Below are 57671 nucleotides of genomic sequence, written 5' to 3'. Positions count from 1 at the left end.
CAAAACGAAAAATAGTCTGTAAAGAGGTATTTATTTCTTCATTTTTTTGAGAAGAGAATAAGCCATAAATGAAATATATCCGAAAAGAATACTGGAATAAGCAATATTGATTACGGTATTTGTTTTGTCATCTCCATTTTGAAAAAAGAAATTGTAAATGATAAACCCGGCGATAAGAATGGCGAAAACGATAAGATGTGGTTTCATAGGAGAGGAGTTGTAAGTTTTAGATATTTAGTTTCGAGATGCGAGTTGCGCGGTATTTGTTTCGAGATACGAGGTACGAGTTTCGGGGTTCAGGTTGAAAATAATAAAGTCTAAAATATTAAATTGAGTTTTACAAAAATAATTTAGTTTATGTTTTATACTTCGAATCCCGAATCCCGGAACGCGGACCTCGAATCTTAAACCTCAAACCCAATTAATCATTTATCCTCAATGAATACGTTCTTCTCCTCTTATGGTTTACAGGGTTGTAATCCTGCCAAAGAAGCTGTACACTCTTGTTTTCTTCCAGTTCCGGATTGGTTTCAGCGAAATCAATTCCCATACTGGTAAAACGGACAAAGATCTCCTTGAATATAATTGCAGTAACACCTCTTCTTTGATATTCCGGATGAATTCCAATGAGATAGAAATTAGCACGGTCATTTTTCTTGCCAGCCTGTAAAAAGTGCCACCAGCCAAAAGGGAATAGCTTTCCTTTTGATTTTTGCAGAGCTTTTGAATAGGAAGGCATGGTGATCGCAAAAGAGACCAGTTGGTTATTTTCATCCACAACGCAGATCACATAATTCTTATCTATAAAAGGGAAGTACTTTTCTCTGTATGTTTTTATTTGCTCATCAGAGATAGGGGTGTATGTGGATAGATGTTTGTAGGTTTCGTCCAGTAATTTGAACATAGGTTCTACAAAAGGAAGAATTTCTTCTTTAGATTTGAAATTAAGAACCTTAAGTTTGTATTTCTGGGCAATTAAACCACTGAATTTTTCTACTTTTTCAGGTAAAACTTTCGGGAAATTCATTTCGTATTCCACCCATTCCTTTTCTTTTATCATTCCAAGTGCTTCAAGGTGTTTGGGGTAGTATTCATGATTGTAAATCCCAATCATTGTGGCCAATTTGTCAAACCCCATGGTCAACATTCCTGCTTTGTCAAGATTCGTAAAACCCATCGGGCCTTCAATCATGTCAATAGTATGTTCTTTAGCATAATCGATAGCTTTTTGAATAAGTGCCTTAGATACTTCTTTATCATCAATGAAGTCTATCCAGCCAAATCGTACTTTCTTTATGCCTAGTTCTTTTTCTTCTTTATGATTAATAATTACCGCAATTCGCCCAACTACTTTTTGGTCTTTAAAAGCAAGATATTGTTTTGATTCCGAATAGGTAAGTGCCGGGTTCTCTTCAGCACTCCAGATTTTAAATTCATCCTTAATGAAAGATGGAACATAATATGGATTGTTTTTATACAAGTCCATTGGGAATTTCACAAACTGCTTTAAATCGTTTTGGGTTTTTACTTCTAGAATTGAAACTGTAGACATAGTTTTTGAGGGTAATTAAAAGACAAATATAAATAAATAAAATGTAATACTTTGGCACAGTTTTTACATCTTAGAGGGTAAAAATATCTATTAAATTTTATTAAAATGATTGGTTATTATGTAATTATTGGGATTACAATGCTGGTGAGCTGGTATGTTTCATCAAAATTGAAATCTAAATTTGAGTATTATTCCAATGTACACCTTCGAAACGGCCTTTCTGGCAAAGAAGTGGCTGAAAAAATGCTAAGAGATAACGGAATTAATGATGTTCAGGTAATTTCGGTTCCGGGACAATTAACAGATCACTATAATCCAGCAGATAAAACTGTAAACCTTTCGGAAGGAGTGTACATGCAGAGGAATGCGGCAGCAGCAGCAGTAGCTGCACATGAATGTGGACACGCTGTGCAGCATGCAGTTGGATATTCAATGCTTCAGTTGAGATCAAGATTAGTTCCTATTGTAAATATTAGTTCTAATCTGATGCAGTTTGTCATCTTCGCAGGTATTGCAGTGATGGCTGCAAGTAGAACTATTGAAAATCCAAACGGAAATACAACTGTATTAGCAATTGGTGTAGCATTATTTGCAGTGACTACTCTTTTTGCTTTTGTAACGCTTCCTGTGGAATATGATGCGAGCAACAGAGCAATGAAATGGTTGAAGGATACTGGAACAGTAACAGCTGAAGAGTATGTCGGTGTACAGGATAGTTTAAAATGGGCAGCCAGAACGTATGTGGTTGCTGCTATAGGATCTTTGGTACAGCTGCTTTATTGGGTGTCTTTACTCATGGGTGGAAGACGAAATTAATCTTTAAATTCAAAAGAAACATATTGCATCTCAGATAATTTATCTGAGATGTTTTCTTTTTGTGCTGTTTTTAAAGAGGCAGTAAGAATGCAGCTTTCATCAGCATCAAAATTTAAAACTTTTGCATCAAATTTCGACAGCAATGTAAAAATGGTATTTTGTTGGTTGAAATTAAATTGGATTTCAATCTCAGTTTCTAATTCTTTGGTAATGATTTCTGCTTCTTCTATGGTGAATTTTGCTGATTCTTTATAAGCTTTTACCAAACCGGAGACGCCTAGCTTAGTACCTCCATAATAGCGAACGACAATCACCAGAACATTAGTGATTTCGTTTGCTAATAATTGATTATATATGGGTAATCCAGCACTTCCTGATGGCTCACCATCATCATTAGCCCGGTAGTTTTCGCCATTTAATCCCATTCTGAAAGCATAGCAATGATGGGTTGCTTTAGGATGTTCGATTCTTACTTTTTCCAGAGCATTTTTAAGCTCATTATCATTATTGACAGGATAGGCGAATCCAATGAATTTACTTCCTTTCTCTTTTATTAAAGTATTTTCAATAGGGTTTTCGATCGTTTTATATTCGTGCGTCATTCAGCCGTATTTATAAGTGCAAAAATATAAAATGCTTTACAATTGATGTCATAATAAATAGGCAGCGATCAAAATTCTAATCGCTGCCTATTTATTTTTCTTAAATCTAAGGTGAGTAATGATGAATTTAATCACATAAACCTATCGGCATTAAACACATATTTACCATAGGTCCACAAAAGTTTTCAGGACAATAATCTTTGCATGTGGTTGGTTGTCCGTTAGGTAAAATGCATGTTACGCGTGCTCCTCCAGTAATGGTTTTCAAATTGATTCTAGTAATTTTTTTCAAATTTTTCATAATATGATAGTTTAGTTTAAACCAAATTACTCATATTATTTCAAATCATTGTGATAATTTTAGAGAAAATTACCTATTGTTAGAAGAATAGAATGACAAAATATTATCTCTTAGTGTTTGTATTTTAATAGGTTTGGAATCCAATTCAGGGGCTTTTGTTCCATTTTCAAGTTTTAGATCTTCACTTTTGATAACAATAGCTTCGTCCCAAAGGCCAGCATCAATGAATTGTTGTAATGTAAAATTTCCGCCTTCTATAATGACAGATTGGATCTGTTCTATGTATAAAGCATTCATTAACTCAGATAAAAAATTCTCTTTCCCAATTTTAATCCAATGAATATTACTTTCGTTTTCTTCTTTAATAGAATTAAAAACTAAAGTTTTTGCTTCATTATTGTATATCTTAAAATCAGCAGGCACTTTTAAATCAAAATCAATTAAAATTCTTACAGGATTGATTCCCTCCACATTTCTTGCGGTCAGGCTTGGGTTATCGTTAATTGCAGTTTGAGTGCCAACTAAAATAGCATGCTCATCTGCTCGTAATTGATGTACAAATTGATTGGCAAGTGAATTTGAAATTGCAGTAGGTTTAAAATCTTTATCTAAAAAACCGTCTGCAGATTCCGCCCATTTTAAAATAATATAAGGCCTCTTCTTTTCGTGATAAGTAAAAAACCTTTTGTTAAGTTCAATACACTCCTTTTCTAAAACTCCGGAAGTGACTTCTATTCCAGCGTCCTGAATGATTTTTTTGCCTTTTCCATTTACTTTATCGTGGGAGTCCATAGCTCCAATTACTACTTTTTTGAATCCCAGCTCTTTGATCTTTAAAGCACAAGGAGGTGTTTTCCCATAATGGGCACAAGGCTCAAGGGAAACATAGATCGTAGATTCAGGAATAAGATATTTATTGACAACGGAATTAATCGCATTAATCTCAGCATGAGGTTCTCCTGCTTTGTGATGATAGCCTTCTCCGATAATTTCATTATTATGTACGATTACACTTCCTACCATAGGGTTCGGATATGTTCTACCCAAAGCTTTTTGGGCCAGTTCAATACATCTTTTTATATATAATTCGTCCTGCATATTATAAAAAAGGCGAAGACAAATTTCTTTGCTTCGCCTTTTACTGTTTTTTTATGAATTAGTCTCCGACAATGATGTTGTGAAGATTTTGTTTTAAAGTTTCCAGATGAGCTTTCTTTTCATCAATGGTATTGAAAGTATCTGCTAATAAAGGATTGTCTCTCGATGGTTTATTGAAGAATGCTAGATTATTTTCTAATTTTACAATTTCAGATTCCAGATCAGCAATCTGACTCTTCATTTTTCTGGCTTTATCTGTCAATTGATTTTCAGACAGACCTTCCTCTTTTAATTCAAGTTCATTGATCTTATTCAATTTCAACTTGTCTCTTAGAGTCTTATTAAATTCAGAATTGATCGAGATTTTATCTCTCGGTACTTTTCCTATATTATTCCAGGCTGTTTTTATGGTTTCAATCTTTTCGATACTTCCTTCATCATTAGAAATGGTTTTCAATTCTTCAAGAAGTTCTTTTTTCTGTTTGTAGTTTTCCTTCCAGTTATCGGTAGAGGCATTGCTCTTTTCTCTGTAATTATTGAAGAATGTATTGCAAGCATCACGAAACTCATCCCAGATTTTATTGGTCATACTCTTTGGTACATGCCCAATCTTTTTCCAGTCTTCCTGAAGTTTTTTGAATAATGGAACAGCAATATCCCATTCCTCATTATTCATGTTGTCCTGAGCAGTCTGGATTAATTTTAATTTTTCCTCTAAATTAGTTTGCTGAGAACCTTTTAAGGACTTGTAATAATTATTTTTTGTCGTATTAAAATTTCTCAGAGTCGTTTTAAAATCATTCCAATTTTGATTGGATAATTTTCTTGGAACACTTCCCGTTTTTAAGAAGTCAGAACGTAGATCTTCAACTCTTTTGATCGCATTTTGCCAATAGTTATGGTTAGGCGTTTCAGAAGGTTCAGATAATTTCTTAATTTCTTCAATGACCTTGTTCTTCTTTTCGAGGTTGTCATTTTGTTCAGATTCTATTGCTGCAGAAAGCTCAGACTTTCTTTCATGAATTTTGTTTGAAATTTCTTTAAACTCTTCCCAAGTCTTTTCGCGGAATTCTTCAGCTACAGGTTCTGCCTCTTCTTTCCAAAGCTTATGTAAATATTGCAATTCATTCAATGCTTTTTGGATTACGGGCTCGTTTTCAAGTTCTTTAGCGCGGGCGATAATGTGCTGTCTTTTTTCAAGATTGTGGCCATATTCCTGCTCAAGAAATTCTTTATTTAAATCCAGCATTTGATAAAATTGATTCAAATGATGGAAATAGTTATTATTTAGAATTTTAAATTCAGATTTTGCAACCTGCCCCGCATTAGACCAATCTTCTTTTATCTCGCGAATCGATTTGAATAAATTGGTGTTGGGTTCTGAATTGGTATATAGATTTTTAAGTCTTTCAATAATGCCCTGACGGTGCTCAAGATTTTTCTTTTGCTCTTGTTCCTGACCTTTCTGAAAGTTGTCATGTTTTTCTTTGAAAATATTAACAAGAGCAGAAAGTTTTGATTGTGAAGGATGTTCATAGCTAAAATTCTCAGGAGCATTTCCAGCTTCTACATAATCATGCTTTTTATCTTCTACCTCATCATGGATGTGGTGATTTGCTTTTTCTTTTAATAGATTGAATCTTCTGCTGTCTTCACCTGCATTGGGAGCGTTGATAATTTTTTCCATTTCTTTCAATGCATCTGCAAGGGAAATATCGGCATCAGCATGTTCTTCAGGGTGCTCAGTATCTTCATGCTGATTTTCATCCTGAGGTACAGTGTCTTCCGAGGTTTCTTCTTGAGGTACTTCGATCGAATTTTTATTTTCTTCGTTTTCAGAAAGATTATTTTCTGTTGTCATAGCAAATCTTTTATGTGAGCGGCGTTAATATCTCTTGTAAGTGGCTAAAATGCCAATTAATGCACTAATTTATGTTATTTTTTTTGAAAATTCCAAATTTCCCAAGCTTTTTCTGCTTGCTGTTCAAGCATGTAATATCCGTTTACAGTTTTGGCTCCTTTTTCCGAAGCATTCATAATGAACTTAGTGTAATTGGGATTATATATTAAATCGATTATCAAATGTTCCTTAGAAAGTCCCTCAAATGGGAATTTTAGGCAATCATCGACATTGGGAAAAGTTCCTACCGGAGTGGTCTGAATTATCAGCTTATGATCCTGAACTGTTTGAGTGTCTAGATTATCAAAATTTAATATTGATTTTCTGGAAACAATCTGTGAAGAGATTCCATTTTTATCGAGTACATATTGTACTGCTTTGGCAGCTCCTCCGTTTCCTAATATCAGAGCTGAAGTATGTTGTGGCTTTTTATGAAGAAGTAAAGTTTTTTCAAACCCAACTGCATCCGTGTTATAGCCGGTTTTCTTCCCGTCCTGGATTAAAACACAATTAACTGCTCCAATTTCTTTGGCTTCCTCACTCAATTCATCCAGATAATTGATAATCTTTTCTTTATAGGGAATGGTTACATTGAAACCCAAAAGTTCAGGAGTTGAAAATAATTGTTCAACTTCATCTATTTCCTTAAGATCAAAGATGTCATAAGAAAAGCCTTTTAACATTAATTTCTGGAATTTGTTTTCGAAGAATTTTTTAGAAAAAGAATAAGAAATATTTCTTCCTACTAAGCCTAATTTTTTATTGGAATCCATCTATCAAAAATAAAAAAAAAGACCGAACAAGTCGGTCTTTAAAGATTAAAATATTTTTAAGATTATTCTACAATGAATTTTGTAGAAATATTATCTGTTTTAAGGATGTAATTTCCTTTAGTTAAGCCTTTTAATTGTATTTTATTTGAATTTTTGAATGGGTTAATAATCACTTCGATTAATTTTCCTGAAAGGTCATAGATTTCAGCTTTCGTGATTTTGCTTAAATGATCACCTTTTACATAAAGTTCATTATTCTTAACCGGGTTAGGATACACCACAAAAGAAGATTGATTTTTAGTAGTCTCTATAGTTCCTAATGTACTGTAGCATGTCCAAGAAAGATCATCGATTGCCACTCTGTTTCCTGTGATTGGATTGATTATTTTAATAACAACATTACCACTTACATTAATATTATTAATTGTAGTTGCAGCAGTTGGAGCTGATGATGTATAAGGTATCGTTCCTACTGTAACACCATTTACCTGTACATTAAGGCTTCCTGCACTTCCAGTGAATTTTAATTGTGCTTTTACGGATAAATTTTGAATACCGCCGGAAACTGTTGAACTTGTTAGGTTTCCATTTCTAATTGTAATTGCTTTTCCTGAAATGGTCTGATCAGTTCTTGCATCAGTTGCTACCCATGTAATGTTATTGTTTGTCCATGTTTGAGTTGCATAACCTGTGCCTGATGCTGTTGGTATCGTTTCGAATGTTTCTGTCCCGCAGCTTGTCCCACCACTTTGTCCAGGTAATGTTGTTTCAGTAGCAATATTACTTTGAGGAGAAGAATTTCCAGCTCCGTCTCTAGCTATCACATAAAAATTATACGCTGTAGAGGAAGATAATCCTGAAACAACAGTACTAGTTCCTGAAACAGTAGTGTTTAATACGTTATCAACATAAACGTCATAACCTGTTATTCCTATATTATCAGTTGCTGCAGTCCAGCTTAGAGAGATAGAATTAGATGTAGGATTATTCGCTACGAGATTTGTAGCTGCCGTTGGAGCCTCATTATCTACTACAGGTGCTCCCCAGATTAAAGCAACATACTCGGGATGATCTATATATGGATTTCTATTTTTTTGATATACATATGTTGCATTGTTTCTTAAGACTTCTGCTGGTGATACAGGATCTTGAATATTCCAGGCTAGTAATTGATTCAGTTCCCATGCCTGAAGTCCAGGGAATGCAGAGCCTCCAAGCATGTTTCCGCTGCTAAATCCTGATAACTGAGTTTCATATCTTGTTACGAAATAAAGGATCATTCTGGCAACATCTCCTTTAAATTCATCAATGGGTTCAAATACGATTCCAGAATATCCCTGAGATACAGAAGTTCCTAATTTAGAGCCATTTAAAGAAGTGTAAGATGTTGTTCCTACTTTTCCAAAAGGATAATTAGATCTCATTCCATTTACTTTACCATCGGTAGCACGGATGAAGTTAATGTCGGATTTCATAGGGAAAGCTTCATTGAAAAGACTTTGAGGAACAATATGTTCTCTATTATAACAATCTCCTTCTGCACTGTAAGTCCCACACTGGTTGGTTCCATAGTTGAAGTTGTATGGATCTGCGGCAGTTGGGTTTTCAGAATAGATATCTAAAATAGTTCCATCGTTTTCATAGGAATAATCACGGTCAGTGGTTTGATAACCTGTCCATAATCCACCATATCCATGATCTTCATGACCATTGGTGATAATCGTTTTTAGCTTTGATTTTAGAGTGGCTCCTGTCAATCCAGTAGTTCCATCATAGTATCCTGCCGGAATCTGTGCAAATGTATAAAATGATACAAAAGCGAGTACAAAAGAGAATAAAATTCGTTTCATTGTTTAAAAATTGGGAGCCAAAGGTACAAAAAAACGTATGCGAGGTGTATTAACTTTTAGTAATATACTCTTTGCTTATTTTTGAAAATACCCATGAAATAATGAAACCAAATAAGGATGCTGTTACAGCAACAATAAGGTAGTTTTTGCCCACAATTTTTACAGGGAATGGAAGGGTTTCATTGGCTTTAAAGAACTCTGTAAATAATTGGAAGTAGCAAAGCGCTGTTCCCAAAATCAATCCGGAAATAATTCCTGAAACAACAATAAGAAGCCCTGTATAGAAATAGATTCTTCTTAGATGACTTAACGGAAATCCTAAAGAAATTAATGACCTGGCTTGTTCTTTTTTATCGAGTTGGAGAATAATAATAGCTCCTGCTAAATTAAAAGTGGTAATAAAGATGACTAAGGCAAAAATCAGATAGATAAAAAGCTTTTCTGTATTGATCATTTTCCAGAATGCAGCGTTTTCTTCCTCTTTTGTTTTGATTTCGATACTTTTTCCTATTGTCGATAAAAGCTTACTTTTAACCTGATCAGCATTATCGGAATTTTTCAACTTAACAACAATTTGGTAAGCGGAATTTTTCGGAAGGCTGAGCAGTTGTTCTGTCAGTTCAATAGGAGAGATGATATAGCTGTCAAGCTGATCTTTTCCAGGAAAAATACCAGTAACAAGAATATCCTTTTTATTATAAATATCTTCTTCTTTATTGATGATCCCTAATCCGGGTTTCGGCATAAAGATGGTAGCATAATCTTTTGAAGAGGCTACTGGAATGGATAATCTATTATCTAAAGAGTTTTCCATTAGTACCTCATTCGAGTAATCGAAACTTGGATAGCTTCCGTAGAAAACATCTTTGTTGATAGGATTTACAATAGTATATGCTGAATCTACTCCTCTTAGATAAGCGATATCACCTTTGCCATTATAATTGATATACACTTTCTCTTCAATAACCCTTGAAAAACTGACAATATCATTATTCTTTTTAAGGATATCTTCAATTTTGGTTAAGTTTTTTAAAGTCTTTCCAGAAGAGCTTTTGATTGTAAGATCTGCATGAAGGTTGGAGATGAGATCCTTGTTAAGATCTTCCAGTCCTGAGAAAACGGATATGATAACAAACATTGCAGTCACAGCAACCATCATCGCTCCCACGGATAACCATGTGATAAAAGTAACGGCAGTGCTTCCTTTTTTGGCTAAAAGGTATCGGGAAGCAATATAAAATGCAATGTTTTTCAAGATCTACAGTACAGGATTGTCACCTTCTCCTCTTAATTCTTTTTCAATTTTTTCAACATCATCCAGAGAAGTATCAAGATAAAAATTAAGTTGTGGAATAATACGAACTTGTTTAGCCATTTTCTGGCCAATGAAATTTCTGTATTGGGTTTTGTTTTCCTCGATCTCTTTCATAATGTGAGAACGAAATTCCTGAGGAAATATGCTTAAATAAATTTTAGCGATTCCAAGGTCTGCAGTTACTTTTACATCCGAAACAGAAACTAAAATATTCTGTTTGCTTTCTGCAGACTGTTTGCGGAACAATTCTGCGAAATCTTCCTGTATAATCTGTGCTACTTTTCTTTGTCTGTTACTTTCCATAATTTCTGCAAATTTACTACTTTTGTTTGAATTGCTCATTTGAAATGTAATGGGTATTTCAAATTTACCATTTAATTATAGTATTTTACTTATGAAGTTAGAACATATCGGCATTGCCGTGAAATCTTTGGGTGTTTCCGATGAACTTTTTGAAAAACTTTTAGGAAAACCTTCTTATAAAAAAGAAACAGTAGAAAGGGAAGGAGTGGTTACTTCTTTTTATGGAACCGGAGAAAGCAAAATTGAACTTCTTGAAGCCAGTAATCCTGAAAGCCCGATCTCAAAATTCATTGATAAAAAGGGAGAAGGTATCCATCATTTAGCTTTTGGTGTTGAAAACATTCTTGAAGAAGTAAAAAGATTAAAAAAAGAAGGTTTCCAATTTATCTCCGAAGAGCCGAAAGAAGGTGCTGATAACAAATTAGTTGTATTCCTTCATCCTAAATCTACCAATGGAGTACTGGTAGAACTTTGTCAAGAAAAGTAATAAAAAGTTTTGTAGTGAAAGAAATTTTACTATTTTTGCAAGCACAAAATTTAACCAAGTTTTGAGGTCCTATAGCTCAGTTGGTTAGAGCACCTGACTCATAATCAGGTGGTCCCTGGTTCGAGCCCAGGTGGGACCACATAAAATAAGCCACTTACAGTAATGTGAGTGGTTTTTTTATAGAATTGTAAGAAGAGAAATCTTTTCTCAAATCTAAATATTAATTATGTTAAAAAAAATCGTTAAAAATATTTTACTTAATCTCTTTGCTATCCTATTGGGAGTTTTCATAATATTTAAGGTTTGGTGGATTCATGGTGGGGAAAGATTTTTGGGAATTATAGCTTTTTTTCTCGTTCCGATAGGTTCTCTTTTTTTAGGGATTTCTTTGACAAAAATTATAGTGCCGACAAAAACCGATATTAGTTTTTCAGTTCTTTCTGATAAAGATAAATATGAAATCCTCAAAAGTTCTATAGGTTCGAAAAAGGTGAAAATGATTAACATTTGTTACATTTCTTTATTTCTGATTTTATTTGCAACTACAGTCTTCGGACTAGTTCTTTCTCTAAATAAGTATGAAAAATACCAATTGAAGACTTATGGACGTATTCAAAAAGTAAAAATCAATAATATTGAATATAAAGGAAAGGGTTCTCCATATGTATTTTTCGATTTCTATCTGGATGGTAAGAAATATTCTACAGATTTAAATCAGAAAAACTATAGTATTGGTGACAGTGCCATCATTATTTTTTCTACTGATAATACAGATATTGTGGAATGGGCAGAAGACTTGAGTGTTATTGAGTAAGTATTTTCAACACTGTCCTTCTTCAAAGCTTGACATTTATCAACACTTTTTTCAAGCAAATATCAATGGAAGCTGTCCAGTGAATGTTGCAATTTTGTTTGACAAATAAAACAAAATGAAATCTCTATTTTATATTTCACTTGTGTTTTTGCTATTGTCCTCTTGTAAGGAAAATGACAAAAGCAGCCAACTTAATCAAAACAATCAAATTTCACATTCTATGACAGCAAAAGAATTATTATTGGAATATTTGCAAAACATTCAAGACCCTAAAAAGGAAGCAGAGTTGTTTGCTGAAGATGGAGCAATAGAATTGCCCTATTTTGAATCAGTTAATATTCCTCCAAGGTATCAGGGAAGACAACAAATTGAAACCTTTATTTCAGATTTACTTAAACAGGCTCCGACTTTTAAATTCATTAATATCAAAGTGTTGATTGATACTCCTGATCAGGTATTTGCGGAGTATGAGATCAATACGATTTTTAATGGGAAACCTTATAAACAATTGTATATGGGAAGATTGGTGGCGAAAAATGGAAAAATCACTTTGCTGCGGGAAGCATGTAACACCGTTACTATTGAAAGGCTTAAAAATTAAAATCCATCATTTGTTAAGTTTTTAAATCTAAATCAGAAACATTTAAATTCGCTAACTTTGTAAGTTCCAAGGGTTATAGTAGAATCGGTGGAAAATTATATCAACAAAAATAAAAGCGATGTCAATAACAAACGAATCCGAATTAGCAGGAATGCAAAAAGCAAGTGAAGCGGTTGCCTATACATTAAAAGAAATGATCAACTACGCCCAACCTGGTATGACAACAAAGGAACTTGATGAGTTTGGAGCAAAAATACTTTCTGACTTTGGTGCAAAATCAGCACCTTATCTGACATATGGATTTCCGGGTTGGACTTGTATCAGCGTAGATAATGAATTCTGTCATGGTATTCCTACTGAAGAAAGGATTCTGAAGGAAGGAGATTTAATTAATATTGATGTTTCAGCAGAACTTGACGGATTTTGGGCAGATAACGGAGGCTCTTTCATTATTGGTAAAGATATTAACCAACATCAAAAACTGGTTGATGCTTCTAAGTTTATCCTGGAAAAAGCAATCAGCAATATAAAAGGCGGTGTCAAAATATCAGATATTGGTTTTCTTATGGAGTCTGAGGCTAAAAAAAGAGGTTTTAAAGTCATTAAAAATCTTGGCGGACATGGCATTGGAAGAAGTTTGCACGAACAGCCGGATGAATTGATGAATTATAAAAACCGTTTTGATAACAGAAGATTCAAGAAAAACTCTGTTGTTGCGATTGAAACATTTATCTCAACCTCTTCCAATCTTGCTGTAGAACTGAATGATGGATGGGCCATGATAGGTAACAATGGAGGATACATGGCACAACACGAACACACAATCGTAGTGACTGATGGTAAACCGATCATTTTAACGGAAATGAATGGAATACTAAATTAGAAATTCAAAAAAATAAAGATAAATAAGAACCGCTTACAGACATGTGAGCGGTTTTTTTATATCAGTATGTAGATGGTAAAAAAATAATAAGTTAATTCTCATCATTAGATAGGCTTTGGAATATAAATCATATTTCCTTTCTTTGTATGGTGAATTAAAAAGTAATTTACATAGTTTAATAGATACATGAAAAAAGCACACCTTATTCTTGCCATTAATCTGATTTCTTTTCCTCTGATTAATGCTCAAAAAATAAATTTAGCACCTTCCAAACCTGTTACTGATGAATATTTTGGAACTAAAATAATAGATGATTATAGAAATTTTGAAAACTTGGAAGATCCGGCAGTTATAAGCTGGATGAAATCTCAGGCAGAATATACGGATTCAGTACTTGGGGAGTTACCATATAAAAAGTACTTCGTTGATGAAAGATTGAAGTTTGACAAAAGAAGTGGTTACAGTACTTCGAATTTAAAGATAACAGGTGGAGATCTTTATTTTTATTTAAAAAAAGATGCAGATGAAAGATTTCATAAACTATATTATAGAAAAGGATTTAAAGGAAAAGAAGAGCTTTTGTATGATCCTACAACTTTTATTTCCACATTTGACCCTGAATCAAAGCAGAAGCATAATTTTATCATTAATTTTCTAAGTCCCAGTTGGGATGGAAGTAAGATTGCAATTTCTATGTCCGAGAATGGGAAGGAAATTTCAGAGGTTATCATTATGGATGTAAAGACAAAACACATCTATCCAGAGGTGATTACCAATCTTGAGCCTACAACCGTTGGACAGGTAAAATGGTTGGAAGATAATAATAGTTTCTATTATACCTACTTTCCAGTGGCAGATTCTAATTCTCCGGAATATACAAAGAATACAGAAGTTACTTTCTATAGGTTAGGTGAAGATCCTAAAAAACGTAAAAATGTTTTTTCAAGAGTGAATAATCCTGAATTAAATATTGATGAAGGCAGATTCCCTGGGATTGTTCAGTTTAATCAGAGAGATCCTTATTTTATTGGGAATTTAGGTGATGTGGATGATTTTACAGATACATTTATTATTAATAGAAAAGATTTTGATAAAGGAATTAAAAGCTGGAAGCCTTTGTATTATAAAGCCGATAAAGTATATGAGAAAAAGCCGATTGGGGATGAAGTTTACTTTATGTCGGGATATAATTCACCCAACTTTAAACTGTGTAAAACTAATCTTGGCAAACCGGATTTTAGGAATCCTGAAATTTTAGTTCCGGAGAAAAAAGATGAAACGATTAAAGAATTCCAAATTACAAAAGACGGAATGTATTATACAACTACGATAAATGGTGTTGATGCGAGGCTATATTTATACAGAAATGGTAAAGATATTCCAATACAACTACCTTTTGTTGCAGGAAGTGTTTCAATTGAGACAAAAGGGAAAGATTATTCTGACATCTGGATTTACTGTTCTGGTTGGGCTAATGAAACAAGGAGATTGAAGTATGATCTAAAAACAAATCGATTTGAAGAAGAAAATCTTGTTCCCCTGATCGCTTATCCTGAATTCGAAGGCGTAGTTGTTAAAGAAACAAGCATAAAAACAAGGGATGGAGTAGATGTTCCTTTAACATTGGTTTATGATAAAAATCTAAAAAAAACAGGAAATGTTCCTGTCCTGATAGAGGCATATGGAAGCTACGGGATCTCCTATAGCCCATTCTTTGCTCGAAGCTTTTCAATGTGGGCTAAAAAAGGAGGTATGGTAGCTATTGCCCATGTAAGAGGTGGTGGTGAAAAAGGAGAAAGCTGGCATAAAGCAGGTTACAAACAAACGAAGCCTAACACCTGGAGAGACTTAATAGACTGTACCGAATACCTGATTAAAGAAGGATATACTTCAAAAGAAAAAGTAGCGATTTGGGGAGGCAGTGCAGGCGGGATTACTGTGGGAAGGGCTATGACGGAACGACCAGATTTGTTTAAGGCAGTAATTGTCGATGTGGGATCTACTAATACCGTCAGAATGGAGATAACTCCAAATGGTCCAGGTAATGTTCCCGAGTTCGGAACTGTAACAAAACCTGATGAGTTTAAAGCTTTATTGGAAATGGATACTTTCCATCATATTAAAAAAGGTGAAAAATATCCAGCTACTTTGATTACTGCTGGAATTAATGACAGCCGCGTTGTTTCATGGATGCCTGCAAAATTTGCTGCAAAACTAATAGCTAATGATGCTTCCGATCACCCTACACTTTTTAAAGTAGATTACGAAGGGGGGCATTACGGAGGTACTGATCTTGCTCGTGCCTATGCCAATGTAGGAGAGGTTTTTGCTTTTGCGGCATGGCAATTAGGGCTTCCAGGATATTCACCAAAAGAAAATGTTACAAAATAAATTGTTAGACTTTCTCTAAGAATTCTTAAAAAAATAGAGGGGCTTTTGAAAAATTCAAAGGTCCCTCTATTGTATTAACAATTAAAATTTTATTTATTTTCCACCACCTCCGCCTTTTTCAACATCGGTTTTGGTATTTGCTTTTACTTTTTGATTTCCAAATCGTTTCACGAACGAAAGAGAGAAACCATACCAATCCGACTGTGTAGAATTTCTAACTGTTCCAACCTGATTGAAAGTAGTTGAATCAAAATTTGGTCTCTGGAAAATATTCATTAATTGAAGACTTACCTCCATTTGAGTTTTTGGGAAAATTTTGGTCATGGAAATATTATGAAATACATTGGTCTTATTTGCATAAGAATTTCCATTATTCTGATTGGAAATTTCTACCCATGCACTTAGATTAATGTTTTTATTAAAGAGATTAGTATATGAAATATTGGTAGATCCTCCCCAATAACTGATGTACTTTGCTCCCTCTAATTTATTTTTTTCATTAAAATCACTATTATCAATATAATACCAGCCAAATCCTACATTTACATTCAATTTATTTTTTAAGAATGTTTGATTGGTATTGGCAAATAAATAATATTTCTGAACTTTACCACTGAAATTACCAGGATAAGTAATGGTTATTTCTTTTGTTGGACTTTGAGGATCTCCAGGAGTATTGATTTTTTCAGTAGTATAGGTCGTCCAGTAATCCTGATCGGTATACATATATCTGGCAGAAAGAAAATACTTTTTCAGAACTCCAAATTTCAGTAAAAGCCTGTCACTTGGATTGGGCTGTAAATCCATATTTCCTCTTGAATAAAATCCATCACTATTTGGTAAAAGAAAAGGATTGAATTCGGTATACCAAGGACGCCATATGTTACGATTGTACGTTAAGCTAAGATCATATTTATCTGAAAAAGAATATTTTACTAGTATGTTAGGAAGGAAAGTTCCATAAGAATCTTTTCTTGAAGTACCTGCGATATCCTGCCTCAATTTGAAACTGATATATTCATACCGTATTCCTATTCTTGTTTCCAGTTTTTTGAAAAAAGTTTTGCTGTAATTAGCGTAAAGGGAACTGATATTATCCTGATAATGAAAATTATCATACGTTCTTACGCTGCTGTTTTTTGTATTTACTAATATGTCATATGGAGCAACATTATTGTTAAAGTCCGTTTTACCCCCTATTTCAAATGAACCTCCCGATTTTCCCAAAGGTTGGGTATAATCTATTTTTAGATAATAGTTTCGGGTTTGGTTATGAGAGTCAATTCCTATTTCACCTGGAGTTAAATCAGTACCAGTGGCTGGGTTTGTAGTGGTTACAAAATTGCTGAGATCTTTTTGAGAATCATAATTGGTACCGATATTAATATCTAAAATTCTGTTTTTTTCCTTATCATAATATTTGTAAAAAACATTGGTTCCTAACGTTCGGCTCATTCCATTTAAGTCCTGGATTCTATTATAGGAATCTCTAAAACCATAATTACTATCGTAATTGATTCCCTCTGCATCTGATAAAGAAGATCTTTTACTTTGATAATATTCAAGAATAACCCCAATATTATTTTTATCATTCAGTTCAAATTCTGACGTTGAAGATATAGAGGGGCTTTTGCTTCGATCTATATTTTGATTATTAATAGTACGAACAGAATTGTCTTTATAAAAATTATAGATACTTGAGTTACCCTGAGACCACGTATTATCACTATAACTTCCAATTACAGTTTGGGTGAATTTTTCCTTATGATAATTCAGATTGAAATTGGTATACTGTGAATTCTTTCTATTTTGTCTGTTGTTAAGAGTTACACTTCCTTTCATTCCTTCATCATCTCTTTTTTTCAAAACAATATTGATTACTGATCCAGCACTTTCATACCGTGAAGATGGACTTGTAATCACTTCTATTTTCATTAGATTATCCGCAGGAATAGTAGCAAGATATTCTTTAAGCTCCTTTCCGGTGAACACAGATTTTCTGTCATTAATATAAACAGTTACCTTATCACCTTCTGCTTTTATATTATCATTATTATCAATACTGACAAGGGGAGTCATTCTAAGGACGTCCCAGGTAGTGTTTCCAGCCAGAATAGAACTATTGGCTACATTAAAAACAGTTCTGTCAACTTTAGATTCTACCGTTGGTTTTCTTACAACTAAGGTAACCGCTTCTATGTCTTTTTGTTTAACTGTATCTTTTTTTGCCTGGGACAGGACTAAAGAAGAAGTTAATATAGCGATGGTACATATTATTATTTTCATTTTCAAGGGACGTTTCAATTGATAAGACAACCCTCGGGTGATATATGTTACATCGATTTTAGAAAAAAAATAAAAAAATAATTATGAGTGCACATGATTTGTTGAAATATAGATGCTTGACAAACTAAAAAGGATATTGACTAAAAGGAAGAAGGCTATTAAACAAAAAAAACCTGTTCATAGAACAGGTTTTCGCTTATTATAAATGAAGCCCTAAGGCTCTGGATGATTCGTTGGAGTATGGATAATATCATAATATATAGATTGGTTGTTTGCGTCAGGATAAATTCTGTACGTAAATTCCTGTTTTGTTAAAACTGTAATTTTTACAACCCTTGTAAACAGAACATTTCCATTGGTATCTTTTGCAACAATAGTTCTTGTAGAACCATCAGCAGATACTGACCAATCCCCATACATCTTTGGAGAGTTATCTAAATTGTACATAGTGAAAGTACCATCTGTCTTGAAATAGGCAAATCCTACAAAGTTGATTACATTTGAATCTGTTAAAGAAACAGACTGCCCATTCTGATTTTTTGCATGGGTAGTTTCCCATGGAGTAGAAGACAATACTTGTGAAGGGGTCATCTCTGGTTCGACCACTACAAGCTCATCATCCTCATCATTTGAACACGATATAATAGTCATTGTAAATGCAGATATTACAAACAAATAACATAGCTTTTTTAATATATTCATAATGGATAGCTTTTAAACATTGCAAACTTATCTTTTATAATAATCAAAAGATTGTATGAAATATTCCTTTTGTTGTAAAAACTATCATTGATTGTTGCTATTTTATCATACTGCAAAAGCTATTGTTAATACGCTGGTAGAAATTTGATATTTGTAAATTTGGAGATTCAAGATGATATGCACTATGTATGACGAAATACTTACCCTTGATAGAGAAATAAAAGATTCCTTTCAGGTTAAAAAACTTATCCCAGCAGTTTTTATGGAAACTGAGGTTATAAGTGTGACTTATAATCGGATATTTTTTGTTGGTGAAGGAGAAGGCAAGCTTATCATCGATAATGAGGAATTTGATATAAAAGGGTCTGAAGTATTTGTGATATCAAAAGGGCAGATATTTTCTTTTTCTTATCAAACGAAATTATCTGGATTTGAAATCAGCTTTGGAGATTGCTTTTGGGAAAAGGCGCCTTCAAGTGCTTCCAATTGTAAATTATTATTATTTAATGATGCAGCCCTTCAGCAAAGATTGCCTTTACAAGTGGACGATTTTCGTGAGTTGAATCTAATTTGTGAAACCCTTTTAAAGGAAAACATGAATGAAGATTATCCCAATAAGCTCGATGCTATGGCCGCCTATTTAAAAATTTTAATGATTAAATTAGCGAATGCTATGCCCTCATTTCAAGAAGGGATTGATGATTTTGATAATCAGATTTATCGTCGGTTTTTAGAATTGGTAAGCCAGAACTATCACCAGATGCATGACGTATTGTATTATGCAGATCAATTATCGGTCACTCCCCGTAAACTCTCCGAAATATCCAAAAAGAAAAGTGGAAAAGGTGCTAAAGAAATCATTGCAGGGCAAATGATTGCTGAGTCAAAACGTCTGTTGCAGTTTTCAGCAAGAACTATAAAAGAAATTGCCTATCAGCTTTCATTTAGTACGCCGGAACAGTTCAGTCATTTTTTCAAAAAGCAAACCAACACTTCACCATTAGATTACCGTAAAGTATTTGTAAATATTGGCAGGTAATACGAAAATTCTGACATTCCAATCTCAGATGTACAGACCTATTTTTGTATCAATTAAAATATAAAAATATGTCAGTTCAAAGATTAAAAAATGTTGCCGGGATTAATATTCCTGATAGTAAAATTGCAACAGAAGCTACCGAGTTATTATTAGAACATGGAACCGAATTTATCTATAATCATTCATTACGGGTTTTCCTGTTTTCTTCATTAAACGGAAAAAGAAGAAATCTGGAATATGATCCGGAACTTCTTTACATAAGTTCCGTTTTCCATGACCTAGGCTTGGTCCCCCATTACAGCAGCGCAGATTTAAGGTTTGAGGTAGATGGGGCTAATGCAGCGAGAGATTTTCTTAAAAGCCACGGACTTCCAAAAGATCAGTTACAGTTGGTTTGGGATACAATAGCACTTCACACTACAATTGGAATTGCGGAACACAAAGAAAATGAAGTTGCTCTCATGTATTCAGGAGTAGGGCTGGATGTAATGGGAGAAGGTTATGAACATTTAAGTGAAACCAATAGAAATGAAATTATAGAGGCTTTTCCACGAAACGATTTCAAGAACAGAATTATTCCAACATTCTTTGATGGGTTTAAACATAAAACAGAGACCACTTTTGGTAACATAAAAGCTGATGTATGTGCCTTTATGATTCCTAATTTTGAGAGAAAAAATTTCTGCAATTGTATTTTGCATTCTCCATGGAGCGAATAATGTTTTGTTGTAAATTTACATATTGACGAAAAAATATTAATCATAGTCAATCTGTACCCTATGAATTCCCTATTAGAAAAAAATAAAGCGGTTGTCAAACGTTTCAATCAGGAAGTTATTGAAAACGGAAACGTTGAAATTTTTGAAGAATTAATGGATGATCATTTTATCAACCATTCTGCTCCACAAGGAGCTAACAATAGAAAAGAAGGAATGATTCATACCTTTAATGATATTTTAAGACCTGCAATGCCGGATATCCAGGTTACCATTCTTCAACAAGTTGCTGAAGATGATCTGGTGACTACACGGAAAAATATTTCAGGAACCCATACCGGAAATTTTATGGGAATTCCTCCATCTGGCAGGAGAGTAAGTATTGATGTCATTGATATCGTACGCATTAAAAATGGCAAATATGCTGAACATTGGGGAATTAATAATCTATCAGTTGTTTTAGCACAGTTGAAAAATAACGATTAGCCAATCAAGAAAAAGAAAGCAGAAAATCCTTATCATTGATAAGGATTTTATTTGTTAATGACAGTATCATTATTAACCAGACATCACTTTATTGGATTTTAAATTTCTCATTGTGACAGTCAATAGTAACCTTGTGATTCAGGAATATTTTATTTCCAATCATTCCCTGCATGCCCGAGAATCTCATCAATGCATTCTGTAAAGCGGAAGTCCCTTCCACATAAGTGACCTCTTGTAGTTTTAATCGTGTACCACCGAATAAAATCTCTTTATTCGCAGGAGAAGAAATAACATCCAGGCTTTTTCCCCAGGAATTTCCTTTTTCTTTTTTTGTACTGCTGTTTTTTATTTTATATTGTTGCCAGTTATCCTTATTGGTGATCAATTCATAAGAACTTGTTCCACTGTCATACATTAATTTCAGATCCTTTTGATCAATTTTAGCAGGAATTAAAATTTTCCTTTTCTTAAACTCAAAATCACTGAACCCAATTTCAGGAAGATTTTTAACAAAGGAACATTGATTATTGGCGAAATCTAAAGTGATGATCCTCTTTTCCAGTAAATCTGTTCCTATTGTACCAATTATATTTTTCACATGTGCATCCTGAAAATTCGCATTAGCTCCATAATCTAATAATTGAAAAGTACTTGATGATATAGTCATTTTACCTATGTTCATGGTCAAATCAACTGTAGGAACATTACTTTTTATTGGTGGAAGATTTGGAAATTTTGATCTGAGAGATTGTAAAGAATTTGAATAAAAAACAGTGACAGGAGAACCAAAATCCAATTGCATATACAATGGATAATCTATGTCTTTGATTGTAATGGGAAGAAGAACTGCTGCATACGGACTGTCACTTTCAGATATCCATTCTAAGCCCATTTTTTCTGCATTTCCTGATACATTTAGATAATTGTCAGGAGGTGTAAATTTCATGTTAAAATAAAGATATCCACCAATACCTGAAAGTACAATCAGAAACAGGAATATCAATAAAACTTTTCTCAACGTTTTCATTTTATTTTTTTTCTTCAAGATTCGGGGTTTCTCAGAAGAATAAAGAATAAAAGGTAGTGACAATCCTACGTCAATTGTGTGACGGCTTTTATAAAATGTTGTTTTTCAGTTTTATATAGATTTCACCTTTTTGATTTAAGCTCATTCCATTTTTAAAAATAATGAGCAAATCAACTGCGATAAGTGCAATCAATACAGGTAAGAATAACGGAAATTGCATAGAAAAAGCCTTTTGAATAAATGGGCATATGATCATCAAAATACTGGTAAGGGCAGTCCATATAATTTGAATGCCTAGTATATCCTTGCCTAGCTTTCTGGTATGAGGATCTTTGGTTTTATACGTCAAAAAAGCAGGGATAATAATATTGGTAAACGGAATAAGTAGAAATAATGATGCAGAAATATTAATGAGTTTTGCCCTGCTGATATCTACCTGATTCTGGTCTTTAGCCAATATTATTTGATCTGGAGAAATTTGTAATGCATTAGCTAGTGATCTTAAAGTATAACCTTTAGGAATGTTGCCGGCTTCAATCCGCTGGATAGTTCTTAAAGACAGTCCGGATTTTTCTGCAAGTTCATTCTGGGTTAAATTTTGTTGTTCCCTCAACTTTTGGACAATGTTACTCATTAATTCTATCGTTTTTTGAGACTTAGTAGTATCTATTATTAACATTTTGGACTTTGTGATGGTGGGGCAATAGAAGCAGAAATCTTCAATTTTGTACAAAAGTTCAATAGAAATACTAGCGCTGAAATTTGCAGTTTCCCCCTTCTGTTGCAAAACCCTTGTTACAATAGCTCTTCTACTTCGTTTTGTTTGATTTAGTTCATATTATGTTCTTGTTTCATTATTTCGTCCACAACACATAAACTTTCTTTAAGTTTGATTCTTTTTTCTCTTTCGTTTTGTGGGATACAAAAGTAATTCTGTTTTTCATGCTTATTATCTATAAATCTATTAAAATTTGTTTTGTAGGTATTGTTAATATTCCTGAACTAAAAAAATCACCAGATATATGAAGCTCTTCACTCAGTTTTCTCATCTGAGAAAGATTGATGGAAATATCTATTTTACGTAAGATAATGTTACGTCTTTATCATTGAATTATACCTAATAATTAAATTATTTTATTATAAATTTATTAAAAGTAACATTTGAACAATGAAATCAGAAAAGATTTTTGGAAAGGGCAGTATCACCTTAATTGCAATATGTATTGCTGCGTTGATGTTCGGGCTTGAAATATCAAGCGTGCCAGTAATCTTACCAATACTCGAAAAAGTTTTGCAGGGGAACCTGAAAGATATGCAGTGGATTATGAACGCCTATACATTGGCATGTACAACCATTCCGATGGCTGCTGGAACACTTGCTGATAGGTTCGGCAGAAAGTTCATTTTCATTATCACTCTCATCGCTTTTGGGCTTACTTCTTTGTTTTGTGGATTTGCTGTAAGCCCTACAATGCTGATTGCAGCAAGATTTCTGCAAGGTATGAGCGGAGGCGCAATGCTGATTTGTCAGATAGCCATTCTCTCCTTTCAATTTCAGGGTAAAAAAGAACGTAGTAGAGCGTTTGCGGTTTGGGGGATTGTTTTTGGAACAGGTCTTGGTTTCGGTCCGATAATCGGTGGAGCTATCGTATCTCTGGCTAACTGGCAGTGGGTTTTTTTAGTTCATGTTCCATTAACAATTGTTGCACTGCTCTTGGTTACTTATAGTGTGCGGGAATCCAGTAATCCGAATGCCAAAAAGCTGGATTTGCCAGGCATACTAACACTATCTGTGGCTGTTTTTGGCTTGATATTCTACATTATGCAGGGAGAGGAACTGGGTTTTACAAGCCTGGTTGGACTCCTTATTATTTCAGTCTCAGCAATAAGCTTTGTTCTTTTTCTAATTGTAGAAAAATACAACGAAAATCCCATGTTTGATTTTTCTGTATTTAAAATCCGGAATTTCTCCGGCGCAATTCTCGGATCTATCGGAATGAATTTTAGTTTCTGGCCATTGATGATATATCTTCCTATATATTTTCAAATCTATTTAGGCTACAATATTGTAAATGCTGGTCTCGCTCTATTGGCATACACGCTTCCAACCTTATTGATTCCGCCATTGGCAGAACGACTTTCGCTTAAATACCAGCCACGAATTATTATTCCTTCAGGTCTTTTCATTATTGGTCTTGGTTTTATTTTAATGATGGTTGGTTGTAGTGTTCGACAACCGAGTTGGTTAACAATGCTTCCCGGTTCACTATTGGCGGGTATCGGCCTTGGCTTAACAAACACACCTGTCACCAACACGATCACAGGCTCAGTGTCTGATAACCGGGTAGGAATGGCTTCCGGGATTGATATGAGCGCCCGGCTAATCACTTTGGCTATAAACATCGCGCTAATGGGATTTTTATTACAGGAAGGAACCTTGTCATATTTGAAACGTACACTTACAAATGTCTCAGGACAATTTTCGCTTGAATCTTTGGCCGAAAAAATTACATCGGACAGTATTTCCACGCTTAAACAAAATTTCCCCCAGCTTTCCTATCTCGATTCATCCGGAACTATCGTCCACGAAGCATTGAACAATGGGTTTGCGAACATCATGCTCTACGGAGGAATCGGCGTTTGGATACTTGCGTTGCTCAGCTTTATGATTTTCGGATCAGGCAAATCTATCCGATAAGAAATTTAGAATTATCCCGTATGCTTATCTTATAATCATTTTTTGAGATTTATTATGACTAGAAAACTATTTAAACAACTGTGACCTGCAACCTATCAACTTCTTTTGTCTGCTGTGTCTTTCATATTAATATTCTCTCAATAAATTTGAATGCGAAGATTTATTGATAAAAATCAAATAGTCAAAAGAATCTGCAATATTTGTTTTTCTAAACTCATTATTTTCAGTTCCGGAACCGGTTTTGCGAAACTGAATCTTTTTTAATATCCATTTTCCCAATTCATTTTTATCTGCCTTTATGGCTTTTAGATCTAACACAAAATAAGGTATATTTAATGAGTTTAAATTATATTCTAAACTGCCTTGTGGTGCTGTTTGTGATGTGAATGTTCCTATCTTTTTGTTTACACTTGCCGTGTAGTTTCCTTCAAAAAATGCAAATCCAAAGTTCACATAATCACTTTGGTATTTTTTGTTTATATGAAAGCCCATTGATGAGGAATTTTCTTTAGAAACATGGAAATTATGAGCAGATATAATTACCTTACTTGGAGTATAATTTTGTTTGATCCAATCTATATTTTCAGCCATAAACTTATCTCTGGTTAATGAACTTCCAACTTGTATATTTTGTCTAATTATAGTAATATTCTGTAAATATCTTTTCTTTATCTCTGCATCATCAATTTTCACAGCATTTTGGGAGACTTTATCTAATAAGTCATTTATAACACCTTGAATTTTGCCGGTATATTTTTTTTGACCTCGATTGTTCTCTTTCAAAATTTTAGTCAAATTGTTAATGTCATTTAACTCATAATTATTTGCTTCGTAAATGTCTCTAATCTGCTTTAAAGCTCCAAAATAATATTGCATGTCAAAGCCGTCAAATAGTACTTTGTTATTCATATTTTTGTTATGAAGCTTTAACCATTCAACAAAATGTAAGGTTTCTTGTGTTTGCCAAAGCCAAAAATACATTCCGCGCAAAACATCTTGTGGGGAATCTATATTTTTGTTAATATAATTATTCATTAAATAACTTTCCGGCATATTAGCTTCTAAAGAAAAAATATTATAATCTAAATTTTTGATCAAATACTCGCTTATACGATATTTCATTTTATAAACTTCACTTGAGCCATGAGTCGATTCGCCTAAACCAACAATTTTAGAGTTGCCGATCAATTTGTTTAGAACTTTTAAATCTTCTTCATTGGCAGTAGATGGTTCATAAGTCGAAAGTGGATAAATGAATTTATTAAGATATTTTTTTTGCTCGTCAGTTAATTCATCTCGTTTTTGTGCTTGAATTGTATAAAAAGAGAATATAAAAAGAATTTTATTTTCATTTATTTAGATCGTTTATTAAGATAAATATTTTTTATAATATCAATTTGATTAATATTGTCGTATTCTGCTTTACATTTTTACAATTTTCAAATAATATATTATTATAATTTTGATTTACAAAATGAAAAATCAAAAATTTGCTATGAAAAAAATTAATTTAAAAAATGCAGAAAATGCATTCAGTCGAAGAGAATTGAAAACCATTATGGCTGGCTCTGGGGGAGTAGGCGGCATGTGTGATAGCTGGAGAACGAAACCTGCTGATGTTTGCTATAACTGTTGCATAACAGTGTATGACAAATCACGCTGTGCCAGTGAATGCCCAAGTTTTAACCACTAAAAACCAGGCTTTATTATAAGCCATTCAAAGATAATTCGGATGGCTTATTTTAATTAAAAGTGGTTTAATGTGTTCTAAAGTATTAAAAAAAAATTATGACCAGTTATACTCAAAGATGTATGAGAGGGAACTTGACAATTTTTGCCATCGATTTTATAGACAACAATTTTTGATTAATGCAATTGCAAGATCATAAAATAGCTTTATCAACAATTTGTATTGTAACTTGTTGGTATGGAAAATACCCTTGGTATTTTCCATACTTTATAAAATCTTGTGCATTTAATCCAACGATAGATTTTATAATTATAACAGATAATGAAGAGTTTATTAGCGCTAAGCCAACCAATGTAAAAATCCTCTACAAAACGATAGACGAGATTAAAAAAATAGCTTCTGATAAATTAAAAATCAATGTAAATATTGATTATCCGTATAAGCTTTGCGATTTTAAGCCAACTTATGGGTTTATCTTCCATGAAATATTAAAAGAATATGATTTTTGGGGACATGGGGATATAGATTTAATTTACGGAAACATTCGGGATTTTATGACGGAGGAGATTTTAAGTAGTCACGATATAATAAGTAGTCGGCATGATTATATAGCTGGCTCATTTTCTTTGTTTCGAAATAAAAACGAAATAAATACTTTGTTTTTCGAAAGTAGAGATTATATAAAAGTATTTACCAATCCTGAACATTTTTGTTTTGACGAATGTAATTTTCTGTTTTCAGAATTAGATAATGGTGCCTCCATACTAGATTATCCAAACAATATCCAAAGTATGACTTATTTAGTAAAGCGGGCTGAAGCAGATGGTAAATTAAAAGCTTTTTTCGACTTTATAATTATTGAGGGTGTTCCTGGAAAAGTTAAATGGGAAAATGGAAAAATTATATACAAAAATATGTTTGAAGCTATGTATTATAATTTAATTAGGTTTAAAAAGGAATGCAAAGTGCCTGAACCAATTGCAGAAATTCCAAATGTTTTTTCATTTACACCAAAATTAATTAAATTCTAAATTTTTGAGTTTTCCTCATTCTCATTATTGTATATACCAATAAATTTGAAACCTTTTCGCTGATTTCAGCATACAACGCAAACATTTCTAAACCATCGAGTTGCTGACGGGTTGTTTTTCGCAAGATAGAGTTAGTGTTTACTAGCTTTCCAATCCACAAAAGTTACTCATACTATTCTCTAACATAAATCGTTTTAAAAACCTAAATGTATCTAAACATTTTCTAAAAACCAAAGTACGATGAGAGATAAGATGCTACAAATAAAATACATCAAAATATAATATGAGAATTTCTTTTTCTTCTTGACCAAAACATTGATAACAAAGAGGGCGAGGGTAAGAAAAAACCCAGCAACGATGGCACACATCACTAAAAGATAATAAATATCTCTTTCATTAAATATACTGATATCTGACATAATTTAAATTTTGTGTGAATTAAATTCCGTGTTGTAGATTTTATAGAAGTCGTGAAGTTAACTTATATTTTCCATCAATCACATCGAAACCAATTAAAAGAGTTTATATTTTTGGTAACTGTATTTATTTTATCAAATAAAAAAATCCAGTATTTTGGTGAAAAAATTAATGGACAGAATGCAACAATATTCTTTATTTTTTTCGAACTCCTGGAAAGAAAAATATGGAGCTATTGTAAGGGAGGAGCATATACAAAGTTTAGAAGAAAATATTCAAAAATTTCTTGATGAAACTTTAGATTGGTACTTACCTTATTTTAATGAAGAAATTCTGATTGACCGTACACAAAGTTTCGGACACTTTATTCGTATTCTGGAAACGAATGGTGAGGCTGAAGAAAAAGCAGGACAATTGGAAGAGATTCCTTTTGAATACTGGCTTGATGCTCTCGGACAAAGACTTACTTCAGCAAGTGTTCGTGATGAACAAGCCATTCCACCTCTAAAAGATGTTTTGATTGATAGTTGTCAGGTCCATTTTAATGAAGAAATCACCATTGCACAGAGAGCATGGGAAAAACACCTCGGAAGAACGGACGACCAATTCTGGGGTGAGGTAAAAGGCAGTAACCTCCAGAAGCAGGAAAAAGTAATGGAGAAAATCCATTATATTCTCGAGAATAAAACATGGTGGAATGTATTCTTTCATTACAAACAAGGTCTTGTTTATGAAATTAGAGAAAGAAAGGGACATGGCATTCGCTGGAGTCACGGAGGAACACAATTAATTGGTTTCCTGGAACCTTTTATCAATGAATAATATTGCAACGTAAAAAGATTGCGTAGTAGAGTATTTATTTTGTCAAAACTTTTAGATAATGAAAAATATCTATAACAAAGGAACATTTCGGTGTTATGAATATGGCAAAATAGGACCCTATTTAAAAAGATACGGAAACAAGAAATGGCGAAGGACTGTGCAGTCTGAAATAAATGATCAGTTGTGTGAATCCATAAAATTCCGAAAGACGAGGAAGAAAAGACAAAGAATGATCTGGGTGAAAATCACTAAAGAAATCAATGGGAGAAAACGTTCCAGGCATAAAAAATTTTATACCGAGAGATCTTTTAGAAGTGCTGTAAATAGTCCTCATGTTATAAGATATTTTTATATGACTCTTAAAACAACAAAGAAAAATGAATATTTACATTGATATTGGCATTAATCTGACCAATAAACAGTTCAATAATGAACATGACGAAATAATTAACCGTGCTCTGGATAATGGAGTAGAGCATATGATCCTTACAGGGACAAGTGTCCGGGGAAGCAAAGAATCTGCTGAAATAGCAAAAGATTATCCCGAAATTTTATTTTCTACTGCCGGAATTCATCCGCACGATGCCAAATCCTTTAATGAACAAAGTATAAGCGAACTCAGAAATCTATTAAAGTACTCTCATGTAGTATCTGTCGGAGAATGTGGGTTGGATTTTGACCGTGATTTTTCTCCGAGACTTGTTCAGGAGAAATGTTATAAGGCACAACTTGAATTAGCTATAGAGATTGATAAGCCACTGTTCCTTCATGAAAGATCTGCTTTTAAAAGATTTAATGAAATTACACACGAATACCTTTCCGATCTTCCTAAAGCTGTTGTTCACTGTTTTACAGGATCTTTAGAGGAAGCCAGAACCTATCTTGACAAAGGATTTTATTTAGGATTCACTGGAGCAATCAGTGATGAGAGAAGGTTTAAACATCTTGAGGAAGTTATCCGATATGTTCCTCTGGATAGAATAATGATTGAGACAGATGCACCATTTATGTTGCCTAAAAATATCTCAACGAGAAGCAATAACCGCCGTAATGAACCCGCCTTTCTGCCTTATGTTGCACAAACCATTGCCCACTTAAAAAAAATAAGCATTGCCGAAGTCGCCGAAGAAACAACAGAAGTTGCGAGGGAATTTTTCAAGCTATAAAAAAGAGCTCTACTATTGTCAGTAAAGCTCTTTTTTATTTTTATTAAATCGCCGAATGGTAAAATCGCTGAAAAGCGAAAAGGCAAAAAAGCAAAAAAGCTGATTTGTTAAACTGTAAAATTGCTTATATAGAACCAATTATTAAATGGATATTTCGATTTAACGATTCTACAGTTTTGCGATTTAACGATTTAGCCATTATGCAAATTCGCCTTTTCGCCTTATAGAGCCTTCAATGCCGACTCCAAAGCCAATTCAATCATCGGTTTCAATGCCGTTTCCCTTTGATCAGCTGAGATTTTTTCGTGAGTTGGAATAATATCAGTTACCGTAAGAATGGTCGCTGCATTTTTTCCTAAATGTTTAGCATTGGCAAATAACCCGAAAGCTTCCATTTCCACTGCCGGACAATTATATTTTGTCGCAATTGCAGGAACAGTAAAATCTTTTCTGTAAAAAATATCACTACTGTGAATATGCACAGGTTTAGCTTGTAAAGACAATTCTTCTGCTGTTGAATGAATGGTGTCAAAGATATTTCCCTGATGAGAAATGCTGTCTCCTTCAATTTCCCAGGCAAATTTAGCGTAGGTACTTTCACTTGCTGCATTTTCAACATTTAAAATATCAAATACTTTAAGATCCGTTGTATAAGCGCCACAAGTTCCAATTCTGATAATCGTTTCTACATCATATTCTGTATATAATTCATAAGAATAGATACCGATACTTGGAAAACCCATTCCACTTGCTCCTACACTGATTTCTTTTCCTTTGTAAAGACCTGTATAATACAGAATACCTCTTGTTTTACTTACCAGTCTTGCATCTTCCAGAAAATTTTCGGCAATATACTGTGCACGAAGAGGATCCCCCGGCTGTAATAGTACTTTAGCAATTTCTCCTTTTTTTGCACTAATGTGAATACTCATAATATTATTTTGAATGAGGGCAAAGATAATAACTTTTAGATTGACAATGTCATTGCGAGGAGTGAAGCAACGAAGCAATCTCCATAAAAGAAAGAACAGTAAAAAGAATATTAAATTGAATAATATGGCAAATAACTTAGAGTATAACCCAATATTTGTTATTCTGAACGAAGTGAAAGAATCTCAAAATAAATAAGTTTAGATTCTTCCAGAATGACAAACCTGGAGAAACAATTTACACTATCAATTTTTATCGTAGATAAAAATCCTTGCGTCTTAAAAACATCTGTCTATTTAATCCATTTGCGCCATTGCGATTAACCAAAAAAGAATACATATTAGGTAATCCTGAATCATTTCCATAAAAGTTTTATTCTCAAAGAAATAATTTTATTTTTGTTAGATGGTCGAAAATAGAACATCTCCTTTTCTGGATACCCTTTTTCTTCTTCGAAAGGAAGAGCATATCATCTTATTTTCAAATATTCAAACCATATCTGAAAAAGAAAGGCAGGATGCAGCAGATTATTTTGAGTCTGAATTTGAAAAAGAGAGACTGGAATTTATTTCAGATCAGCTCACATGTGATCAGGAAACAGCTGTTTGGGCTGCACAAATTCTTTATCATGCTGCACAATTATGTTTGATAAGAGAAAATACGGCAAAGGATTTGGATCACTTAATTCCTGAGTTTATAGGATCAAAAAATATATCCTCTTTATTATCTGCAGATTTGTCATTGAGATTTTTACCACAAGTCATTATGACTCTTCAAACTGTAGATCCTGAAGACTCCCTGATAGAACGACTTGAACAAATTCTATTGCAATTTCATTATTCAGGAATAGGGTACGAACTGGATATTGAAAAGATCAATTGGCAGGAAGAATTAAAAGATCCAACTTACAGGAAATTATATATTGAAAGAATTGTAGAAAAGAAAGCCTACAGGCTGGCTGAAATTCCTTACATTAATCAATTGTTGATGGCTGAATTTGGTTTGCATAAAAACGAATTTTGGCGGGAACTGAAAAATACTAACGAAGAAGAAAACGAATGATACCAAATATTACAAAACTCAATACAGTACTCAACTACGTAAAGGAAACCTTTGTAGGTAAAAATGATGTGGTTGACCTGCTGGGAATATGTCTTTTAGCCAGAGAAAATGCATTTTTGTATGGTCCTCCCGGAACTGCAAAATCCGCTATTGTAAGAGCTTTGTCCCAGGCTGTTAAAGATGGGAAAAACTTTGAATACTTATTGACCCGCTTTACCGAACCGAATGAGATTTTTGGTCCATTCGATATCAGAAAATTAAAAGAAGGAGAGCTTCTTACCAATACGGAAGGAATGATGCCGGAAGCATCGATGGTTTTTTTAGATGAAATCTTTAATGCTAATTCTGCAATTTTGAATTCACTTCTGATGGCTCTGAATGAAAAGATCTTCAAGAGAGGAAAGGAGACAAAACATTTACCTGCCCTCATGTTTGTAGGGGCCAGCAATGTCCTGCCAGAAGATGAAGCATTGAATGCATTATTCGATCGTTTTCTGATCAGGATTAATGTAGACTACGTAAATCCTGAACTTCTTCAGCAGGTCCTTTTAGCAGGTAGAAAACTTGAAAATACAGTTGATGTTGATATTCCGGAAATTCATGCTGATGAGATCCGAGAATTACAGAATCTTTGTAAAACAATTGATCTCAAGCCGATTTATGAAGTATACTTAAATACAATTATAAGTCTTCGAAACACCGGAGTTGCCATTTCTGACCGTAGAGCGGTGAAAATGCAAAACCTTATTGCAGCAAGTGCTTTGATATGTGGAAGGGAAGAGGCTATTCTCTCAGATCTTTGGGTGTTGAAACATATTTGGGATACAGAAGAGCAAATCGAAATTTTGGAAGGGATCATCAACAGAACCATTGAAAAAGATGAAAACCCCCAAACCCATCCTCAGGCTCTGCATAATAAAACACCAAACCCCGAGGAGGTAATGAAGGATGTGAAAATTTTGATTGAGAAATGGAACGGCGGAGCAACGACCTTTGAAGAACAGAATGTGATCAAAGATAAGTTGAGATATTTGCAGACACGATGTGACTGGATCAAAAATCCTGAACAGAAACAATATATTCAACAGGAAATAGAAAGTTTATGGCAGAAGATCCTTCAAAGTGTGTAAGAACTTTTTTAGCAGAATTACCACGTACGGATGAAGATTCTTTAGGTTCTATACGGAACTGGAAGAATATACAGATAGCTTTAGAAGAAGAGGTGATCTGGATTAAAGGCTTTACAGAAGAACAGGTCGTTTCTTCTGAAATACAGCAGTTGCCTAATTTCCTATTGTATGAAGTAAGGGATGGCTTACTGTTCAAAAAAGAAGCTTTAGTTCCATCAAAGAAAATGAGATCAGCATTACTCTGGTCGCCAATTGATAAGGCACTACGTCTTGTTTTCCCACCCTCTAACCAAAATTTTTTTGGAATCCATGAAAAGGTTGGAGTGAAGTTAAAATCGAGCAGCGAAGAACAATTCGCAGCCGCATTACTGACTGTGATGTCAGAAGTAGGAGATATGGTCATTACACTACCAAAATTTAAACTTGAAAAGATAGATTGGGTTGTTATAGATGACAAAGCATTATTCTTGGGAACTCCATTATTAAGTTTTCCGGGAAAAACATATTGGGAGAAAGACGGGCACCTTTTGCCTACAGGTTTTGATTTTGAATTTAAAAATTTAAGTTCATTACTTCAAAGAAAATATAATAGGTTGCAGGAACACTGGCTTTTATGGCAGGAAGATGGAAGTTATCTGCCAATTGATAAAAAAGATATAAAGAACCTGTCTGCAAGCTCATATCGCCTCACTGAAAAAGCGAAAGAATGGATTTAAATGTATATTTCCAATCCTATGAAAATTACTTTTGGGAATGGGTGACAGATGAAGATGTGCGTGATGACTCAGGGTATCATGAGAATAACCTTGTGTCCATTCCAAATGTTGGAGCCATTGCCTATAGACCCTATATCATTGAAGTTTTAAAAGAATTACAACCCCAAGGTCTTCCCCCTTTCGGTGCTTTACTATTGGTATTATATGCAACGCAGGAAGGGTATCTTAATTTTGATGGTGTTTCTTACTATTTAAGAAAATTGGAACAAGAAGGACAAGTAGATCTGGAAATTGATTCTATTATTAACTTCCTGGAAAATTTAAACAAGCTAGGTAGATCCTACAAGAAGGGGCAAAACAGAATATTATTATTACAAACATTATTCAACAATTCTCATAACAGGATTTCTGCGATGTCCAGTGAACTGCTTTTGAAAAAGTTTGCAAAAAGTCCGCAGACACTTTCAAAAAGTGCTGAAAAAATTCCTGTAACGTCATTATTTGTATTAAAAGATACCAAAGCCCTGGTATGGCTTAATGAGAATTTTTCATCTACAGAGGCTATTATCGCTGCTATGAAAGGTTTCACCAATGAGCCTGAATTGGAAGATGAAGTTGTGGAAGAAGAAACCACTGTAGAATCCCATAAAGATTTTATTCAGGAATTAATTGAAGATCCTAAAACATTTCAGGTAGGAAGCTTGATTAAAAGGATTTGGAGCGGACTTAAAATTCCTATGCGTCACCTTTCTCCCGGAGAACAGCCGGTTGGTGGGATCTCTGACATGGCTAATAAAGGGGAGCTTCACAGAATGCTTTTATCGGAATTTGCTAATGAAGATGAGGTTTTCATGAGTCGGGTCGCTAATAATGAAACCCTTTATATTCAAAGAGAAATACCCCCTGAGGAAAATGTTTTTGAAAGAATTATTTTAATAGATACCTCTTTGAAAAATTGGGGAACTCCGAAAATTTTAGCTTATGCATCAGCAATTGCAGTGATCAAACATCCGAAAGCTCATTCAGAATGTAAAGTTTTTGCGGTGGGGCAAACAAGCATACCAATTTCTCTGAACAGGGTAGAAAGTGTGGTAGATAACCTGAACCAGGTAAGTTCTGTGTTGGAAGTTTCTAAGACGTTAGATCAGTTTTTTCTGGAAAAGCATACTGAAAAAGACATTGAAGTATTTTTTATCACCAATCATGAAAATCTGGAAAATGAAAATGTACAAAGGGTAATTCATGAAAACAGGGATCAACTGAAATTTTTGGTAACTACTTCTGCTGATGGCGAATTGAACTTTTTTAAACATCACAAAGGAACCCGAAAACATATACAGAAGATTATACTTCCGTTGAAAGAACTATGGGCCAATCCTCCGCAACGAAAACAAAAAGGTGAAGACAATTCCTCTGATGGGAAGAAAACGGATGTTCCAAAGAATTATCCTATCCTGTTTCCAACTCCTGCTAACAAAATAGCTACCTTTTTATATGAAGGAGAATTTTTTATTTTAAGCAATAAAAGACAATTGCTTAAAACCTATTTGTCAGATAATTATTACAATAAAGATTATTATGATCGTTACAGGATACATCGTGGATGTGAAGTTCTGATAGAAGATATTTCAGTTAAACCCAGAGGACAGTTTGCTTTGGCTAAAAATAAACAGCAGCAATTCATCCTTTGTCAATATCAACCAGATAAAAATCTTATTTCTAAACTCAACCTAAATACAAAAGAGTATTCAGAACTGAATCTCACAGGAAAAAATATTCCTCAAGATTATAAACTGGTCTATTTCAACAAAAGCTTCTACCTCTATAATGCAGAGTCAGAATGGATCTATCATATCAATATTGACGGGAATATCTCATTCGAGTCCGTAAAGAATGATAAAGAGATTGCTAAAAATCATTCGAAAGTAGAAACTGAGATGAAGAAATTAGCCAACAGTGGAATAAAAATTTTAAACAGTTTTAATAATATTGGAATTAATTCAGAAAACAGCCTGGTGATTTCTAATAATAGATTGGCTAAGGTTTATGATAATTCCCTGACCTTATACAAGAATAATCATAAGATAAAAATTATTGCCAGCCAGTATAAAAATAAATTTACCTTTTCGGATGGAAGTGAGATCATAACCGATGTTCGCGGGATACTGACTTTTAAAAGCAGTAACAAAAATATTCCTGTATTTTATATCCCTTCCACAGAGCATGGTTTCCTTTCCCTCGCCACAAATACAGAGTTTGGAGGGGCAGAATATTATCTGCCCGAAACTACTCTGCTTAAAATGAAAACAATAGAAGATATGTGTTCAGACTATCTGGAACCATTTATTAATCAAATTTTGGAATATGGAACTTAGAATAAAACCATTTCCAAAGAATAATTATCCAAAAAAAGGAGTCTTGATCAAAAGCCCCTCACCATTGGTATGGCTAAGTGAAATGGATCAATGGAGGATAGACATCGATCAGGTTGAGACCTTTGCCATTCCTTCTAATGAACCCAATATTCTTTATGGATGTTTTATTGTTTTTTCAGATTCAGCCCCATTGGAAATTGGAAAAAATGCTTACTTTCAATGTGTAGACGGGACTTTGTTTATTCCAGAAAATACTACTTTTTATCCCAGGATCAACTCCGAAGACTGGAATCTTATAGATGCTAAATTTGTAATCATGCATCCCGAATTTGGTTTGGTTAGATTATCAGAAGAAATAGATTGGATTTCTTTGCTTGAAGAACCTCAAAAGGCCAAGCTTTCAGTGAGAAAACCTTTGAGTGGAGTATATATTCCCAAAGAAATTAAAAGCTATACCGTAGAGATCGATGATGACACAATGATGGAATCACTCCAAAAATCTCAAACAGAAGAAGAGTGGATGAAAAGCCTTCCTTTTGATATGAAGAAAGTGATGGCAGGAAATAAAAAGGAAATAGAAAAATACTTAAAATACATCGAAAAATATCCTGACCGCGCCATTGACCTCGGAGTTCCTTTGGATATAATGGGAAGCTCGAGAGGAGATGGTTTTGGGAAATTTAAATTTGATAATAGTTGGCTGAGTCGTTTATTTGGAGGAACCCGAAGAGACAGAAAACCAAGGGATTACCGATGGGTTTTGTTTGCACTTTGGATTGTTATCATTGTAGGAAGAGTAATTATAGGTTTTAGCAAAGATAAATCTGAGACAGAAACTCCGGTTTCTTCAGGAAATGTCATTTCCAAAGATGCTTTAAAAAATCTTGATCCTGGTAAGTTAGCTTTTGAATCCGGTCTCACAGAAATTGATATGAAAATTGATTCTCTTTACAATGGGGAAAGAAAAGAATTAATGAAAGAATATGCAGCAGCAACTTCTAAAGGGACTGATAATAAAGCTCTTGCTGAAGTAGAAAAAAAGGTTGAGAAATACAGAAGCAAAGAAAGTCAGACCAGGGATTTTCTTAAGAAAATATACAATAAGAAAATTGCCGCACATATTGAAAGTAAATCAAAAGACTATCAGCGAAAAATCTCTGATTCTTTAAAAAGATCAAATCCTAATAAACCCGTTAACCAAGGAATTGTAAAAAGTGTCTGGAAGAAAAAACAGGTTTTAATGGAGGATTCTTTGGGTCGTCTTTATGGCACTCTTGGAAACATAGAACCCAATTTTTCATCCGATAACAATGGCAATACAAAGAAGACATTGGATACAGAAAGCTCTTCAGCAAATAAGATTTCGTTCTCAGAGATCATTTGGTTGGTTACTTTGATCATAGGGAGTGTAGGTCTTTATTCTTATTTCTTTAGAAAGAGATCCTTGAATATTGGTGGGAATAATGTTCCGGGTGGTATTAAAATATTCCTGGTCATCGTATTGGTGGGTATGCTGATTTATCTTTTTTATCCATTGATTGAAATGTATGGCTATAACTGGTTTGTGTGGCTTCTTGTTATATGTGTTGTCTTGCTTGTTTACCGTTTATTCAGTGAGGATAAAACTATTTTAAAATCTGATAAAAATGAATAAGCAAAAATTTATAGATAAGTTTATCAGAGCATTTTTTATTCTGGTACTTCTTAAAGTACTGGGGATTATTGCTCAGCTTTTTCATCAGAGCTTTTGGAGTGTATTAGGAACATTAGGGATCTTTATCGTGGTTGCGATCATGATATTTTTTGTAATGATAAGTTTGAGAGACAAAGAGAAAGGGGATCAGAATTCTGGAAAAAGAAGAGGAGCAGGTGGTAGCTTTTATCTTGAAAATTCACTTTTCGACAGGATCAGAAGTAAATATGAAGAGCTGGCTGAAAAATACATTTCCGAAGGAGATTATAAAAAAGCAGCAAAAGTATATATGAATCTTCTACAGGATAATTACCGGGCGGCTAAAACATTGGAAAATGGAGAACTATACAATGAAGCAGCAGTTATTTATCTGAAAAAATTAAATAACAAATCCGATGCAGCTATTTGCTATGAAAAAGCAAAGCAATACAGAAAAGCCATTGAGCTTTATAAAGAATTGGAACAAAAAGAAAAGGTGGGTGATCTTTATAAAGAGATGAGTGACATAAAAAACGCACATGTCTATTACCAAATGGTGGCGGATGATTTTATTGGCAACAATCAAATGGTAAAAGCATCTTTAATTTACCGAAAAAAAATGGAAGTACCGGATGAAGCCCAAAAGATTTTGTTGCAAGGCTGGATAGAAAATAAAGATGCATTCAATTGTCTCAATAATTATTTTGCTAATATTTTTGATATCAAACAATTGGAAGTGCAAATTCAGACTTTGTACAAAGACACACCAGATGATAAAAAGATTATTTATCTGGAAGCGATGAAATATGAGTTTAAAAAGAATTCGAAACTGCAACCGATAACAAGAAATATTGCCTACGAGATCATTTCTGAAAAAGTAGAAACCCATTCTGAGATTGTCAATGAATTAAAGTTTTTCAATCCCGAAGATCAGATAATTCTTAAAGATATTTCGAGGTATAAGACGGGTAGGAATAGGATGCTTAGATAAGAGTGGAAAATTGAAATTGAAAAATTGAAAATGAAACGTCTAAAAGTGTAAAATGTTGAGGTAAGAGAATTGAAAGATTAAAAGATTGAACGATTAAAAGATTAAAACAATAAGTGTTTTAATTAACTTTTGAGACATTTTTTTATAATCAACAAGGTGGCTGAGGTTCTCGAAGCCAGCATTGTACTAAGAAAAATATTATCTTTGCACCAATAAAATTATGACAATACAAAGAGCACATATCAGTTTGAATCTATGCGATAGCCCTATACTAAAGGGATCGTTTGGATATGAATGGATGATATGGAATGAGGCGAAATGTGCTGACTTTGGAAATTATTTACTGTAAACTCGTAAAGATTTAATCAAAATACCACAAAAACGCTTCGATTATCGAGGCGTTTTTTGTGTTTTTAAGGGCGAAATTATTTAGAATGAAAAAAAATAACCAAAAAAGTGAAAATTTTTAATTAACGATGAAATTTTAATATAATACAATAGAGTGATAATCAAACCGGTGAGAGACAGTCATTTAGGTAATTAAAATATCTGCAAAATATTGCGGACAGAAATTTCTATTTCTAATTTTATTAGTTAATTAATTGATTTTCAAATAATTATATTTTAATTTTATTTGCGAATTAAAAAAAATCATATTTACTTTGCAACCGAAAATTGAAAGCAACAAGTTTTGCAGGATTTCAGAAATGTTTAAAACAAAAAAAATAATGAAACAATTACATTACATATTTAACCCGTATTCAAGACTACAAGGACAGGAGCCGAAAAGTAATGCGTGTCTTATTGATAATGAATGTGTGGATAAAAGGTGCTTATATACGTGGGTCAGTTAATGACCTGCCACGTCAAAATATATGCAGCACCTCCCGAAAAGAGGTGCTTTTTTTATGGTTTCTTTAGCTTATTTGGTAAAGCGTCGGTTTGTGGCACCGGAGAACAGGGTTCGATTCCCGGAGATACCCAAAGTATAATCTCATAGCTCAATTGGTTAGAGCACCGGTCTTTTAAACCGGGGGTTGAAGGTTCAATTCCTTCTGAGATTACAAAAGGAGAGTAGGCAAATATTGGTTTGTTGCGGCTTACTGCTAATAAGTTCTACAACAGTAGTGAAGGTTCAATTCCTTTGCTCTCCGCAAAAATGGTTTATTGGGGTAATGGCTAACCTGCCCGACTGTCTCTTGGGCACTGCGAGTTCGATTCTCGCATAGACCGCAAAGGTTCACGGAAAATTTCAGCTCCGATTGTCTCTCGGAAAAGAAATTTGAAACTGAGCCTATAAAAACTGGAAAGATAACGGTGGTTGTTTACCCGCCTTGGACGCGGGAGGTCGTAGGTTCGAATCCTATTTTCCAGACAATTTATTTAAATGGAAAATTGAAAATGTAAAGAGGAAAATAAATTTTAAAATTTTTAGATCAATTATCAATAATCATTGATCAATTATAAAATTAAAATCTGATGGTTCGCCGAAGTAGAAGAGTCGGGGCGGTCTGCAAAACCGTTGTGTAAGCTGAGTGGGTTTGAATCCCATAACCATCTCAAAACTAAATGTTAATTGTTTCAAAAGAGAAGAAAAAAGGTAAGTCAAGAGCAGAAGATCTTTACGCCAAATACAGAAAATATAGACTGCCTTTTTCTTTTTTTATGAGATAGAAAATATCGGAATATGAATGTTATGGAGTTTATAAATTCATTATCAACGATCAATTATCATTTATAATCAATAAAAAACCTGATGGTTCGCCGAAGTGGAAGAGTCGGGGCGGTCTGCAAAACCGTTGCGTAAGCTGAGTGGGTTTGAAATGGAGAGCATTCGTGAATTCAAAAGAAGAAATATATGGTTATGAGCAATCCCATAACCATCTCAAATAACTAAAATGAGATTAGTTCCGGAGAAAAAGTAAAAGTTTGTCGAGCGTAGAAGTTCTTATATCAAACACAAAAATTTAGACAAGCTTTTTCTGACTCCAAATTGTTTAAAATGTAAAATGTAAAATGTAAAATGTAAAATGTAAAATGTAAAATGAAATTGCTAAGTGTCTAAATCATTTATCTCTTATCGATCATCATTTATAAAAAATAGGGAAGTGCACCGAAGTTGGAGAGTCGGGGCAGACTGACATGAGGAACGAATTGAACGATTCCTAAAAAAAATAAAGAACACAGAGTTAAACTCTGTTGCTTCATTGCTGAGTAGGTTCGAATCCTACCACTTCCACCAAAAAAATCAACTGATAATGTAATGGCAGCATGCAGGAACTATACTCTTGTCGCTTAGGTTCGATTCCTAACAGTTGATTTTCAATGCTCCATTCGTCTAGCGGTCAGGACGCCTGCCTTTCGAGCAGAAGATAAGGGTTCGATTCCCTTATGGAGTACTAAGTTAAGAGGAAAGAGAAAAGTTTGTCAAGCGCAGAAGATCTTTACAAACACTAACAAACAAAGTTTATATAGACAAGCTTTCTCCAACCTTAATTATTATTGATAAAAAATCCTGCGGGAATGGCGGAACTGGTAGACGCACTTGATTTAGAATCAAGATATTGAGGGTTCGACTCCCTTTTCCCGTACAATATAAATGTTAATTCGTAAAAAGATAAATAATAATGTGGCATTCAGAATCAATTATCGCTTATCTATGATCATTGATAATTAACATCCGGATCAGTGGTGTAGAAGGTCTGCACGTTAGTCTGAAAAACTGAAGGTACAGGTTCAATTCCTGTCTGTTCCACAAAATATGAGTAATAACTCATAACCTATTATTTGTAACACATAACTCAAAATATTGATTCATAGTGTAATTGGTAGCACACAAGACTTTGACTCTTGTTGTTCAGGTTCGAGTCCTGGTGAATCAACAAAATCATTTAGCAATTATAAAAAATATGTAGAATTTTAAAAAATGTAAAAAAATGGAAACGCAACAAGAAATATGGCAAAACATGTCTGGAAAATTTTTCCATCAACCTATCATGCAGTTGGTAGAAGAAGCCATCATTCGTGAACAAGCTAATGGATACCGACTGAAAGTTTGTGTGGGTTCAGACTCTCACGTATATGGTGATGCTATTAGTTATGCTACAGCTGTAGTATTTATTCGCGAAGGAAAAGGAGCGTTTACTTTTATTAGAAAACAAAGGGAAATAAAAACCATAAGCATCAAAGAACGAATGCTCAATGAAGTAAACAAATCTGTAGAAATTGCTTACGCTATCTGCTCTATTTTGGATAAATATGGTGTAGAAATGGAGGTGCATGCAGATATCAATACTGATCCTGAGTTTAAGTCCAATGTAGCATTGAAAGATGCAATGGGATATATTTTGGGAATGGGATATGTTTTTAAAGCTAAACCCCATGCCTTTGCAAGTTCCAACTGTGCAGATATGATGGTTTAATTATAAATCTTAAATATTAACCTTATGAACATGATAAAAAGATTCTTGTTTTTAGATGATATCAGATTTCCAATTGAAGCTTATCATTATACGGAACAGGAAATATTCCTTCAAAAAGACTGGCACATTGTTCGAAATTACGAGCAGTTTATTAATCAGATTTTAGAAAAAGGGCTTCCTGAATTGATTTCTTTTGATCATGATTTGGCAGATAGGCATTATGTAAAACAAAAAGATTCTTCTGATTTTACAGAAAAAACAGGTTATGATTGTGCAAAATGGTTGATCGATTATTGTATGGATAACCATTTGAATTTGCCCAAGTTCTACAGTCACTCAATGAACCCAGTGGGTAAAAAGAATATTATTAATCTACTTGACAACTTTAAAAAACATAATGGACACGTTTAGATTTATTCAACACATACAATCACATCTTAAAACTAGTTTTAATGAAGTTGACAAGTGGTTTGATGCAGATAACAAAGCATTAGAATATATTCCTATTAAGAAGGGCTGGTCTGTCCGTCAGATTTTAGAGCATATCTATCTCACCAATTTTTATCTGCTGATTCTTATTGAAAAAGGAATGAAGAAAGCAATAAGAAATGATAAAGGTCTTGATTTGAAATTAGAATTAGAAAATTACAATTTCGACAAAACAACAATGGAACAGGTTGGGGTGCATGGAGCTTTTATCTGGATCAGACCGGAGCATATGGAGCCGAAAGATGAAATGGAATTAACTGAAATCAGAAAGTTGATTTCACAACAACTTCAGCAGTGTTTGGGTTATTTAGAACTTATGAAAAATGGTGAAGGCCTTCTCTATAAGACTACAATGACAGTTAATGACCTGGGAAAGATTAATGTTTATGAGTATATATATTTTCTTTCGCTTCATGCCCAAAGACATATTACTCAAATGAAGAACAATGATTTAGAAGCTATAAAAAAAGCTAATAGTGATTCTTAAAATTTAGTTTTGGTAATTTTTTACCGAAACTTTTTATATTACGTAAAAAGATTGCGTACTTGTGTTTTTTCTTTGCATAGAATTTAAAAACATTTCTTCTCGGGATATTTCTTCTCCTATCCTCCCTCCACCACCAATTGAATAACAAAATGTAAATGATATTAGAAATAATATGCAGTATGAAAACAATGAAAAACAAAACAACAAACGAAATTTTAATCATCGACTTGGAAGCCACATGTTGGGAAAACGATAGAATTCCAATCGGACAAAAAGTTGACATTATAGAAATAGGAATTTGCGAATTAAACCTAACATCAAAAGCAATTTCTAAAAAGCAAAGTATATATGTAATTCCAGAAAGATCTGAAATCAACAGATTTTGCACAAATCTTACAGGAATTACTCCACAGTTAATAGAAGAAAAAGGGATTTATTTTGAAGAAGCCTGTGAAAAAATAAAAGATGAATATCATTCACTACCACTTAGTTGGGCAGGTTTTGGAAACTTTGATAAAGAACAAATCTTTGAACAATGTGATTGGCTGGGAATAGAAATTCCTTTCTCTTATGATTACTTAAATGTGATGTATGAATTTAAAGATCACTTTAATCTTCCAAAAATGATGGGTTTAAAAAGGGCCTTGAATTATTTGAAAATGAATTTTGAAGGAAATCATCACAGTGGAGCTGACGATGCTTATAACGCAGCTAAAATCTTGAGAGAGATTTTACAGTAATTATTAACAATAAACAATTGTAAACCAATGAAAACAACAGATCATATATTAATTATAGACCTCGAAGCTACATGTTGGAATGACCGACCGCCGAGAGGTCAGGAAAGTGAGATCATCGAAATCGGAGTTTGCATCATGGATGTGAAAACCGGTAAGATCTCAAAGAATGAAGGGATTTTAGTAAAACCCCAATATTCCAGAGTAAGTCCCTTCTGTACAGAACTGACTTCTATTACGCAGAAAATGCTTGATGAAGAGGGTGTCTTCTTCGATGATGCATTGGATATTCTCAGAGCAGAATACGATTCTGAAGATTTGACCTGGGCGAGTTATGGAAATTATGATTTGACTATGCTTAAAAACCAGGCGAAAAGATTTAATCTTGATTACCCTTTAAGTGATGACCATATCAATGTGAAAACATTATTTGGAGAAGTGCATCCAACAATCAGAAAGAGTGTTGGGATGAGTAGAGCTTTGGGTGAATTGAATTTCAAACTTGAAGGGACTCATCACAGAGGAGTAGATGATGCTAAGAATATCTCGAAGATATTGTATTGGTGTCTACAGAATTATTAATAAATAGAAACTCCCTTGAAAAAGGGAGTTTCTTATTTTTTAGATAGCCTGGATATTTTCTATGATCTTTTTAGCAATGATCGCCTGTAATTCCGGTGGGAGAGAATGTCCCATTCCTTCAATCATCATGAGCTCAGAATTGGGGATAGACTGAGCCAGATCTCTGGCGCAATCAGGGTGGAAAATAAGATCTATCGTTCCATGAATAATTAAAGTTGGAACATCAATTTGCCGTAAGGTTTCCGGATTGTATTGCCAGGAACCCATAGCTAACAACTGTCTTATTGTTCCATTTTTGGTTTTTGAACGTGCTAATTCTTTTTCAATAAGTTGGGTTTCGTGTGATTCGTCCAACATGAAACTACCGGATATTTTTTTTGCAAAAGTGAGCTTTTCTTTAATATACCCCTCCTTATCAATAGCCGGATTAACCGAAGGTTTTGTCATCATTGCCATAACCTCAGAATTGGGAGGTGGTAAAGCTGGATGTAAGGAAGTAGACATAATGATAGTAATTGACAAAACTCTTTCCGGAAAGTAAGATCCCAAAAGTTGCGTGATCACTCCACCCATAGAACGTCCGATAACGTGAGCTTTTTCAATATGTAAATGATCAAGAAGTCCAATGACATCTTTTGCCATATCCATTAATGAGTAAGGGATATCTTCTTTTTTGATTCTTGCAAAAGCCTGTTCGATATTGACATTGAGGTTCAATTCTTTTTGAGCACTGAAAACGGAAGTTCCCGAATCTCTATTGTCAAAACGGATAACCTTAAAACCAAACGTGACCAATTGTTCACAGAAAGAATTCTCCCATCGTATCATTTGGCTGCCTAGTCCGGAAATCAAAACAATAGTTTGGATATTACTTTCTCCAAAGATTTCATAACATAACTCTACATCACTGATGTGTACTGTTTTCATCATTTGCCTGTTATTGAATTTAACAGAATTTCTTCAAGAGGAAGCAGTCGGGAATCTTCAATAGCGGCAGTTCTATGCCCTGCGATTTTCATATACTCTTCGTTTTGTTCGAAATTGAAAAAATCATTTACGCTTTTCTGGCGAATGAGCATGCAAATATCCCAATACTCTTTTTCGGGACCTATTAAAAACTGATCACCACTTCCAATAAATAGTATTTCACCTCCTCCTGCTACCAAAAAAGGTTCTGTTTCTTTAATATATTGAAAGTACGCATCCCATCCGCTGATCGCTTTTTGGGGTTTCAGCTCCGGATGAGCAGAGTAATCTGCTTCTTTTTTTAGTTTAATAAGATTCAAATTAACAATAGAACCTTTTATGTTTTTACTAAATAAATGTTTTCCTGCCTCGTGAGTAGGGTATAAATAAGGTGTTGACATTTTTCAAATTTTATAAAGATTTTCTGGAAATTCATAGCTTTCAATCCAGTTTTTTTGTGCCTTTGAAACTTCCTGTCGATAATTAATGTATGGATTGTTTTGGGCTTCTATGACAAGAATGCATTCGAATGTAAAAGCATTTTCTCCATATTCATTCCAGTCAGCTTGTAATTCACGGTGAGTATATTGTCCGATACTTAAAGAAAATCTTATTTTGTTTTCCAATGCCTCAACATTGAGAGAACCTTGAATCAACTGCTTTCCTGTGAGCGTATTTTTAACAGCAAGAATTCCCATGGTTACAGAATGATTTTTAGCTTTTTCTCTAAGTTGCTGTTTAAGTGTATTTTTCATTTAAATTCAATTATCTTTTGGCTATTGTATGTTTCCTCCTAATTCAAATAATAAATCGATGCTGGTTTTAAGAGATTTATTTTTCTTAAAAGACAGTACCTCGGAGGTAATGCTTTCTGCTGTTTTTTTTGCTTCTTCGAATACCTTTTTTCCGGTATCGGTGATCACGACATAGCTGACCCGTGCATCTCTTTCATTGGCTTCTCTGGAAACAAGGCCGATTTTTTCAAGTGGATTAAGAAGTCTTGTGATTCCGGAAGCTGTTAATCCTATCTTCTCTGCCAGATCGATCCTACGGATTTTATGTTCCGACGAATTAATAAGGATGTACAGAATCGTAAAATCACTAAAGCTAAGTCCATGCACACTGAGAGCATCAAACTTTCTTGAGAGAATAGCCTGTACTTTAGTGATATTAATCAAGAGTAATAAATCAGTACTTATCATTGATATATATTTGAGTTGTCAAGTATTTTTTATTTTGCAAATATAATTATTTTAATGGATTATGTATGAGTTGAGAACTTTTTTTTGTTTTAATTTGAAAGGATTGTCTCGAATTAAACCCCCTTTTGTCTTATTTCTTTTTATTAAAAAATAAATTTTTTCGAAAAAAAATAACAACGCAAATAGATTGCGTATTTGTGTAATTACTTTGCATTATCAAAATGAAACAGTATTAAAGTTTTGAAAAATAAGCTTTAATTAAAATATCAAGGAAGTCTTGTTGAGTGTTTCGGTATATCACCATTGCAGAAAAATTTGTTGAGAAACATGATTGTTTTCTGTTCAGCTTGACTTGAAGGTTTGAGGAGTTTTCCAAAAAACTTCTACCATGTGCTATGGGTCGAAGGTTCGAATCCTTCTATTTCCGTACGGGAGTATAACTCAGTTGGTTAGAGTAATAGCTTTTTGGCGTGGGTTCGATCCCCACTCTCATTTCTAATGAGATAGCTCAGTTGGTTAGAGCACTACACTTTTAATGTAGGTAAAATAGACTCAAAATCTATTTTTGATCGAGTTTTGAATGTTCTCTTACAAAACATTCGCTATGGAAAAGTCTGATTTTTTTTCAGTTGTTTAGGCAACGTTTTGAAAAAGCCTGTAAGAAAAGATGTTTTTCTAAGAATAGAATTCAATTGATGAATAATGAAGATTGAATGCATTTTCTGAAAAGGAAGTTTTTGCGTGAGCGATGGTAACGGATATCCTTTTTTGTTTTGCAAAAAAGATAGAAGTGAACGTAGCGACCCAAGCTGTTGTTTTAGCGATGGCAAGGGACACGCCCAAGAACTGAAAGATTAGAAACTCATTTTAAAACTGCTTATTCTGAAATGAATACTTTTTTTGAAATGCTTTACTTCCGCCATTTTTGGAAGAAGAGATCTCAGATTTTCCTTTTATTAAAATAAATAACCTTTAAAATATAATATGATGTTTAGAAATGTACAAATTAAAGCATATCAAGTCGGTTTGGTATTTAAAAACCGAAATCTGATTGAGATCTTAAAAGAAGGTAATCACTGGATCTTTGGTAATAAATCCGTAGAAACCTATGAAATGAAAACATTATTACAGGCTAATGATGATCTATTGCTTTTGTTGAAAAATGAAGAGCTGAACACTATGTTGGAGATTATTGAAGTAAAAGATGGAGAACTTGTTTTGGTTTATGAAAACGGAATTTTCAAAGAAGTTCTGCATGTAGGTCAATATGCTGTTTGGAAAGGTGTAATGAACAGATCATTTCAAAGAATTGACTTAACAAAAGTTGATATCACTGAAAGAATTTCCAAAACCATTCTGGAAAATGCAAAGTTGAAAAACCTTGTCAGAAAGTTTGTGGTAACCAATCAACATAAAGGTTTGCTGATCATTGACGGAAAGCTGACGAAAGTTCTGGAAGCAGGAACATACTACTTCTGGATGAATGAAATTTCCATTGAAGTAAAAAGTGTTGATACCCGTATGCAGCAAATGGAAATTGCTGGTCAGGAGTTGCTAACAAAAGATAAGGCAATGCTTCGAATCAATTTTTATGTGCGTTATCAGGTTGAAAACATTGTGAAAGCATTGATGGATAATAAAGAGTACGATAAACAATTATACATCCTGATGCAATTGGCTTTACGTGAATTTGTGGGTGCTTTGACATTAGATGAACTGTTATTGAAAAAAGATAGTGTAGGAAAAGAGATTCTTGACAATCTGGGTAACAAGGCAGAGGATCTTGGTTTAAAGGCAACAGATGCTGGAATCCGGGATGTGATCCTAACCGGAGAAATGAAAGAAATTATGAACCAGGTTTTGATCGCTGAGAAAAAAGCTCAGGCTAACAGCATTATGCGCCGTGAAGAAACAGCTTCTACAAGAAGTTTACTAAACACTGCAAAACTGATGGAAGAGAATGAGGTCTTATGGAAATTAAAGGAGATGGAATATATGGAGAAGATTGCCGATAAGATTGGAGACATTACAGTGTCCGGAAATAGCAATATCGTTTCTCAGCTAAAAGAGATTTTTGCAAAATAAAACCAATAACCATTCTCATAAGAGCAGATTTCTATGAAAATAAAATCTGCTCGCTTTTTTAGATGGAAAAAATCAGGTGATAATAATGAAGTTTTAAAATGAATCAGTAATGAGAAAAAATACTGTTTTTAAGAATGACGAAGGAAGGCAAAAAATCCTTACCATGTATGATAATGCATTGCAGAGTTCCAATGCAGACATCAAATCAAAAATATGTAAAACGAGCTTTGGTGATACTTTTATTTTAGAAGCTGGAAATGAAAATGATGAAGTTGTCGTGCTTTTGCATGGTGCATCATCTAATTCAACATCGTGGATCTCTGAAATTTCTATATATGCTCAAAAATATAGAGTTCTGGCTATCGATATTATTGGTGAACCCGGAAAGAGTGCAGAGGTCAGACTTCCTTATGAAACAACTGATTATGCCCAATGGTTAAATGAGGTGTTAGGTACTTTGTGTATTCAAAAAATTAATTTAGTAGGATTGTCTCAGGGAGGATGGCTGGGAATTCGTTTTGCATCTAGTTTTCCTGAAAAGATAAATAAACTTGTCCTTCTTTCTCCTGCCGGAGTCGTAAAGACGAATGGGAGTTTTGTACTCAAAGCTATATTCTATTCACTATTTGGAAAAGCAGGAAGAAAGAAAATCAATAAGATCATTTTAGGGAACCAGAAGGTTGATCCAAAGATTCTTGAGTTTATGAATCTCATGCAAAATAATGTGCATTCACGAATGGATAAAGAATATATTTTTGAAGACCATGAGTTGCAGAAATTGAAAATGCCGGTTTTGGTAATTGGAGGAAGAAATGACGTGGTACGTTCAATAGAGAGAATATCAGAACGTTTTAATAGGACTTTACCAATCTATACAACAATTATTGATGAAGATAAAGGGCATGTTCTAATCAATAAAGCAAAAGAGATTATTCATTTTCTCCAGGATTAGTATTTACAATAAAAAAAGGCAAGTCTGAATTCAGGCTTGTCTTTTTTATTGTGATATTTATTTTTTGCTCAACCATTCTTCATAAGAAATAACTCCCAGTTCCGGCCTGCCTTCACCCTCGAGAATAGAAATAAACTCAAGACTATTTCCATCGGGATCATTAAAATAAATAGCAAGTGCCGGCATCCAGGCAAAAACCATTGGCTTGTCTGATTCATCTTTCAGGAAATTATAGGGTTTCAGATTTTTATTCTTTAGATATTCAGCAGAGTAATTCAGAATATCCTCTTTATCACTTGAAAAAGCAAAATGTCTTGGTTGTAGATTTTCTTTTTGCTCCCAAAGGCCTAGCATAAATTCTTTTCCTTCACCAATCCATAGAAATGCAATCGGCCGTGTTTCATCCATGTGTGCTAGTTTTAGTCCTAAAACTTCTGTGTAAAATTGAATGGCATTCTCCAAATTACTTACCTGTACATGTGTCTCATAAAGTCCTTTGATCATGATCGTAATATTTAGTATTATATGTAATAACAAAAATAGAAATCAATTTTTCAAAAATGATATTTGCTCAATTCCTTTATAGAAAATGAGTGATAGATATTATAACTTGAAAAATAATTGGAAAATTAAAAAGTAGTTCAGAAATATGCAAATTGAAAATGGAAAGTTGAAAATTGAAAATTCAAAGTTATAGACTTATATTTATTAAGAAATAAACTTTCCACTTTCAACTTTCAACTATAAAGAACTTGTGAAACAAGTTCTTTTATATTAATTAAGTTCTTCTTCAAAATTCTTTTTCCATTTTGCAATGGTCGTTCTGCTTATCTTATACTTCTTAGACATATAACTGGTAGAAAAACCATGCTTTCTCTGGTATTGTAATAATTTGAGCATTGTTTTCTTGTCGTAGGTCTTTAATTTTTGATTGTTTTTTGAACTTTCTTTGGATTGCTCAAAAAGTCTGTCATTAAGTTTTAAAACATCATCAGACGTATTAAGCCTCTTAAGTAATTCTTTAATTTTTGGTTCTTCTAATTTATCAGGATGTTCCAATCGGAGCATATCATGATAAATTTTGCTGTAATTTGGTCGCATTATATCTTATTTATTTGGTGTGTTTATTTTTTGTAGCCAACGGTGAAGAGTACTTTTCGGAATGGAATATTCTTTTATTACATCATTCAGGCTCATTTCACCGGACTGAATTCTTTTGATAATAAATTCTTTGATCTCCTGAGTGTAAATGTTTTTTCTGAAATAAGGGATTTTGTCTGATTTCTCAGTGTTCTTATTAACGGCTGCCGGAGGAGCATATAAAATTAGATGGGAGCTGTACAGTCTGAAGAAATCATACTCCAGTAATTTACTACATCTTAACAATACTTCAGTATCTATCGATCTGTTATTGTACATGTTTTCAACGAATTCTTCATCTTTATTTAAGAAATTACAGATTCTTTCTAATGTAATTCCTTTATCCTCAACTCGCTCTTTAATGAATTGTCCTATGTGTATTTCTTTGTATAACATCTATAAAGTAAATATTTTGTTATTAGTATGTGATGTGCGTTATGTAAAATAAAAATGCCACAATATCTATTATTAGAAATATGCATTAATAATAGATTCGGAATGAAATAATGTAATCGATGTATGTCAAGCGCAAGGAGGTAAATACAAGACCTTTAATGGTATACACCACTGTATGCTAGATTTTGAATAGTAAAGAATTGAGTATCCTTCAAACTTCCATCATGCTTTTAGCGATAATTATTTTATCTCGTCTAATACAAATGCTATATATCGGTCTAATGACTGCTGTAGCAAAAATATAGTACGTAAAGCCCTTTCATGCAATTTCTTTTTATATTGTTTTATGGTAGATTAATTTTTTATGCTAAGGTTAAATTAGTAAAATCTTATTTCAATTAAAAAAAGCATAAGAAATAATTAACTTCTTGGCTTTCAAATATAGAAAAAAATGAAATTGATGCAAAAGATAATAGTAATAAATAATGTTAAAAATTGATTTTAACGAAAAATTAGAGGTGTAAAATTTTTATATTTTTAACAATATAAATTTATATATAAATTTTTGTCAATAATGCTTATTCGTTTATGCTATTTTGAAAATTTGATTATTGTATATAATGTTTCAAGTTTTTACCTTTGTCGAAATTATGAATACATCTATCAAGATTTTCAAATTTTCTGAAAAAATAAATTATAAAAATGAAATCCTTGCCGGACTTACAGTTGCTATGACTATGATTCCGGAGTCGCTTTCATTTGCAATTTTGGCTGGCTTGTCTCCTTTGACTGGTTTGTACGCAGCATTTTTAATGGGTTTGATAACCGCTGTTTTTGGAGGTCGACCAGGAATGGTTTCTGGTGGGGCAGGAGCTACTGTTGTTGTATTGATTGCTCTGGCAAAATCTCATGGTGTAGAATATTTATTTGCTACTGTAGCTTTGGCGGGAATTTTTCAAATATTAGTGGGAGTTTTTAAGTGGGGAAAATTTGTTCGCCTCATTCCACAGCCTGTTATGTATGGTTTTTTAAATGGATTGGCGGTCATTATTTTTATGGCTCAGGTTGAGCAGTTTAAATTTGTAGATGCTCAGGGTGTTGTTCAATGGCTTCAGGGTACTTCTTTATACATAATGGGAGGGCTTACAGTCTTTACAATTGCTATTGTTTATTTTTTCCCTAAGGTGACGAAAGTAATCCCAGCTTCCCTGGTGGCTATTTTAGTTGTATTTGGAGTTGTAGCTGGTTTTAATATTAATACAAAGACTGTTGCAGATATTGCTCATATCAGTGGGAATTTTCCACCTTTCCATATTCCCAAAGTTCCATTTTCTCTGGAAACACTGAATATTATTTTCCCGTATGCTATGATTATGGCAGGGGTAGGACTTATTGAATCCCTTCTTACATTATCAATGGTAGATGAGATAACAGACTCTAAAGGTAATGCCAATCGTGAATCTATAGCCCAAGGACTTGCTAATATTACCAATGGTTTTTTTGGAGGAATGGGTGGTTGTGCGATGGTAGCTCAAACCTTAGTAAACCTTAATGCAGGTTCAAGAGCGAGATTGTCAGGGATCATTGCATCTATAACTATTTTAATTATTATTCTGGTTGGAGCTCCTTTTATAGAAAAAATACCAATGGCGGCGTTAGTGGGAGTAATGATGATGGTTGCAATAAGTACTTTTCAATGGGTTTCCATAAGGATCGTGAACAAAATGCCGAAATCAGATATTTTTGTTGGGATCGTAGTGGCTTTGATAACCATTGTGCTACACAACCTGGCTTTAGCAGTTTTAGTAGGTGTTGTTATTGCAGCTTTAGTTTTTGCCTGGGATAATGCAAAAAGAATCAGAGCCAGAAAGTCTGTTGATAAAGATGGTGTAAAGCATTATGAAATATTTGGACCTTTATTTTTTGGTTCTGTAACTACGTTTATGGATAAATTTGATCCAGCCAACGATCCGGACAAGGTAATCATAGATTTTAAAGAAAGCAGAATTGTAGATATGAGTGCTATCGATGCTTTGGATAAATTATCAAAGCGTTACCATGATTTGAATAAAACCTTGCACTTACGTCATTTGAGTGAGGATTGCAGAAAAATTTTAAAAACGGCTGAAGCGGTCATTGATGTCAATATCGAAGATGATCCAACGTATAAAGTAATGCCTGAAAAGTAACTGTCACTTTATTCTACATGTTTCCTTTAATTTAATTCATCAATATTGATTTTCTGGTTACAAATAGGTGTTCACTATTTATTATAATGGTTTATTTTAGTAACTGTAAAAGGTAACTTTGCGGGACTAATTGAGTTACTTATGAAAAATATAAATCAAAACGGAGGTAAAATATGTGAAAAAATCACAAAAATTCTTGTTGCCCTCTTATTGCTCGTGCAGATTTCTTATGTATCTGCACAAATGCCAAGCTACAAAATTAAATTTGGTGAATTTGAAATTACCGCTTTATTGGACGGAACAGTTACTATCGATGCGGAAAATTTGCTGTATAATAGCGAAAAAGGAACAGCAACAAAACTCCTGGAAGAATCATTTATTAAAAATCCGGTTGAAATTTCAATCAACGCCTACTTGATAAAAACAAAATCAAAACTTATTCTGGTGGATGCCGGTGCTGGTGATTTATTTGGAGGTAAGTTGAGCGGAAACATTGTTCAGAGTCTAAAATCAGCAGGTTATAAACCTTCCGAGATTACAGATATTCTTCTCACGCATATTCATGCAGATCATTCCGGTGGGCTTACACGAAATAAGAGAAAGATATTTGAAAATGCAGATATTCATGTTAATAGCCTGGAATTTAATTACTGGATCAATGATCAGAATAGGAAAATGGCCAATGAAAATGACGCGGGGAATGACCCTAAATCATTTCAAAATGCATTAGAATCACTTTCTCCATATATCAAGACTGGAAAGATAAAAACGTTTACTTCGGATATTGAAGTTTTACCAGGTATTAAAGCGACTTTAGCTTCGGGGCACACTCCTGGACATACAGTTTATTTTTTGGAAACAAAAGGCGAAAAAATGATCTTTTGGGGAGATCTGGTTCATATCGGGAGTGTGCAGTTTATTGATCCATTAATGGATGATCATTTTGATGTAAGCCTTAATCATGGAAAAAACAAAAGGGAAGAATTCTATAAAAAAGCCGTTAGTGAAAAGTATCTAATTGCGGCAAGTCATATTTCTTTTCCGGGACTAGGACATCTGAAATTTGAAAACAATCATTATGTATGGATACCTATTCCCTATAGTATTCAGGGACGTACTAATTAAGGCACTTTTACCATTCTTAAAAATTTGAATTAGAATATGTTTTCTGTTTTAAAGCCGATTTTGGAAGATTCAATATGAAAGCAAAAGTGTTTTGGATTATGCCTGCTTATTCTGTTATCTATTTTTGAGCAGGCTCAGGATTGTGTTTGTCATTCCAGATAGTTAGCATATTTAAAATGCGTAGCAGATCAATTCCTTTTGGGGTTAAAGTATATTCAACCCGGGGTGGAAGTTCATCAAATTTTTCACGACTTATGATTCCGTCTTCAACCAGTTCTTTCAGTTGTTCAGTTAATACTTTTTTTGAGATGATTCCCATAAGAGCATAGATTTGTCCAAAACGGATGGTCCTTTTTCCTATTGTATAAATAATAATAGGTTTCCATTTTGTTCCAATACTTGCCATTGTTCTGGTCATGGGGCAGTTATGGCAAATAAATATATCATTATTCATTTTGAAAAATATTATTGGTTTTATTATGAAACTAATTAAGTTTCTAAAAGGTAAAATTATTAAAAATCAAACTTATTGGATAAGTTTATTATTGTTTTTTAAGCACTATAGATAAAATAACTAAACAAGGACCGTAATTATATTACAGTCCTTGTCTTTTTAGGTTATTACGATGTTGGTAATGAAATCAGGCACTAAAGCATAGTGAGATAATTTCATACTTATGGAAGCTCTTCCGCTTGTTAGTGTTCTCAGGTCAGAAATGTATCCAAATGTAGAAGCCAACGGGACTTCTGCGATAAATATTTTTCTTCCTGATCGCTCATCAATAGAAGTAATGATACCTCTTCTTTTATTAATATCAGCAGTTACGGCTCCTGTATATTCTTCAATACTTTGAATTTCAACCTGCATAACGGGTTCCATTAGCTTAGGTTTACATTGTTTTGAGGTAGATCTGTAGCCATCTCTTGCAACCAATTCGAAATCGTAAGCAGCTGAATCCTGACTATGAGTAGATCCATCTAATAGGGTTATTTTCATACTTTCTAAAGGATAGCCACTCAAAGGCCCATTTTCCATTGCGTCTCTGAAACCTTTTTCAATGGATGGAATAAATTCATTAGGAATTACACCTCCCTTGATTTTATTAATAAATTCAAGACCAAATTCGTTGTCCGTTCTAGGCCCGATTTCAAAAGTGATATCCGCAAACTGCCCGTTTCCTCCATTTTGTTTAGAAAGTTTCTCTCTGTGGATTCTTGTTTCAGTTAAAATTTCTCTGTATGAAACCTTAGGCTTGCCTTGATTGATTTCTATACCATGATTCAATCGAATTTTCTCTAAAGTCACCTCTAAATGGAGCTCTCCTAAACCACTCAATATCGTTTCACCAGTTTGTTTATCCCTTTCTACCAATAAGGAAGGGTCTTCCTCTTGGATTTTCGCTAAAACCAGACCAAAAGATTTTTCATCATTATTGGTTTTGGGTTCTATTGATACACGGATAACAGGAGCTGGAATTGTGATTGATTCCAACAAAACTGGTTGGTCAAGACCTGATAAAGAATCGCCGGTTTTTGCATCTTTTATACCTGTTAAAGCTACAATATCACCTGCTTTTCCTCCATCAACAGTTAGAGTCTTATCAGATTGCATTTTCAGGATTCTTGATATCCTGAAACTTTCACCTGTTCTCACATTTTGAACTGTATCCCCAGATTTTATTTCGCCCGAATAGATACGAAGCATTGCAAGTTTACCCATGTGCTTATCAATAATGACTTTGAAAACCAATCCTGAAAAAACTTCATCATGATTTCTTTCCAATTCTATAGTTTCTTCGGTTTTCGGATTTTTTCCTTTTATAGAAGGTAACTGATCCGGAGCCGGAAGGTAATTAACAATAGCATCAAGCAAAGGTTGGACTCCTTTGTTTTTGAATGCTGAGCCACATAAAACGGGAACTATCGTCTGAGATTGACAGGTCCTTTTAATGCTTTCAAAGATCATTTCGTTAGAGATAATATCTTCATTATCTATAAAGACTTCAAAAAAAACATCATCATATTCCGCCAGAGTTTCCATGAGTTTCATTCTGTATTCATGAGCTTCCTCTTTATAAATTTCCGGAATCTCTTTTTCGATCATAATCTCACCATTTTCGTCAGTCCAATACCATGCTTTTTGGGTGATCAGATCAATGATTCCTTCAAAACTATCTTCTGAGCCGATTGGAATTTGTAGTGCAAGAGGAATTGTATTAAGCTTTGTTTCAATTTCTCTTATTACTGCAAAAAAATCTGCACCAATACGGTCCATCTTATTGATGAAGCAGATTCTAGAGGTGCCATGTTTCTCGGCTTGGAACCAGACATTTTCCGTTTGGGGCTGTACTCCCGAAGAGGCGCAGAAAACGGCTACCACACTATCCAAAACCCTTAATGAACGCTCTACTTCTACAGCAAAATCGATATGGCCTGGAGTATCAATGATATTGATATTATAGACCTTATCGTCTTTTTTCCATTGAGTGGAAACTGCTGCTGAAGAAATGGTAATTCCACGATTTTTCTCCTGAATATCTTTATCCATTGTGGTATTCCCATCGTCAACGTTTCCTATTTTATGAATGAGTCCTGTATAGTACAGTAATCTTTCCGTTAAAGTTGTTTTTCCTGCATCTACATGTGCTATTATCCCTATATTTCTTGTGTTATATTTCATTTTTTTAAATTAAATGGTTGATTTTAAGGTTTCAATATTGAAACCTCTTTATTGTAAGATCTGGAAATAGGGTAGCAAAAAAGGCCTATCTAAATAGAAAGGCCTTCAATATATTTTTGTAAAATAAAGGTCGTAAACTATTCAGATAAATATTTAATGCTACCAAAGTACACCGCTCTGATAGGATTGCTTAAAGTTATAATATGTATCATTTTTGTTGACATGCTTGATAGTTAGTCGGATGCAAAAATACTGAAATTTCTTAAAATATCAAAAAAATTGTCAAAGCTGAGTAAAAACGAAGGCTCAAAATCTTAAAAAGTTATAAAAAAAACAGACTTTGAATTTAAAAAATTATCTTTGAAAGGAATTGAATAATTCAATTAAAAACTAACGACGAAAATAAGGAATTATATAAAGTTGTTGTATTGAAGCACAGCTTTATGTAAATTGTAATTTGGTACCATTTTGAAAACAGATATTGACATCCATAACCACCATCATTTTTCTTTTGATTTGTGGCTTACCCTAATAAAATCTCATCCTGAATTTAAAGCAAAAAGAGTTGAGCTGTTCT

56 protein-coding genes and 11 tRNA genes (1 of these 67 running past the window's edge) are annotated in these 57671 nt (G+C 33.6%); 42 read left to right on the top strand and 25 right to left on the bottom strand.

Features of this window, described 5'->3' with window-relative positions; translation table 11 throughout:
* Positions 1-30 precede the first annotated feature (30 nt).
* Both JHL15_RS06530 and JHL15_RS06525 read right to left on the bottom strand, forming a co-directional pair.
* Positions 31-207 carry a hypothetical protein gene (locus tag JHL15_RS06530; RefSeq protein WP_200244349.1) on the bottom strand — a complete coding sequence of 59 codons (177 nt, stop codon included), beginning with the start codon at positions 205-207 and terminating at the stop codon, positions 31-33.
* Between the two features lie 214 nt (positions 208-421).
* Positions 422-1552 carry a GTP cyclohydrolase gene (locus JHL15_RS06525; RefSeq protein ID WP_200244348.1) on the bottom strand — a complete coding sequence of 377 codons (1131 nt, stop codon included), beginning with the start codon at positions 1550-1552 and terminating at the stop codon, positions 422-424.
* 105 nt (positions 1553-1657) lie between these two features.
* Between JHL15_RS06525 and JHL15_RS06520 the strand changes: the two genes are divergently transcribed.
* Entirely contained in the window at positions 1658-2368 is a 711-nt protein-coding gene (locus JHL15_RS06520) for a zinc metallopeptidase (protein WP_200244347.1), read from the top strand.
* Here the strand turns inward: JHL15_RS06520 and JHL15_RS06515 are convergent.
* The 8 genes from JHL15_RS06515 to rbfA form a co-directional block, all read right to left on the bottom strand.
* Positions 2365-2970 (bottom strand): IMPACT family protein, encoded by a 606-nt coding sequence (locus JHL15_RS06515; RefSeq protein ID WP_200244345.1) that lies wholly within the window; start codon positions 2968-2970, stop codon positions 2365-2367. The genes JHL15_RS06520 and JHL15_RS06515 overlap by 4 nt on opposite strands.
* Before the next feature lie 127 nt (positions 2971-3097).
* Positions 3098-3271, bottom strand: coding sequence for a bacteriocin-like protein (locus JHL15_RS21395; protein ID WP_449508517.1), 174 nt, complete (start codon positions 3269-3271; stop codon positions 3098-3100).
* 69 nt (positions 3272-3340) lie between these two features.
* Positions 3341-4369: a bifunctional diaminohydroxyphosphoribosylaminopyrimidine deaminase/5-amino-6-(5-phosphoribosylamino)uracil reductase RibD gene (ribD, locus tag JHL15_RS06510; protein WP_200244343.1), complete on the bottom strand. Its 1029-nt coding sequence runs from the start codon at positions 4367-4369 to the stop codon at positions 3341-3343.
* Positions 4370-4427: 58 nt separating this feature from the next.
* Positions 4428-6230 (bottom strand): DUF349 domain-containing protein, encoded by a 1803-nt coding sequence (locus JHL15_RS06505; RefSeq protein WP_200244342.1) that lies wholly within the window; start codon positions 6228-6230, stop codon positions 4428-4430.
* A gap of 74 nt (positions 6231-6304) precedes the next feature.
* Positions 6305-7042: a shikimate dehydrogenase family protein gene (locus JHL15_RS06500; protein WP_200244340.1), complete on the bottom strand. Its 738-nt coding sequence runs from the start codon at positions 7040-7042 to the stop codon at positions 6305-6307.
* 62 nt (positions 7043-7104) lie between these two features.
* Complete coding sequence (locus tag JHL15_RS06495) at positions 7105-8892, bottom strand: endonuclease (protein ID WP_200244339.1); 1788 nt, start codon at positions 8890-8892, stop codon at positions 7105-7107.
* Positions 8893-8941: 49 nt separating this feature from the next.
* Complete coding sequence (locus tag JHL15_RS06490; RefSeq protein WP_200244336.1) at positions 8942-10147, bottom strand: ABC transporter permease; 1206 nt, start codon at positions 10145-10147, stop codon at positions 8942-8944.
* A gap of 3 nt (positions 10148-10150) precedes the next feature.
* Positions 10151-10510, bottom strand: a complete 360-nt coding sequence (gene rbfA, locus JHL15_RS06485) for a 30S ribosome-binding factor RbfA (RefSeq protein ID WP_200244488.1) — start codon at positions 10508-10510, stop codon at positions 10151-10153.
* A gap of 91 nt (positions 10511-10601) precedes the next feature.
* On the opposite strand from rbfA, the gene mce reads away from it, so the two are divergent.
* The 6 genes from mce to JHL15_RS06455 all read left to right on the top strand — a co-directional run bounded on the left by mce (position 10602) and on the right by JHL15_RS06455 (position 15686).
* Complete coding sequence (mce, locus tag JHL15_RS06480) at positions 10602-10997, top strand: methylmalonyl-CoA epimerase (protein ID WP_200244334.1); 396 nt, start codon at positions 10602-10604, stop codon at positions 10995-10997.
* 65 nt (positions 10998-11062) lie between these two features.
* Positions 11063-11136, top strand: a tRNA-Ile gene (locus JHL15_RS06475).
* An 87-nt stretch (positions 11137-11223) separates the two neighbouring features.
* Positions 11224-11811, top strand: a complete 588-nt coding sequence (locus tag JHL15_RS06470; protein ID WP_200244332.1) for a hypothetical protein — start codon at positions 11224-11226, stop codon at positions 11809-11811.
* Positions 11812-11926: 115 nt separating this feature from the next.
* Positions 11927-12412, top strand: coding sequence for a nuclear transport factor 2 family protein (locus JHL15_RS06465; RefSeq protein WP_234047701.1), 486 nt, complete (start codon positions 11927-11929; stop codon positions 12410-12412).
* Positions 12413-12530: 118 nt separating this feature from the next.
* Entirely contained in the window at positions 12531-13295 is a 765-nt protein-coding gene (map, locus tag JHL15_RS06460; RefSeq protein ID WP_200244331.1) for a type I methionyl aminopeptidase, read from the top strand.
* A gap of 186 nt (positions 13296-13481) precedes the next feature.
* The gene (locus tag JHL15_RS06455) at positions 13482-15686 is read left to right on the top strand and encodes a prolyl oligopeptidase family serine peptidase (protein ID WP_200244329.1); all 2205 of its coding nucleotides are present in this window, start codon (positions 13482-13484) and stop codon (positions 15684-15686) included.
* 93 nt (positions 15687-15779) lie between these two features.
* On the opposite strand, the gene JHL15_RS06450 is transcribed toward JHL15_RS06455, so the two are convergent.
* Together JHL15_RS06450 and JHL15_RS06445 are read right to left on the bottom strand one after the other, a co-directional pair.
* Entirely contained in the window at positions 15780-17972 is a 2193-nt protein-coding gene (locus JHL15_RS06450; RefSeq protein WP_200244328.1) for an outer membrane beta-barrel family protein, read from the bottom strand.
* A gap of 213 nt (positions 17973-18185) precedes the next feature.
* The gene (locus tag JHL15_RS06445) at positions 18186-18623 is read right to left on the bottom strand and encodes a DUF4822 domain-containing protein (RefSeq protein ID WP_234047700.1); all 438 of its coding nucleotides are present in this window, start codon (positions 18621-18623) and stop codon (positions 18186-18188) included.
* A 235-nt stretch (positions 18624-18858) separates the two neighbouring features.
* Between JHL15_RS06445 and JHL15_RS06440 the strand changes: the two genes are divergently transcribed.
* From JHL15_RS06440 to JHL15_RS06430, 3 genes are all read left to right on the top strand, one after another.
* Positions 18859-19713: an AraC family transcriptional regulator gene (locus JHL15_RS06440; RefSeq protein ID WP_200244326.1), complete on the top strand. Its 855-nt coding sequence runs from the start codon at positions 18859-18861 to the stop codon at positions 19711-19713.
* Between the two features lie 68 nt (positions 19714-19781).
* Positions 19782-20432 carry an HD domain-containing protein gene (locus JHL15_RS06435; protein WP_200244325.1) on the top strand — a complete coding sequence of 217 codons (651 nt, stop codon included), beginning with the start codon at positions 19782-19784 and terminating at the stop codon, positions 20430-20432.
* A gap of 60 nt (positions 20433-20492) precedes the next feature.
* Positions 20493-20915: an ester cyclase gene (locus JHL15_RS06430; protein ID WP_200244324.1), complete on the top strand. Its 423-nt coding sequence runs from the start codon at positions 20493-20495 to the stop codon at positions 20913-20915.
* Positions 20916-21003: 88 nt separating this feature from the next.
* Here JHL15_RS06430 and JHL15_RS06425 read toward each other — a convergent pair whose 3' ends face one another.
* Positions 21004-21942 carry a hypothetical protein gene (locus tag JHL15_RS06425; RefSeq protein ID WP_200244323.1) on the bottom strand — a complete coding sequence of 313 codons (939 nt, stop codon included), beginning with the start codon at positions 21940-21942 and terminating at the stop codon, positions 21004-21006.
* An 88-nt stretch (positions 21943-22030) separates the two neighbouring features.
* Positions 22031-22576 carry a helix-turn-helix domain-containing protein gene (locus tag JHL15_RS06420; RefSeq protein ID WP_200244322.1) on the bottom strand — a complete coding sequence of 182 codons (546 nt, stop codon included), beginning with the start codon at positions 22574-22576 and terminating at the stop codon, positions 22031-22033.
* 534 nt (positions 22577-23110) lie between these two features.
* On the opposite strand from JHL15_RS06420, the gene JHL15_RS06415 reads away from it, so the two are divergent.
* Complete coding sequence (locus JHL15_RS06415; RefSeq protein ID WP_200244320.1) at positions 23111-24640, top strand: MFS transporter; 1530 nt, start codon at positions 23111-23113, stop codon at positions 24638-24640.
* Positions 24641-24766: 126 nt separating this feature from the next.
* On the opposite strand, the gene JHL15_RS06410 is transcribed toward JHL15_RS06415, so the two are convergent.
* Positions 24767-25828: an erythromycin esterase family protein gene (locus tag JHL15_RS06410; protein ID WP_200244319.1), complete on the bottom strand. Its 1062-nt coding sequence runs from the start codon at positions 25826-25828 to the stop codon at positions 24767-24769.
* 286 nt (positions 25829-26114) lie between these two features.
* Between JHL15_RS06410 and JHL15_RS06405 the strand changes: the two genes are divergently transcribed.
* The 4 genes from JHL15_RS06405 to JHL15_RS06390 all read left to right on the top strand — a co-directional run bounded on the left by JHL15_RS06405 (position 26115) and on the right by JHL15_RS06390 (position 29766).
* Positions 26115-26333, top strand: coding sequence for a hypothetical protein (locus tag JHL15_RS06405; RefSeq protein ID WP_200244317.1), 219 nt, complete (start codon positions 26115-26117; stop codon positions 26331-26333).
* 176 nt (positions 26334-26509) lie between these two features.
* Positions 26510-27361, top strand: coding sequence for a DUF6625 family protein (locus JHL15_RS06400; RefSeq protein WP_200244315.1), 852 nt, complete (start codon positions 26510-26512; stop codon positions 27359-27361).
* Positions 27362-27937: 576 nt separating this feature from the next.
* Positions 27938-28600 (top strand): hypothetical protein, encoded by a 663-nt coding sequence (locus JHL15_RS06395; RefSeq protein ID WP_317193021.1) that lies wholly within the window; start codon positions 27938-27940, stop codon positions 28598-28600.
* Between the two features lie 377 nt (positions 28601-28977).
* On the top strand, positions 28978-29766 hold the full coding sequence (locus JHL15_RS06390) for a TatD family hydrolase (RefSeq protein ID WP_200244309.1): 789 nt from the start codon (positions 28978-28980) through the stop codon (positions 29764-29766).
* Positions 29767-29987: 221 nt separating this feature from the next.
* Here JHL15_RS06390 and deoD read toward each other — a convergent pair whose 3' ends face one another.
* The gene (deoD, locus tag JHL15_RS06385) at positions 29988-30698 is read right to left on the bottom strand and encodes a purine-nucleoside phosphorylase (RefSeq protein WP_200244304.1); all 711 of its coding nucleotides are present in this window, start codon (positions 30696-30698) and stop codon (positions 29988-29990) included.
* Positions 30699-31101: 403 nt separating this feature from the next.
* Here deoD and JHL15_RS06380 point away from each other — a divergent pair, with 403 nt between their 5' ends.
* From JHL15_RS06380 to JHL15_RS06275, 22 genes are all read left to right on the top strand, one after another.
* Entirely contained in the window at positions 31102-31758 is a 657-nt protein-coding gene (locus tag JHL15_RS06380) for a hypothetical protein (RefSeq protein WP_200244303.1), read from the top strand.
* On the top strand, positions 31755-32888 hold the full coding sequence (locus JHL15_RS06375) for an AAA family ATPase (protein WP_200244301.1): 1134 nt from the start codon (positions 31755-31757) through the stop codon (positions 32886-32888). Before JHL15_RS06380 ends, JHL15_RS06375 begins: the two co-directional genes overlap by 4 nt.
* Entirely contained in the window at positions 32861-33604 is a 744-nt protein-coding gene (locus JHL15_RS06370; RefSeq protein ID WP_200244295.1) for a hypothetical protein, read from the top strand. The genes JHL15_RS06375 and JHL15_RS06370 overlap by 28 nt, the downstream gene beginning before the upstream one ends.
* The gene (locus tag JHL15_RS06365) at positions 33595-35979 is read left to right on the top strand and encodes a hypothetical protein (RefSeq protein ID WP_200244294.1); all 2385 of its coding nucleotides are present in this window, start codon (positions 33595-33597) and stop codon (positions 35977-35979) included. Before JHL15_RS06370 ends, JHL15_RS06365 begins: the two co-directional genes overlap by 10 nt.
* Positions 35969-37633, top strand: coding sequence for an APC family permease (locus JHL15_RS06360; RefSeq protein WP_200244293.1), 1665 nt, complete (start codon positions 35969-35971; stop codon positions 37631-37633). The genes JHL15_RS06365 and JHL15_RS06360 overlap by 11 nt, the downstream gene beginning before the upstream one ends.
* The gene (locus JHL15_RS06355) at positions 37626-38642 is read left to right on the top strand and encodes a hypothetical protein (RefSeq protein ID WP_200244292.1); all 1017 of its coding nucleotides are present in this window, start codon (positions 37626-37628) and stop codon (positions 38640-38642) included. Before JHL15_RS06360 ends, JHL15_RS06355 begins: the two co-directional genes overlap by 8 nt.
* A 220-nt stretch (positions 38643-38862) precedes the next feature.
* A complete protein-coding gene (locus tag JHL15_RS06350; protein WP_200244291.1) occupies positions 38863-38991 on the top strand; it encodes a penicillin-binding protein in 129 nt (42 codons plus the stop codon).
* 567 nt (positions 38992-39558) lie between these two features.
* A tRNA-His gene (locus tag JHL15_RS06345) sits at positions 39559-39626 on the top strand.
* A 6-nt stretch (positions 39627-39632) separates the two neighbouring features.
* Positions 39633-39706, top strand: a tRNA-Lys gene (locus tag JHL15_RS06340).
* A 97-nt stretch (positions 39707-39803) separates the two neighbouring features.
* Positions 39804-39875 (top strand) — tRNA-Asp (locus JHL15_RS06335).
* A gap of 70 nt (positions 39876-39945) precedes the next feature.
* Positions 39946-40017 (top strand) — tRNA-Pro (locus JHL15_RS06330).
* Between the two features lie 103 nt (positions 40018-40120).
* Positions 40121-40202: transfer RNA gene (locus tag JHL15_RS06325), tRNA-Cys, on the top strand.
* Positions 40203-40746: 544 nt separating this feature from the next.
* Positions 40747-40884: transfer RNA gene (locus JHL15_RS06320), tRNA-OTHER, on the top strand.
* Between the two features lie 85 nt (positions 40885-40969).
* Positions 40970-41041: transfer RNA gene (locus JHL15_RS06315), tRNA-Glu, on the top strand.
* A 118-nt stretch (positions 41042-41159) separates the two neighbouring features.
* Positions 41160-41233: transfer RNA gene (locus JHL15_RS06310), tRNA-Leu, on the top strand.
* Positions 41234-41324: 91 nt separating this feature from the next.
* A tRNA-Phe gene (locus tag JHL15_RS06305) sits at positions 41325-41397 on the top strand.
* 55 nt (positions 41398-41452) lie between these two features.
* Positions 41453-41524 (top strand) — tRNA-Gln (locus JHL15_RS06300).
* Positions 41525-41578: 54 nt separating this feature from the next.
* Complete coding sequence (locus JHL15_RS06295; RefSeq protein ID WP_200244289.1) at positions 41579-42064, top strand: ribonuclease H-like YkuK family protein; 486 nt, start codon at positions 41579-41581, stop codon at positions 42062-42064.
* A gap of 24 nt (positions 42065-42088) precedes the next feature.
* Positions 42089-42475 carry a cyclic-phosphate processing receiver domain-containing protein gene (locus tag JHL15_RS06290; protein WP_200244287.1) on the top strand — a complete coding sequence of 129 codons (387 nt, stop codon included), beginning with the start codon at positions 42089-42091 and terminating at the stop codon, positions 42473-42475.
* Complete coding sequence (locus JHL15_RS06285) at positions 42462-43040, top strand: DinB family protein (RefSeq protein WP_200244286.1); 579 nt, start codon at positions 42462-42464, stop codon at positions 43038-43040. Before JHL15_RS06290 ends, JHL15_RS06285 begins: the two co-directional genes overlap by 14 nt.
* Before the next feature lie 188 nt (positions 43041-43228).
* A complete protein-coding gene (locus tag JHL15_RS06280) occupies positions 43229-43780 on the top strand; it encodes a 3'-5' exonuclease (RefSeq protein ID WP_200244285.1) in 552 nt (183 codons plus the stop codon).
* A gap of 27 nt (positions 43781-43807) precedes the next feature.
* Complete coding sequence (locus JHL15_RS06275) at positions 43808-44359, top strand: 3'-5' exonuclease (protein ID WP_200244283.1); 552 nt, start codon at positions 43808-43810, stop codon at positions 44357-44359.
* A 39-nt stretch (positions 44360-44398) separates the two neighbouring features.
* On the opposite strand, the gene JHL15_RS06270 is transcribed toward JHL15_RS06275, so the two are convergent.
* The 4 genes from JHL15_RS06270 to JHL15_RS06255 are packed head-to-tail and all read right to left on the bottom strand — an operon-like array spanning position 44399 to position 46527.
* Positions 44399-45289 (bottom strand): alpha/beta fold hydrolase, encoded by an 891-nt coding sequence (locus JHL15_RS06270; protein WP_200244282.1) that lies wholly within the window; start codon positions 45287-45289, stop codon positions 44399-44401.
* Positions 45286-45726, bottom strand: coding sequence for a DUF1330 domain-containing protein (locus tag JHL15_RS06265; RefSeq protein WP_200244281.1), 441 nt, complete (start codon positions 45724-45726; stop codon positions 45286-45288). The genes JHL15_RS06270 and JHL15_RS06265 overlap by 4 nt, the downstream gene beginning before the upstream one ends.
* Positions 45727-45729: 3 nt before the next feature.
* Complete coding sequence (locus JHL15_RS06260) at positions 45730-46080, bottom strand: GIY-YIG nuclease family protein (RefSeq protein ID WP_200244280.1); 351 nt, start codon at positions 46078-46080, stop codon at positions 45730-45732.
* Between the two features lie 21 nt (positions 46081-46101).
* On the bottom strand, positions 46102-46527 hold the full coding sequence (locus JHL15_RS06255) for a MarR family winged helix-turn-helix transcriptional regulator (protein WP_200244279.1): 426 nt from the start codon (positions 46525-46527) through the stop codon (positions 46102-46104).
* 984 nt (positions 46528-47511) lie between these two features.
* On the opposite strand from JHL15_RS06255, the gene JHL15_RS06250 reads away from it, so the two are divergent.
* On the top strand, positions 47512-48612 hold the full coding sequence (locus tag JHL15_RS06250) for a slipin family protein (RefSeq protein WP_234047698.1): 1101 nt from the start codon (positions 47512-47514) through the stop codon (positions 48610-48612).
* A gap of 109 nt (positions 48613-48721) precedes the next feature.
* The gene (locus JHL15_RS06245) at positions 48722-49564 is read left to right on the top strand and encodes an alpha/beta fold hydrolase (RefSeq protein WP_200244276.1); all 843 of its coding nucleotides are present in this window, start codon (positions 48722-48724) and stop codon (positions 49562-49564) included.
* A gap of 57 nt (positions 49565-49621) precedes the next feature.
* Here the strand turns inward: JHL15_RS06245 and JHL15_RS06240 are convergent, their stop codons facing one another.
* From JHL15_RS06240 to JHL15_RS06230, 3 genes are all read right to left on the bottom strand, one after another.
* Positions 49622-50068, bottom strand: coding sequence for a VOC family protein (locus JHL15_RS06240; RefSeq protein WP_200244275.1), 447 nt, complete (start codon positions 50066-50068; stop codon positions 49622-49624).
* 270 nt (positions 50069-50338) lie between these two features.
* Positions 50339-50665: a helix-turn-helix domain-containing protein gene (locus JHL15_RS06235; RefSeq protein WP_200244273.1), complete on the bottom strand. Its 327-nt coding sequence runs from the start codon at positions 50663-50665 to the stop codon at positions 50339-50341.
* A 6-nt stretch (positions 50666-50671) separates the two neighbouring features.
* Positions 50672-51100 (bottom strand): helix-turn-helix domain-containing protein, encoded by a 429-nt coding sequence (locus JHL15_RS06230; protein WP_200244271.1) that lies wholly within the window; start codon positions 51098-51100, stop codon positions 50672-50674.
* Positions 51101-51750: 650 nt separating this feature from the next.
* On the opposite strand from JHL15_RS06230, the gene JHL15_RS06225 reads away from it, so the two are divergent.
* Both JHL15_RS06225 and JHL15_RS06220 read left to right on the top strand, forming a co-directional pair.
* On the top strand, positions 51751-53289 hold the full coding sequence (locus JHL15_RS06225) for a SulP family inorganic anion transporter (protein ID WP_200244270.1): 1539 nt from the start codon (positions 51751-51753) through the stop codon (positions 53287-53289).
* A gap of 141 nt (positions 53290-53430) precedes the next feature.
* On the top strand, positions 53431-54414 hold the full coding sequence (locus JHL15_RS06220; protein WP_200244268.1) for an MBL fold metallo-hydrolase: 984 nt from the start codon (positions 53431-53433) through the stop codon (positions 54412-54414).
* Positions 54415-54532: 118 nt separating this feature from the next.
* Here JHL15_RS06220 and JHL15_RS06215 read toward each other — a convergent pair whose 3' ends face one another.
* Both JHL15_RS06215 and fusA read right to left on the bottom strand, forming a co-directional pair.
* Entirely contained in the window at positions 54533-54868 is a 336-nt protein-coding gene (locus JHL15_RS06215; protein WP_234047697.1) for a winged helix-turn-helix transcriptional regulator, read from the bottom strand.
* Between the two features lie 159 nt (positions 54869-55027).
* Positions 55028-57094 (bottom strand): elongation factor G, encoded by a 2067-nt coding sequence (gene fusA, locus JHL15_RS06210; RefSeq protein WP_200244267.1) that lies wholly within the window; start codon positions 57092-57094, stop codon positions 55028-55030.
* A gap of 468 nt (positions 57095-57562) precedes the next feature.
* On the opposite strand from fusA, the gene JHL15_RS06205 reads away from it, so the two are divergent.
* Positions 57563-57671, top strand: the 5' portion of a protein-coding gene (locus tag JHL15_RS06205; protein WP_200244266.1) for an HAD family hydrolase. The gene runs 566 nt beyond the window's last position; the window shows 109 of its 675 coding nt (coding positions 1-109); the start codon lies at positions 57563-57565; its stop codon lies beyond the right edge, outside the window.

Origin of the sequence: Chryseobacterium paridis, from assembly GCF_016595215.1 — a bacterium.
GTDB lineage: Bacteria > Bacteroidota > Bacteroidia > Flavobacteriales > Weeksellaceae > Chryseobacterium > Chryseobacterium paridis.
This window is presented reverse-complemented; position numbering and strand designations above follow the sequence as displayed.

Excerpts from the sequence above, each read along its gene's own strand:
- JHL15_RS06530 (WP_200244349.1), bottom strand. The coding sequence starts at position 207 with ATGAAACCACATCTTATCGTTTTCGCCATTCTTATCGCCGGGTTTATC.
- JHL15_RS06525 (WP_200244348.1), bottom strand. The coding sequence starts at position 1,552 with ATGTCTACAGTTTCAATTCTAGAAGTAAAAACCCAAAACGATTTAAAG.
- JHL15_RS06520 (WP_200244347.1), top strand. The coding sequence starts at position 1,658 with ATGATTGGTTATTATGTAATTATTGGGATTACAATGCTGGTGAGCTGG.
- JHL15_RS06515 (WP_200244345.1), bottom strand. The coding sequence starts at position 2,970 with ATGACGCACGAATATAAAACGATCGAAAACCCTATTGAAAATACTTTA.
- JHL15_RS21395 (WP_449508517.1), bottom strand. The coding sequence starts at position 3,271 with ATGAAAAATTTGAAAAAAATTACTAGAATCAATTTGAAAACCATTACT.
- ribD (WP_200244343.1), bottom strand. The coding sequence starts at position 4,369 with ATGCAGGACGAATTATATATAAAAAGATGTATTGAACTGGCCCAAAAA.
- JHL15_RS06505 (WP_200244342.1), bottom strand. The coding sequence starts at position 6,230 with ATGACAACAGAAAATAATCTTTCTGAAAACGAAGAAAATAAAAATTCG.
- JHL15_RS06500 (WP_200244340.1), bottom strand. The coding sequence starts at position 7,042 with ATGGATTCCAATAAAAAATTAGGCTTAGTAGGAAGAAATATTTCTTAT.
- JHL15_RS06495 (WP_200244339.1), bottom strand. The coding sequence starts at position 8,892 with ATGAAACGAATTTTATTCTCTTTTGTACTCGCTTTTGTATCATTTTAT.
- rbfA (WP_200244488.1), bottom strand. The coding sequence starts at position 10,510 with ATGGAAAGTAACAGACAAAGAAAAGTAGCACAGATTATACAGGAAGAT.
- mce (WP_200244334.1), top strand. The coding sequence starts at position 10,602 with ATGAAGTTAGAACATATCGGCATTGCCGTGAAATCTTTGGGTGTTTCC.
- JHL15_RS06470 (WP_200244332.1), top strand. The coding sequence starts at position 11,224 with ATGTTAAAAAAAATCGTTAAAAATATTTTACTTAATCTCTTTGCTATC.
- JHL15_RS06465 (WP_234047701.1), top strand. The coding sequence starts at position 11,927 with ATGAAATCTCTATTTTATATTTCACTTGTGTTTTTGCTATTGTCCTCT.
- map (WP_200244331.1), top strand. The coding sequence starts at position 12,531 with ATGTCAATAACAAACGAATCCGAATTAGCAGGAATGCAAAAAGCAAGT.
- JHL15_RS06455 (WP_200244329.1), top strand. The coding sequence starts at position 13,482 with ATGAAAAAAGCACACCTTATTCTTGCCATTAATCTGATTTCTTTTCCT.
- JHL15_RS06450 (WP_200244328.1), bottom strand. The coding sequence starts at position 17,972 with ATGAAAATAATAATATGTACCATCGCTATATTAACTTCTTCTTTAGTC.
- JHL15_RS06445 (WP_234047700.1), bottom strand. The coding sequence starts at position 18,623 with ATGACTATTATATCGTGTTCAAATGATGAGGATGATGAGCTTGTAGTG.
- JHL15_RS06440 (WP_200244326.1), top strand. The coding sequence starts at position 18,859 with ATGTATGACGAAATACTTACCCTTGATAGAGAAATAAAAGATTCCTTT.
- JHL15_RS06435 (WP_200244325.1), top strand. The coding sequence starts at position 19,782 with ATGTCAGTTCAAAGATTAAAAAATGTTGCCGGGATTAATATTCCTGAT.
- JHL15_RS06430 (WP_200244324.1), top strand. The coding sequence starts at position 20,493 with ATGAATTCCCTATTAGAAAAAAATAAAGCGGTTGTCAAACGTTTCAAT.
- JHL15_RS06425 (WP_200244323.1), bottom strand. The coding sequence starts at position 21,942 with ATGAAAACGTTGAGAAAAGTTTTATTGATATTCCTGTTTCTGATTGTA.
- JHL15_RS06420 (WP_200244322.1), bottom strand. The coding sequence starts at position 22,576 with ATGAGTAACATTGTCCAAAAGTTGAGGGAACAACAAAATTTAACCCAG.
- JHL15_RS06415 (WP_200244320.1), top strand. The coding sequence starts at position 23,111 with ATGAAATCAGAAAAGATTTTTGGAAAGGGCAGTATCACCTTAATTGCA.
- JHL15_RS06405 (WP_200244317.1), top strand. The coding sequence starts at position 26,115 with ATGAAAAATCAAAAATTTGCTATGAAAAAAATTAATTTAAAAAATGCA.
- JHL15_RS06400 (WP_200244315.1), top strand. The coding sequence starts at position 26,510 with ATGCAATTGCAAGATCATAAAATAGCTTTATCAACAATTTGTATTGTA.
- JHL15_RS06390 (WP_200244309.1), top strand. The coding sequence starts at position 28,978 with ATGAATATTTACATTGATATTGGCATTAATCTGACCAATAAACAGTTC.
- deoD (WP_200244304.1), bottom strand. The coding sequence starts at position 30,698 with ATGAGTATTCACATTAGTGCAAAAAAAGGAGAAATTGCTAAAGTACTA.
- JHL15_RS06380 (WP_200244303.1), top strand. The coding sequence starts at position 31,102 with ATGGTCGAAAATAGAACATCTCCTTTTCTGGATACCCTTTTTCTTCTT.
- JHL15_RS06375 (WP_200244301.1), top strand. The coding sequence starts at position 31,755 with ATGATACCAAATATTACAAAACTCAATACAGTACTCAACTACGTAAAG.
- JHL15_RS06370 (WP_200244295.1), top strand. The coding sequence starts at position 32,861 with ATGGCAGAAGATCCTTCAAAGTGTGTAAGAACTTTTTTAGCAGAATTA.
- JHL15_RS06365 (WP_200244294.1), top strand. The coding sequence starts at position 33,595 with ATGGATTTAAATGTATATTTCCAATCCTATGAAAATTACTTTTGGGAA.
- JHL15_RS06360 (WP_200244293.1), top strand. The coding sequence starts at position 35,969 with ATGGAACTTAGAATAAAACCATTTCCAAAGAATAATTATCCAAAAAAA.
- JHL15_RS06355 (WP_200244292.1), top strand. The coding sequence starts at position 37,626 with ATGAATAAGCAAAAATTTATAGATAAGTTTATCAGAGCATTTTTTATT.
- JHL15_RS06350 (WP_200244291.1), top strand. The coding sequence starts at position 38,863 with ATGACAATACAAAGAGCACATATCAGTTTGAATCTATGCGATAGCCCT.
- JHL15_RS06295 (WP_200244289.1), top strand. The coding sequence starts at position 41,579 with ATGGAAACGCAACAAGAAATATGGCAAAACATGTCTGGAAAATTTTTC.
- JHL15_RS06290 (WP_200244287.1), top strand. The coding sequence starts at position 42,089 with ATGAACATGATAAAAAGATTCTTGTTTTTAGATGATATCAGATTTCCA.
- JHL15_RS06285 (WP_200244286.1), top strand. The coding sequence starts at position 42,462 with ATGGACACGTTTAGATTTATTCAACACATACAATCACATCTTAAAACT.
- JHL15_RS06280 (WP_200244285.1), top strand. The coding sequence starts at position 43,229 with ATGAAAAACAAAACAACAAACGAAATTTTAATCATCGACTTGGAAGCC.
- JHL15_RS06275 (WP_200244283.1), top strand. The coding sequence starts at position 43,808 with ATGAAAACAACAGATCATATATTAATTATAGACCTCGAAGCTACATGT.
- JHL15_RS06270 (WP_200244282.1), bottom strand. The coding sequence starts at position 45,289 with ATGATGAAAACAGTACACATCAGTGATGTAGAGTTATGTTATGAAATC.
- JHL15_RS06265 (WP_200244281.1), bottom strand. The coding sequence starts at position 45,726 with ATGTCAACACCTTATTTATACCCTACTCACGAGGCAGGAAAACATTTA.
- JHL15_RS06260 (WP_200244280.1), bottom strand. The coding sequence starts at position 46,080 with ATGAAAAATACACTTAAACAGCAACTTAGAGAAAAAGCTAAAAATCAT.
- JHL15_RS06255 (WP_200244279.1), bottom strand. The coding sequence starts at position 46,527 with ATGATAAGTACTGATTTATTACTCTTGATTAATATCACTAAAGTACAG.
- JHL15_RS06250 (WP_234047698.1), top strand. The coding sequence starts at position 47,512 with ATGATGTTTAGAAATGTACAAATTAAAGCATATCAAGTCGGTTTGGTA.
- JHL15_RS06245 (WP_200244276.1), top strand. The coding sequence starts at position 48,722 with ATGAGAAAAAATACTGTTTTTAAGAATGACGAAGGAAGGCAAAAAATC.
- JHL15_RS06240 (WP_200244275.1), bottom strand. The coding sequence starts at position 50,068 with ATGATCAAAGGACTTTATGAGACACATGTACAGGTAAGTAATTTGGAG.
- JHL15_RS06235 (WP_200244273.1), bottom strand. The coding sequence starts at position 50,665 with ATGCGACCAAATTACAGCAAAATTTATCATGATATGCTCCGATTGGAA.
- JHL15_RS06230 (WP_200244271.1), bottom strand. The coding sequence starts at position 51,100 with ATGTTATACAAAGAAATACACATAGGACAATTCATTAAAGAGCGAGTT.
- JHL15_RS06225 (WP_200244270.1), top strand. The coding sequence starts at position 51,751 with ATGAATACATCTATCAAGATTTTCAAATTTTCTGAAAAAATAAATTAT.
- JHL15_RS06220 (WP_200244268.1), top strand. The coding sequence starts at position 53,431 with ATGAAAAATATAAATCAAAACGGAGGTAAAATATGTGAAAAAATCACA.
- JHL15_RS06215 (WP_234047697.1), bottom strand. The coding sequence starts at position 54,868 with ATGAATAATGATATATTTATTTGCCATAACTGCCCCATGACCAGAACA.
- fusA (WP_200244267.1), bottom strand. The coding sequence starts at position 57,094 with ATGAAATATAACACAAGAAATATAGGGATAATAGCACATGTAGATGCA.